The organism is Sedimenticola hydrogenitrophicus (assembly GCF_029017505.1).
In the GTDB taxonomy this organism is placed as follows: Bacteria; Pseudomonadota; Gammaproteobacteria; order Chromatiales; family Chromatiaceae; genus Sedimenticola; species Sedimenticola hydrogenitrophicus_A.
This window is the reverse complement of the sequence record NZ_JAQGEI010000005.1, coordinates 1-57671: the sequence shown is the minus strand read 5'-3', so window position 1 is coordinate 57671 and position 57671 is coordinate 1. Positions and strand designations below refer to the sequence as shown.

Below are 57671 nucleotides of genomic sequence, written 5' to 3'. Positions count from 1 at the left end.
AACTGATCTCGATTACCGTGGGCGACACCAGCGCCGTAGAGGTCTATGTGCGCAATCAGAAGCGCACCGCCGAACGCGCCGGCATCGCGTTCGAAGAGCGCAACTTTTCCGCCGACGTATCCGACACTGAATTGCACGCCGCACTGGCGGCCATGAACGCGGACCCAAGCGTCACCGGCATCATCATTCAGCGCCCGGTGCCCAGCCACCTGGCAATCAAAAAACTGCAATCTGCAGTTCACCCGCTGAAGGACGTGGAGGGTATGCACCCGGCCTCCATTGGCAACATCGTCTACAACCAGCTCGACCTGGCACCCTGTACCGCTGCCGCCTCGGTAGAGCTGCTGAAACGCACCGGCCTCAGACTGCAGGGACTGGAGGTGACGGTGGTGGGCCATTCCGAGATCGTCGGTAAACCGATCGCTTTCCTGCTGATGTCGGAGGGCTGCACGGTAACCGTGTGTCACCACATGACCCGCAACCTGGCGGTGCACTCCCGACAGGCGGATGCGGTATTTGTGGCCGTCGGAAAACCGGGACTGATCACCGGCGACATGATCAAACCCGGGGCGGCGGTGATCGACATCGGCATCAATCAGATTCAGACAGAGAGTGGCGAAGCCCGCATCGTGGGTGATGTGGATTACCACTCCTGCCGCCCAATCGCCGGCTGGATCACACCCGTTCCGGGTGGCGTGGGCCCGGTAACGGTGGCCACTCTGATGCGCAATACCCTGGTCGCCGCCCGTCGACAGCGCCAGCACTACGAGGCGGAGTTCGGCAAGCCGATGGCGGTGTGATCCGGCCCTGATTGCGGCCTGCCTCCGATGCTTGACGCAGGCAAACAGATGCAGGTCGCTCACGGGTCAGCCTGGGGTCGCCGGCGGGCGCACCATTAGCCCCATCAACGACCATCAGTACCGCCTAACGCGTTGTTTATAAACCCACAAATGTACCGGTTTTCGGACTACAAAGGAGTCGACAGCATGAGCCAATCTGATGCATCCGCACCCACCCGGCGCAGCCGTCGTGGAGGCCGAGCCGCGCGCCTCGTCGCCGCTGAAGCCAGCGTCCCGATCGTACCCTACATCACGCGCAACATCCCCTATTACGAGGTGCTGGATGAAGAGGGGCTGAGCCTGATCGAGTCCAATGCCGACACCCTGCTCGAGGAGATCGGTATCGAGTTTCGCGATGACCCGGAGGCGTTGCTGATCTGGAAGGACGCCGGCGCGGAGGTCAGCGGCGAACGGGTGCGCTTCCCGCGCGGGTTTTGCCGTCAGATTATCCAGGCCTCGGCTCCCCGGGAGTACACCCAGCATGCGCGTAATCCCGAGCGCAGTGTGCGTATCGGCGGCAAGCACACCGCCTTCGCCCCCGGCTACGGTTCGCCCTTTGTTTACGACCTGGAGCAGGGTCGCCGCTACGCCACGCTGCAGGACTTCGAAAATCTGATCAAGCTGACCTATCTGTCATCCAGCCTGCATATCTCCGGCGGCACCATCTGTGAGCCGGTGGATCTGCCGGTGAACAAACGCCACTTCGACATGATCTACAGCCATATCAAGTACTCCGACAAGTGCTTCATGGGCTCGGTAACGGCGCCCGAGCGGGCCGAGGATACCGTGGAGATGGTGAAGATCCTGTTCGGCGACGACTACATCAACCCCGAGACCGGTCGCCCAAAGACCGTCACCACCAGCCTGATCAACGCCAACTCGCCAATGACCTTTGACGACACCATGCTGGGTGCGGCCAAGGTCTATGCGCGCAACAACCAAGCCTGCATCGTAACCCCGTTTATCCTCGCCGGTGCCATGTCGCCGGTGACGGTCGCCGGCACCGCCGCCCAATCACTCGCTGAAGCACTGGCGGGCATGGCCTTCGTACAGCTGGTCAATCCCGGCGCTCCGGTGGTGATGGGCAGCTTTGCCAGCTCCATCTCCATGCAGTCGGGGGCGCCCACCTTCGGCACCCCGGAACCGGCCCTGGTGCTCTATATCATGGCCGCCCTGGCACGACGCCTTGGCGTACCCTTCCGTTCCGGAGGCAGCCTCAGCGCCTCCAAGGTCCCGGATGCCCAGGCGGCCAGCGAGTCGGTCAACACCCTGCTGCCGACCGCGCTCGCCGGGGTCAACTTTGTGCTGCACACCGCCGGCTGGCTGGAGGGCGGACTGGTCATGGGTTACGAGAAGTTCGTCATGGATGCGGACCAGGCGAGTATGATGGAGGTGCTACTGAAGGGTGTTGATCTGAGTGAAAACGGTCAGGCGCTGGACGCCATCAGGGAGGTGGGGCCGGGCAACCACTTCCTGGGCTGCAGCCATACCCAGGCCAACTTCAAGACAGCGTTCTACCGCTCACCGCTGGCCGATAACAACAGCTTCGAGCAGTGGGAATCCGAGGGCAGCAAGGACCAGCCACAACGCGCCAATCAGCGCTGGAAGCAGATGCTGGCGGACTACCAGGCGCCGGCTATCGACCCGGCGGTGGACGAAGCCCTATGTGACTACGTGGCGCGACGTAAAGCGTCGTTTCCTGATTCCAACGTATAGCCACCCCCACACCTTTCGTCGACTCGGGCGACAAGGGTCCACGACACACGCCGTGAAGGTGTCACCACCTTCACGGCGTTGTCATTTGTGGTCGAAAGAGAACGGTACCAATCGTCGGTTCAACACACTACGCACTGACTGCACCGCTGACCTCCCTCGGGCATCTGACCATCACCAAACTTCAACGGCCTGCTGATCGACACCCTAGGCCGCGGACCGGCAATCAACCGGGTCGGGCACAACCGGTTGTGCTGAAGCTGTGCGCAAAAAATTCCTCACGGGCAGCCTGCCAGGCATCACCTGTTCGGCTGCATAGGCGATCCGCGCAAAACATATAAAAAACAGCGAATTCCATGCATTTTTTAGTATACGTTTTCGTCAATTTCCTGTAATAATTCGATACCATATTGTTTACAGGGTGATGCCGAATGACCGGTCCAATCAAACCAGACAATCCCCTGCGCTTAGGTTTTCTGGTCGTTCCGAACTACTCCATGATCGCGTTTACATCGGCCATTGAACCCCTGCGCATGGCCAATCAACTGGCCCAGCAAAAACTCTACGAGTGGCTCACGGTCACCTTGGATGGCGCACCGGTCCAGGCCAGTAACGGGATAATAATTCAGCCCGACTACGCCGCGGCTGATCTGCCGAAACTGGATATGCTGTTTGTGTGCGCCGGCATTGATGTGGCGGACAACTACTCCAAACCCCTGGCCAGCCTGCTGAACAAGCTGTCGCGGCAACATGTGGCGCTGGGGGCGCTTTGCACCGGCACCTATCTGCTGGCCAAGTCAGGCCTGATGGAGAACTACCGCGCCACCATTCACTGGGAGAATCTGGCCAGTACGCGCGACGAGTTTCCCCGTTTGCACCTGACCGACGAACTCTATGAGATCGACCGGAATCGCTACACCTGCGCCGGCGGTACCGCACCGATGGACATGATGCTGCAACTGATCAATGAGACCTGCGGCAGCACCCTCTCCTCGAATATCTCGGAGCAGTTCATGCTCAGCCGGGTACGTGACAAACACGACCGGCAGCGCACACCACTGCATCTGAAGCTGGGTACCAGCCAACCCAAACTGACCGAGGCGGTCTCGCTGATGGAGGCGAATATCGAAGAGCCGATCACCCTGGACGAACTCTCCATGCTGGTCGGCGTTTCGCGCCGTCAACTGGAACGACTGTTCCAGAAGTATCTCAATTGCGTTCCCACCCGTTACTACATGGATCTGCGACTGAGCCAGGCCCGCCTGATGTTGCTGCAGACCAACAAGCCGATCGTGGATGTGGCGATGGCCTGCGGCTTCGTCTCCGCCCCCCACTTCAGCAAGTGCTATCGGGATTACTTCGGCATACCGCCGCGCGAAGAGCGCCGCCGGCGCAAAGTAAAAAACCCGCTCCCATAAGGCAGCGGGGGTTTTCTCGCCGACGGGTGTGCGCCCATCGCTCAGTGGTAATTGATCATCCCTTGCCGCCGCCGACGCTCCCGCCCGCGCTGTTCACGCCGTTCGCTGCGACCGCTGGTTTGGACCTTCTTCTCGGGCAGCGTCACCACCTGTCTTAGCTGGGCAAACTCATCCCGGCTGTGGGGCAGCCCCATGGCCGCAACAAAATGCTCCTGGAAACGCGCCTCCAGCGCGGTCTCCACCTTCTCCACCGCGCGCAGCACCTGTTCAATGCGGGTACGTGAATCCCGGGTGAGCAGGGCGATACGCGCACCGGTGCCGGCGGCATTGCCCACCGAACCCACCTGGGTCAACTCGCAATCCGGGATCAGGCCCAGGGTCATGGCGTACTTCACATCGATATGTGAGCCGAAAGCCCCGGCCAGGGCGATGCGTTCCACCCGATCGATCCCCATGCGGTCCATCAGCAGCCTGATCCCGGCGTACAACGCCGCTTTCGCCAGCTGGATGGCACGAACGTCATTCTGAGTCAGGCGCAGACGCTTGCTGCCGCGGTGCAGGTCATAGGCAAAGGTACGACCGTCCTGCACGACCCGTTCACTCTTCTGCGCCATCGCCGGGTCAATCACCCCGTCGGCGTCGATCACCCCGGCCAGGAACAGCTCCGCGATCAGTTCAATAATCCCCGAGCCACAGATACCGCTAATACCGATATTGGCCGTCGCCGCCTCAAATCCGGGCTCATCCGACCACAGCTCACAGCCGATAATCTTGAAACGGGGCTCCAGTGTTTCCCGGTCGATGCGTACCCGCTCCACTGCGCCGGCGGCCGCACGTTGTCCACAACTGATCTGTGCCCCCTCAAACGCCGGTCCGGTGGGGCTGGAGGCCGCCAGCAGGCGGTGGCGATTTCCCAGGACGATCTCCGCGTTGGTACCCACATCCACCAGCAGGGTCATCTCCTCCGCCAGGTCCGGGCGCTCGGCCAGGATCACCCCGGCGGTGTCCGCACCGATGTGTCCGGCAAGACAGGGCAATACAAACAGGCGCGCCTCGGGGTGCAGATTCAGCTCCAACTGATCCGCGCGCAACTCCAGCGCCTTATCCACCGCAAGATTAAACGGCGCGGAGCCCAGCGGAGTAGGGTCGATGCCCAGTAACAGATGGTGCATGATGGGATTGCACACCACGCTCAGCTCCAGGATATCCACCACCTGGATGCCGACCTGCGATGCCGCCTCCCGCGCCAACTCATTGAACGCCTGACGCACCTGCCGGGTCATCTCCCGCGCGCCGCCCTCATTCATCATCACGTAGGAGACCCGGCTCATCAGGTCTTCACCGAATCGAATCTGGGGATTCATCATCGAAGCGGTAGCCACCACCTGACCGTTGTTTAGATCACACAGGTGGGCGGCAATGGTGGTCGAGCCCAGATCCACGGCCAAGCCGTAGGCGTCGCTCTTCTGGCCCGGCCAGACGGCGATCATTCGCGGCTGCCCCTGCATGGGGTAGTGGATGGCCACCGTCACCTGGACCATCGCCGATGCACCACCGGCCCCCTTGTCATGGACCACGTTCAACACCGACTGCAGCGCCCCCAGCAGGCCGAAGTCAAATGTCAGATCGGTAAAATGGTAATCCACCGCCAGTGCCTGCTGCAGGCGGGTGATATCGGACGCCGGCTCCCGGAGGTCCGGCAGAGCCACCCAGGTGGTATAAAGCTTTACCGCCGGGTCGTGATCGATATGGCAATTGGTCGCCTGCTTGACTACGTGTTGCTGGTGGGTCTGGCTCCCGGAGGGTATATCGATCACCAAATCACCGCGAATCTGCGCGCAACAGCCCAGCCTCAGGCCCGCTTCCAGGGTCTCCGCATAATCGAAGATCTCCGTCTCCGAGGGCGGCGAGAGATGCTCTTCGCGGGACTCGATGCCGTGTTTGGAAAAGGCGCCGACAATATGCAGCACCTGACAGGTTCCGCACACCCCATGACCGCCGCAGATCGTCTCCAGATCCACCCCCAGTTGCTGCGCCGCCTGCAGCACCGTGGTGCCTACGGGGAATTCACCCCGCAGGCCGGAAGGGGTAAAGACTACAATCGCTTTATCAGGCACGACGGCGGCGACTCGGCCGGCGCCCACGACCGGTGGCTTCACCTTCCGCGGGCGGTTCACGAAAACGCTTGATCCAGTTCATGCAGTCCGGATCACGTCCCATCATCACATCCGCACCCAAGGTGGCGTTGATCACCTCCATATGCATCGGGTTGGTGATCGCCGAGGTCATGCCGGCATGGATCGCCATACTGAGAAAGGCGCCGTTGATACCGTCTCGATTGGGCAGACCAAAGCTGATATTGGAGGCACCGCAGGTGGTGTTCACCTTCAGTTCGGTACGCAGGCGATGAATCAGTTGCAGCACCTGCTTACCGGCGGTGTTCACCGCGCCCACCGGCATCACCAGCGGGTCCACCACCACGTCACAGGCGGGGATGCCGTAATCGGCGGCCCGTTGTACGATCTTCTTCGCCACCTCGAAACGCACATTCGGGTCCTGGGAGATACCCGTCTCGTCATTGGAGATCGCCACCACGGCGGCACCGTACTTCTTGACCAGCGGCAGCACCTGCTCCATCTGCTCATCTTCACCGGTCACCGAGTTGACCAGCGCCTTACCCCGGTACACCTCCAGCCCGGCCTGCAGCGCAGCGATGATGGATGAATCGATGCACAGCGGGGTATCGGTGATCGACTGCACCAGCTGAATCACCTCAGCCAGAATCCTTGGCTCATCGGCCAGCGGGATGCCGGCATTCACATCCAGCATATGGGCACCGGCCTCGATCTGCGCACGCGCATCGGCTTCCACCCGGCTGTAGTCCCCCTCCCGCATCTCCGCCGCCAGGATCTTGCGCCCGGTCGGATTGATACGCTCTCCGATGATGACAAATGGGCGCTCGAACCCCAGCACCACCTCTTTGGTGGCCGAGCTGACGATGGTATCGGTCATTGTTATGCACTCTCCTTCTGTAATTCATGGCCACGCCCCGGGAACCAGGGCTCACGTCCCTGCAGCACCCCGGAACGATCAATTATCTCGGCCACCGTCTCCTCTTGACGGTAGGCCATTACATGGACGCCGCTGACCCCTTCGATCTCCCGCAGCTCCTGAATCAGTTCGATGCACAGTTGCTTGCCTTCCTGTTTCTGCTTCGCGGCACCGGCCAGCCGTTTGATCACCGCATCCGGGATATCAATGCCCGGCACGTGAGTGCGAATCCACTCCGCCGCCCTGGCCGAAGCCAGCGGCCCCACACCCGCCAGGATGTAGCAGTGCTCCAGTACCCCCAGGTCACGCAGTTGCGCCATAAAGGTCTTGAAACGCGGGATGTCGTAGCAGTACTGGGTCTGGATAAACTGCGCCCCCGCGGCTACCTTTTTGGCCACCCGCAGGGCGCGAAAATCGTATGGCGGGGCAAACGGATTCTCCGCCGCGCCGAGTAATACCCGCGGTGGCGCGGTGATCGTGCGCCCGCTGAGGAATTGGCACTCGTCGCGCATCCCACGCACGGTCTCCAACAGCGACATGCTGTCCAGATCGAACACCGGCTTGGCATCCGGATGGTCGCCCGACTGCACCCCGTCACCACTCAGGCACAGGACATTGGAAACCCCCATCGCGGCGGCACCGAGTACGTCACCCTGGATCGCGATACGGTTTTTATCGCGACAGGAGATCTGCATCACCGGCGAGTATCCGACTCGGGTAAGCAGGGCGCACATGCCGACACTGGACATGTGACAGTTGGCGCCGGATCCATCGGTGGCGTTCATGCCATCCACGTAACCGTCAAACACCCGTGCCCGAGCGTACACCTCTTCCGGATCGGCCGAATCCGGCGGCGCCAGCTCGGCGGTTACGGTAAAGCGCCCGGCCCGCAGTACCCGCTCCAGACGCCCCGGCGACGAGTGGCCCGGCAGGATCGGTAGCGGGTGCCACGGATCAAGTGGTTCATCTTCAAATATCACTGCGTATTCTCCGCGGCCTGTTTCGCCTGGACCGGTTGTGGATTGAGTTTCGCGGCTTCACGACTTTTCACGACACCGCGCACTACGCGCAGCCAGGATGAACTTCCCTGATAGCTGAAATTGACCGGCTTCTGCACAGTGAGGATGGCGTCCCCATTGCGCATCTGGCGACTGCCGTTCCAGGCCTCCACCCACACGCAACGGCGCTGCGGATAGATCTCGCAGTTGCCGTCGCCGCGTACTCCGCCGCAGGGGCCGTTACGCAGGTTCTTGGGGCAGTTCATGGTGCAGGACATGCCGGTGGTGCTGAGCTTGCACTGACCGCACATCTGGCAGTCGAACAGCACTCCCTTGCACAGCGCCTCAAGCCTGGCGACCGGTTTCTCCACGCGCTCGTAACCCAGGTTCTTCCACAACGGATGCAGCCGGGTGATGATCGGCTCAAAGACGTTGTAGATAATCTCGAACAGTCGCGCGTGGCGCGTGGTCCAGAGTCGAACGGAATACACGGATACCTCCAGCCTGTGTTGGGTATGCCCAGTGGATATTCGTGCCGAGGCGGGGTGATCAGCTCGACCCGACTCTCAGCTGCCGGTTAAATCGTTGTAACGAACGACCCAGTTCACCGCTGCCCGTATAGTGATACGCATAGCTCAATCCGAGTCGTTGTGCGGCAGCCTGTGCCCGCTGTTGCAGCTCCTGATCCTCACTCTGTGCCAGATACAGCAACTTCCGGTAGTGCCCGAACACCAACGGCTCTAATTCCGGTTTCCGATCCAGCCCCAGACCGCGTATCACCAGCCGATCGAAGTGCCGCACCAGGAAATCGGTCAGGTAGAAGGTGCCGAGTTCCGCCTCTTCAAACTGCTTGAACTGCTCACTGCCGCTATAGAACTGGTAGCAGTGGGCACCGGGGATACGCTCCACGCCCTCCCGCTCGAGCAGGGCGTCCAGTCTGCCGCCGGTACCGCAATCACCGTAGGCCACAAACACCAGCTGTCCCTTGCGCCTGGCGGCAGTTATCAACACCTGCACCGCATCCGGGATCCGTTCCGGGCGATTGTGCAGTTCGGCACTGATCGTGACCACCTCCAGATGGGTCCAGCCGTTGGCCTTGATCAGGGCCTGGATCTCCCGCAGCAGCGCCGAGCAGGTGATGATCACCGCACCCGGGGCAGCATCCGTCGCCTGCCGCTCCAGGTGATCGGTAACGCTATGCCTGGATGATAGGACGCTTGGCGGCATGGCATCTGACCCGGCGCAGTCAGGCAACCGCCACTTGGGCGATGGCCCCACCCCGACGCTGGGCCACCAACTCCTTGGCCATATCCACGGCAACCGCCGCGTCGCGACAGTAACCGTCGGCACCGACCGCCTCGCCAAACTCCTCGTTCAGGGGCGCGCCACCGACCAGCACGATGTAGTCGTCGCGGATACCCTTCTCCTTCATGGTATCGATCACCACCTTCATGTAGGGCATGGTGGTGGTGAGCAGCGCCGACATGCCGAGGATGTCCGGCTTGTGGGTCTCCAGGGCCTCCAGGTACGTCTCAACCGGGATATTGATACCGAGATCGATCACCTCGAATCCGGCGCCTTCCATCATCATCGCCACCAGGTTCTTGCCGATATCGTGGATGTCGCCCTTTACGGTGCCGATCACCATCTTGCCTACCGACTCAGCGCCGGTGTCTGCCAGGATCGGACGCAGGATCTCCATACCGCTCTTCATCGCATTGGCGGCGGAGAGTACCTCGGGAACAAACAGGATACCGTCACGGAAATCTACGCCCACGATGCCCATCCCGGCCACCAGTGCATCAGACAGCACCTTCTCCGCGGACCAGCCGCGATCCAGAAGGATCTGGGTCCCTTCGCCGATCTCCGCGTGCATACCGTTGTACAGATCGTCATACATCTGCTCCACAAGTTCATCGTCGGGCAGCGTTGAGAGGTCCAGTTCTTCCTCGTCGTACAGCTCTTCGTTATTGGACATGTGCAGATCTCCGTCATTAATAGAACCCGCCGCAAACTGCCACGGCTTACGGGTCCAAGATTATTGGCAGGCCGCCCCCCCTGCAGCCACCGGTTGCGACACGTGATTACCGAAAAGCGACACAAAAAAAAGCCGCCGTCGCGATGGGTAAAAAGTCCGTCGCCGGGGGGACAAAAAGGGGCGCCCGGTAGCCCTAATCTAGGGCCTCAGAACGGCACTTCGCCGGCACTTAGGACAGGCATCCCAAACCGGCGGCAGCATACCCAAATGAGGCAACAGATGGCACATATCATTGACGGAAAAACAGCGGCTCGGACACTACGAACGCAGATCACCCAACAGGTCGCCGCACTGCACTCGCAGGGCATCACCCCGGGGCTTGCGATGGTGCTGGTGGGAGAGGACCCGGCCAGCGCGAGCTACGTGCGCAGCAAGACGCGACAGACCGGAGAGTGCGGCATGCGGGCGTTCGAGCACGGGCTGCCGCAGTCGACCACCCAGCAGCAATTGCTACAGCTGATCGAACGATTGAACGACGATGCGCGGGTGCACGGCATCCTGGTCCAGCTGCCGCTGCCCTCCCACATAGACGCGGATGCAATACTCGACAGTATCCACCCGGACAAGGACGTGGATGGCTTCCACCCGGTCAACGTAGCGCGACTGGCCGGCGGCACCCCCGGCATCGTCCCCTGCACGCCCCTCGGCTGTCTGATGTTACTGCGAGGCGTACTTGGCGACCTGACCGGCAAGCAGGCCCTGGTGATCGGGCGCTCACAACTGGTCGGTCGCCCCATGAGTCATCTGTTATTGAGCGAAAACTGCACCGTCACCACCGCTCACTCCCGCAGCCGGGATCTGGCCGGCTTGTGCCGACAGGCCGATATCCTGGTAGTGGCCGCCGGACAGCCGGAGCTGGTTCGGGGTAGCTGGATCAAACCCGGCGCGACGGTGATCGACGTGGGTATCAACCGGCTGCCCGGAGAAAATGGCAAACCGCGACTGGTGGGAGATGTGGCCTTTCGCGAGGCGCAGGAAGTAGCGGGCGCCATCACCCCGGTGCCCGGTGGTGTGGGACCGATGACGATCGCCTGCCTGCTGCTCAATACCCTGCTCGCCGCGCTGCGGCAGCACCAGCTACCGATCCCCGAATGGGCACCTCAACAGAGCTAATCACCAACCCGCGCCTGCCGGGGCAGGCGCGGCCGATTCCGAGTCAAACTCAGCGCTGTACGCTCAGCCCGTACTCCGCAGCGGCATCCTGTAGCCATAGCCAGACGTAGTCGGCAAAACTGCGCCGCACGATCAATTCCCAGCGGGTGTCATCGATGCGCCGGATGACCGCCTGGGTCTTGGCAAAGGTGGTGGTGACCACCTTGCCCGGTGGGAAGGTGCCCGCATGCAGGTCGTAACCGGTGCTCTTTTTCAGCACATTCACGGCCTGTTCGCCGGACAGTTCGATCAGGGTCTGACCGCCGGAGACATTGACCACCGCATAGTGCCCCTCGATCGCCTCGCGCAACTGTTGTTCCATCTCGAACGCCTCGTTCCCCGGCAGGATCAACAGCCACTCATCGGGCGAGATCCAACGCAGCGACCGGTTCTCCGAGGCCACACTCTGCAGCGTCTCCGGCAGCGCCATGCCCACCACCCGTTCGACGCCATTCAGAAATGAGGCATTCTCCCTGGAGCCGCGCAGCACCAGGTGCCCCAGCAGTTTGTGCTCCCTCAATTGCACCCCAGCGGACTGCGCTTCGGAATCTGTCAGGCTGTCCAGACCGACATGGTGCAGTGGGCTCTCCGCCCGCGGGCCCGCCCCGGGCAGCTGGTCCATCATGACCACGTCCAGTTTTTTCTTGACTTCCGCTTGCGGTGTTTTTACATCAGACATTCTGGCGCTCCCCTTTCGGATCCAGGAAGATCGGGCTGCAGATCTCGGCTTCGATAACCGTACCGTCGGCCTGTGGATAGTAGACCGTATCGCCCATCCGATCATGCCCCCCACGGACAAAACCCATCGCGATACTGCGCTCCAGGTTGGCGCTGTAGTAGCTGGAGGTGACGTGCCCCAGCATGCGCATGGGCAACGGCTGATTGGGATCGTCCACCGCCTGCGAACCCTCGGGTATCACCACCTGGGGATCCCGACTCTTCAGACCGACCAGCTGCTTGCGCTGCGGTTTCACACAATCTTCGCGCGCCATGCCGCGCTTGCCGATATAACTGAACGGTTTCTGATTGGCCACACACCAGCCCATCCCGAGATCGAGTGGAGTTACCGAGCCGTCTGTGTCCTGACCGGCGATGATGAACCCCTTCTCTGCACGCAGGATATGCATCGTCTCCGTGCCATAAGGTGTCAGGTTGTATTTTTTTCCATGCTCAAACAGCTTCTCCCACACATACAAGCCGTAGTTCGCCTGCACATTGATCTCGAAGGAGAGTTCACCGGTGAAGGAGATACGGAATATCCGTGCCGGAACCCCGGCCACTGTACCGCTACGCCACTCCATGAAATTAAACGCGTCGCGCCCCAGATCGATATCGTCGGTCAGCTCGGCCAGCAGTTCGCGACTGCGCGGGCCGGCAATCGACATGGTGGCCCAGTGGTCGGTCACGGTGTTGAAATAGACCTCCAGCTCCGGCCACTCGGTCTGGTGATACAGCTCCAGCCACTCCAGCACATGGGCGGCACCGCCGGTGGTGGTGGTCATCAGGAAGTGATCCTCCGCCAGGCAGGAGGTGACGCCGTCATCAAACACCATGCCGTCTTCACCGCACATCAGGCCGTAGCGACACTTGCCGACCCCCAACTTGGCCCAGGCGTTGCTGTATACCCGGCCCAGGAACTCGCGCGCATCCCTGCCCTGGATATCGATCTTGCCCAGGGTTGAGGCATCCATGATGCCCACACTCTCACGGGTGGCCCGGCACTCCCGATCCAACGCCTGGCGCATGCTCTCGCCGGGTTGGGGGAAATACCAGGCGCGCTTCCACTGCCCCACATCCTCGAATTTGGCGCCGTGCTGTTGGTGCCAGCCGTGCATGGCGGTCAAGCGTTTTGGATCAAACAGCTCATTACAGTGGCGTCCGGCGATGGCGCCGAACGTGACCGGGGTGTAGTTGGGCCGAAAGATGGTGGTACCGGTCTCCGGGATGCTCTTGTTCATCGACTTGGCGGCGATCGCCATGCCGTTGATATTGCCCAGTTTGCCCTGATCGGTGCCAAACCCCATCGCGGTGTAGCGCTTCACGTGCTCAATCGACTCGAAGCCCTCCCGCGTCGCCAGTTCCACCGCCGCCGCGGTGACATCGGTCTGATAGTCGACGAACTGCTTCGGGGCGCGACTGGTCGGTTTGGTGTGCGGCACATGAAACAGGGGCATCGCCGGCCACTCCTCCACGTTCCTCGCCGAGGGTATGGGCAGTTGTTCCAGGTCCACCTCGAAGCCCGCATTGATCGCCGCCTGCGCCCCCTGGCGCGCGCCCTCTTCAAGACAGGCCGCCAGCGCATAGCTGCCGTTTACCGCACCGGCCACCAGCTGTTGCTGAACACCCTTTCCCGGGACAAAGGCGGCAATATCGTCGCGCCACTCGGGACGGCTGCCGGTATGGCAGGAGAGGTGCACCGTCGGGCTCCAGCCGCCCGCGCTGGCCACGGTGTCGCACGCCAGGCTGTACGGTTTGCCGGTCACCCGCCCACCGCCCTCATCAATATCCGCGATCACCACGCCCGATACCCGGTTACCGCCCGTCACCTCGATCACCGCGGCACCGGTGATCAGGTTCAAGCCCCGATCCCGGACCATGCTCACGGCCTCGCCGTCCGGATTGGTGCGGGTGTCCACAATCGCCGCAATCGCGTGTCCCGCATCCTGCCAATCAAACGCCGCACGGTAGCCGTAGTCATTGGTGGTCATCAGCACCAATCGCTGACCCGGCACCACGGCATAGCGCTTGATATAGGTGGACACCGCGGAGGCCAGCATACAGCCCGGCAGGTCATTGTTGCCGTACACCAGCGGTCGCTCGATGGCACCGCTGGCGAGTACCACCCAGCGGGCGCGTACCCGGTGTATGCGTTGACGAACCTGCCCCTGGGGGGCGCGGTCCGACAGATGATCGCTGAGCCGTTGGTGAATGGTAAGGAAGTTGTGATCATGGTAACCGTTGACCGTGGAGCGGGGCAGCAGCAACACGTTGTCCATTTCCCCTAGCGCCCGCACCCTGTCGGCCACCCACTCAACGGCCGCCACACCGTCGATCTGTTCGTCGCTGTGCAGCAGCATGCCGCCGAACTCGGCCTGTTCATCGGCCAGGATCACCCGTGCCCCACTGCGTGCGGCGACCAGCGCCGCGCTGAGGCCGCTGGGTCCGCCACCCACCACCATCACATCCGCATGCTGGTTGACGTGATCGTAACGGTCCGGATCATTCTCCAGGGGTGAACGTCCAAGCCCGGCCGCCTTGCGGATGTACTTCTCGTAGGTATCCCACATCGCTTGCGGGTACATAAAGGTCTTGTAGTAAAACCCGGGCGGCATCATGCGCCCACCGACCTTGCCGAGGTAGCCCATCAGGTCGAATTCGGTGCTCGGCCAGCCATTGGTGGAGTGGGCCACCAGCCCCTCGTACAGCTCTTGCTGGGTGGCCCGTACGTTGGGTACCTGGGTCGCCTCACTGGCACCCAGCTGCATGATGGCGTTCGGCTCATCGGCACCGGCGGCTACGATGCCACGCGGACGACTGTACTTGAAACTGCGCCCCACCAGGTCGACGCCATTGGCAAGCAGGGCCGAGGCCAGGGTGTCCCCGGCAAACCCGGTGTAACGTTTGCCGTTGTACTCAAACGGCAGGGGGCGGGTGCGATCGATGCGGCCGCCAGACTGGAGACGGTTCTTTTGTGTCATAGTCAGCGCCTCACTGATCCGGGTTGGTGGAGACTGCGGGCTGATCCCCGATCTTGTAGGTCTCCCTGATTTCGTAGGTCTGGGTGTCGCGGGTGATGTTGAAAAACTTGCGACAGCCGGCGGCGTGTACCCACAGCTCATGGTGAAGACCACGCGGGTTGTCACGGAAGTAGAGGAACTCACCCCACTCCCGGTCGCTGCAGTCGTCCGGGGCCGGCGGGCGGGCGATGTGCGCCTGGCCCTTGGCGTGGAACTCCTCCTCCTCGCGATGCTCTTCGCAATAGGGGCAGTAGATATGGAACATGTCGGTACTCCTTCGCTCAGTGGGCCACGCCGGCGGCGCCGTGCTCGTCAATCAACGCACCGTCGTAGAAGCGGTACATGGAGAAGGGTTTGGCCAGTTCATGGGCCTCACCCTTGGCCAGGGTGGCCGCAAACACATGCCCCGAGCCCGGTGTCGCCTTGAAGCCACCGGTACCCCAACCGCAGTTGAAGAACAGGTTCTCTACCGGCGTATCGGAGATAATGGGACAGGCATCCGGACAGGTATCCACAATGCCGCCCCACTGGCGATTCATACGCACCCGGCTGAAGATCGGGAACAGCTCCACGATCGCCTGCACGGTGTGCTCGATGGTCGGGTAGGAGCCGCGCTGGCCGTAGCCGTTATAACCGTCGATACCGGCACCGATCACCAGATCGCCCTTGTCGGCCTGGGAGATGTAGCCGTGAACATGATTGGACATCACCACCGTATCCAGCACCGGCTTGATCGGCTCCGAGACCAGGGCCTGCAGCGGATGGGACTCCAGCGGCAACCGAAAGCCGGCCATCTGCGCCAGCACACTGGAGTTGCCGGCGACCACACAACCGATTCGGCCCGCCTTGATGGTGCCGTGCTGTTTGGTGACCACCGCCGTGGCGGCCCCGTCCTCGACCTGGATATCCACCACTTCACACTGTTGAATCAGATCCACACCGAGCCGGTCGGCGGCCCGGGCAAAGCCCCAGGCCACCGCATCGTGGCGCGCCACACCGCCGCGCGGCTGCCAGGAGGCGCCCATCACCGGGTAGCGTCGATTGGCCGAGCAGTCCATGATCGGCACGATCTCCTGCACCTGTTTGGCATCCAGCACCTCGCCGTCGATACCGTTCAGCCGGTTGGCATTGACCCGCCGCTGGATATCTCGCATGTCTTGTAGCGTGTGGCCCAGGTTGAGCACCCCGCGCTGGGAGAACATGACGTTGTAGTTCAGGTCCTGTGACAACCCCTCCCACAACTTCAGCGCATGCTCATACAGATGGGCCGCCTCGTCCCACAGGTAGTTGGAGCGCACGATAGTGGTGTTGCGTGCCGTGTTTCCGCCGCCCAGGTAGCCCTTCTCGATCACCGCCACATTGGTGATGCCGTGCTCCTTGGCCAGGTAGTAGGCGGTGGCCAGGCCATGCCCGCCACCACCGATGATAATCACGTCGTAATGGGTCCTGGGCGTGGGGTTGCGCCACACCCGCTGCCAGTTTTCGTGATGGCTGAGCGCATGTTTCAGCAGCCCGAAACCGGAATATTTCTGCATAGTCTCGTCCTCAGTCTCACCCGGTCAGTGACCGCCGCAGTCATCAACACTCGATGACATTGACAGCCAGTCCGCCCCGGGAGGTCTCTTTATATTTGTCCAGCATGTCCCTGCCGGTCACATTCATGGTGGCGATCACCCGATCCAGCGACACGAAGTGCTCTCCATTTCCGCGCACCGCCAGGGTAGCAGCATTGATTGCCTTCAGCGACGCCATGGCGTTGCGTTCGATGCAGGGCACCTGCACCAGTCCGCCCACCGGATCACAGGTCAGCCCCAGGTTATGCTCCATGCCGATCTCGGCCGCATTCTCCACCTGCCGCGGCGTGCCGCCGGCGGCCTCCGCCAATCCCGCCGCCGCCATGGCGCAAGCCGAGCCCACCTCGCCCTGGCAGCCGACCTCGGCACCGGAGATGGAGGCATTCTCCTTGAACAGGATGCCTATCGCCGAGGCGGTAAGCAGGAAGTTGATCACCCCCTCCTGATCGGAATTGGGGCAAAAGTTGACATAGTAATGCAACACCGCGGGTATGATGCCGGCGGCACCGTTGGTGGGTGCGGTCACCATGCGCCCGCCGGCCGCATTCTCCTCATTCACCGCCAGGGCGTACAGATTGACCCAGTCCAGGGCCCCCATCGACGGCGTGATCATGTCCATGCGATTGCGGTTTTTCAGATCATGGTACAGGGTCGGGGCACGCCGCTTTACGTTCAGGCCACCCGGCAGTATGCCTTCGTTGCGGATGCCGTTCTGGACGCACTCCTGCATTACCTGCCAGATATCCAGAATGCCGGCACGCACCTCCGCCTCACTGCGCCAGACCTGCTCGTTGGCCATCATCACCTGGGCGATGGAGAGGTCCCTCTCTTCACAAATATTCAACAGCTCACGCGCGGTGTGGAAGGGGTACGGCAACGGGGTGTCGTCCTCAACGATCCGATCGGCCCCGGCGGCCGCCTCATCCACCACAAAGCCACCTCCCACCGAATAGTAGGTTCGCTGACTCACCAACTCGCCGCTCGGGTCCCAGGCGCTGAAACACAGCCCGTTGGCGTGGTAAGGCAAAAGCTCGTGCCCCAGAAAACAGATATCCCGCGACTCGTCGAACTCGATCTCCTGGCGCTCCAGTAACCACAGCCTGGACTGCTCACAGATCGCCTGCGCCCTCAGCGGCACCCTTGCCGGATCCACCACTTCGGGCTGATACCCCTCCAGGCCGAGCAACACCGCCGGCCCGGAACCGTGACCGCGGCCGGTGGCACCCAGGGAGCCGTAAAGCTGGCACTGCACCCGTGCCACCTGCGGCAACAGACCGTCACTTTGCAGGGAAGCGGCAAAGCGCTGCGCCGCTTTCATCGGCCCCACGGTATGGGAACTGGAAGGACCGATTCCGACCTTCAACATATCGAACAGACTGATCGCCATCAGCGCAATCCTCGCTCAACGGTACACCGGATAACGGGCGCAGAGCGCCTCCACCTTCTCCTTCACCTGGGCGATGGCCGGCTCCGCATCACCATGCTGCAGGGTATCCAGGATGTCCGCTATCCAGTGGCTCAGCTCCCGGCACTCCACCTCGCCGAAGCCCCGGGTGGTCACCACCGGGGAACCGATGCGCAGACCGGAAGTGACAAACGGCGACTGGGGATCATTCGGCACCGAGTTCTTGTTCACGGTGATCGAGGCCCGTCCCAAAGCGGCGTCCGCCTCCTTCCCGGTCAACCCCTGCTTGATCAGACTGAGCAGAAACAGGTGGTTGCGGGTGCCACCGGAGACCACCTCGTAACCGCGCTCGACCAACACCTCCGCCATGGCCTGGGCGTTCTTTAGCACCTGCACCTGATAGGCCTTGAACTCCGGCTCCAGCGCTTCTTTAAAGGCCACCGCCTTGGCGGCAATCACATGCATCAGGGGGCCGCCCTGGCCACCGGGAAACACCGCGGCATTGAGTCGCTTCTCCAACTCCGGATTGGTCCGGGCCAGAATCAGTCCGCCGCGAGGGCCGCGCAGGGTCTTGTGGGTAGTGGTGGTCACCACGTCGGCATACGGCAACGGGTTGGGATAGAGCCCGGCCGCCACTAAACCGGCCACATGCGCCATATCCACAAACAGGTAAGCCCCCACCTGATCGGCGATCGCCCGGAAGCGCGCCCAATCCACCACCTGAGAGTAGGCGGAGAAGCCGGCTACAATCATCTTCGGACGGTGCTCTTCGGCCAGGGCCTGCACCTGCGCATAATCGATCTCACCGCTCTCCTGATCCAGTCCATATTGTACGGCGTTGTAGATCTTGCCGGAGAAGCTGACATGGGCGCCGTGCGTCAGATGTCCACCGTGCGCCAGACTCATGCCCAGCACCGTTTCACCCGGCTGCAGCAGCGCCATGTAAACCGCCGCGTTGGCCTGCGAACCGGAGTGCGGCTGTACATTGGCGTAATCGGCACCGAACAGCTCTTTGGCGCGATCAATGGCCAACTGCTCCACCACATCCACATGCTCACAGCCGCCATAGTAGCGTTTCTGCGGATAGCCCTCGGCGTACTTGTTGGTCAGCAACGACCCCTGCGCTTCCATCACCCGGGTGCTGGTATAGTTCTCCGAGGCGATCAGTTCGATATGCCGCTCCTGTCTCTGGGCCTCGCCCTGAATCGCGTTCCACAACACCTGGTCGAACTGCGCAATCTGGTCACTCTTGTTCAACATCGGATCCCATCCTCCATTCCCAGACGGTCTTCGCCGTACTGGCGGCATCATCACGCCCACACCGCGGGGGCGCCTTCAGAGCGCTCATAGTATTAACTTGCAGAAATCGCCAGTTGCCTGCCAGCGGCTTGATAGTATGGATTTGCGACACCCCCCGACGCACGCGGCAATACCCTGCCCGACGGCCGATCCCGGCGCCTGCGCCCGCGAACCCGGCACAACCGATCCGATACGATATCACTACCACAAGGGCCGCAGAAGCTCCCTCAACCGGCGTCGCGCGTATTCAGCGACGACTCCGCCCCCGCCTCCTGCATCAGGCGCAGCATGCAGGCCGCCTTGTCCAGGGTCTCCTGATACTCGGCCTCGAGTTGCGAATCCGCCACCACGCCACCGCCGGCCCAGAAGCGAGCCACCCCGTCCTGCTGCAGCAAGGTACGAATGGCGATGCTGGTATCCAGGCTGCCGTCATAGCCAAGATAGCCGATGCTACCGCAATAGACGCCACGCCGATGCGGCTCCAACTCCCGGATCACCTGCATTGCCCGACGCTTGGGGGCGCCAGTGATGGAACCACCGGGAAAGGCGCCACCAAGCAACGCCAACGGATCGCCATCGGCGGGCATATCGGCGTGGATGGTGGTCACCAGGTGGTGCACATTGGCAAAGCTTTGCACCTCGAACAGACGCGGCACGCGCACGCTGCCGGGCACGCAATGGCGGCCCAGATCGTTACGCAACAGGTCCACTATCATCAGATTTTCCGCCCGGTCCTTTTCACTCTCAGCCAGCTCCCGCGCCAGCCGGCGATCGGTCGCCTGGTGTTCGCTGCGCGGCCGGGTACCTTTGATCGGGGCGGTCTCGACCACACCGCGGGCTACCTGAATGAAACGCTCGGGTGAGACGCTCAAGACCTCGCCCCAGGGCAGCTTGAGATAGGCCGCGTATGGCGCCGGACTGATGTTGCGCAGGCGGCGATAGGCCAGCCAGGGGTCTCCTGACACCGGTACACTGAACTCACGGGTCAGATTTACCTGGTAGCAGTCGCCTTCGCGCTGGTAGTGTTTAATACGCCGAAAGGCCGCGGCATAGGCCTCCAATCCCAAATTGGTCTCCACCGCTCCGTGCGCCCGGTAGGGTACCCGTTTGCGCGCTGCTGGAAGCCGGGTGAATCGCGCCACGAGCCGCGACCACTGACGCGCCAACGCCGGTGTCAGATGGCTGCTGGCAAGCCAGCAGCGGCGCGTCTGATGATCACTCACCAGCGCCCAGTCGTAGATGCCGATCGCCATATCCGGAAAACGTCCGGCCGCGCTGTCACCGGCATGCGGATTGGCCGGATCACAACACAACTCGTAGCCGAACAGGCCCACCGCTCCCCCCCGGAACGGCAGGGGCGAATAGTCGCCATACGGCTTACCCAACAACTCCCGCAACAGCTCCAGTGCCGGACGTCGCGAACGTTTTGCAAGGCCCTCGCCACAGATCAGCGTCTCCTCTCCCCGGGTGACCAGGGTCACACGAGGGTCGGCCACCAGGATGTCGTAACGCCCCTGCTGGCTGCGAGGTCGACCACTGTCCAGAAACATCGCCCACGGTAGATCCGCCAGCGCCTCGAACAGGCGGCTACTGTCGGGATGATAAGGTATCTCGGAAAGCCGATGCCCCGAAACAATGCGCTGCACGTTCATCTTAGCTGCACCCGTAATTTGCAACCCAGTCCTCGGAAGGTCCCGCGTCCGACATACCCACCGGATGATTCCCATTGATAAGCCGTGGTGCGTCACCAACCAGCTCCTGAAAATCACTGCGTTGATTTACAAAGATGTGCGCCGCCACCCGCAACCCGGTATCTCGCTGCAGGGTGCCGGCCATGATACGGATCAGGCCGTCCCCGGGGCGCGGCAACCAGAACAGACTGGAACCACACTCACGACAAAAACCGCGTTTCGCCAGCTTGTTGCCGTACCAGGCGAGGCCGTCGCCACGCAGTATGTTCAACCGCGACTCGGACGCCGCAGTGGCGGAGACAAAGTTGCCGCTGCTCTTGCGACACTGATCGCAGTAGCAGCTCACTACATCCCGCAACGGCCCGTCAACCTCATACTCCACACAACCACACAGACAGCTACCCTTCAGGGTCTTCGTAGTCACTTGCGGTTCATCTTGACTCGTCATCAGCCTGTTCCTGTGCAGATCAGTCATTCCGATTTTCAGCTTACCGAAACCTGGCAATCGCTCATGTCTTTTCACGACCCGCTGTTACCTTTAGGCGACGGTCTTGCAGACCACCTTGGTGCCGCGCCGTCCGGCTCCTTGCCAAACCTCGCCGACTGGAAAAAAAGCGGCCGGCATGAAGCCGGCCAGGGAGGACCGTAGACGATGACAGCCGTCTACTGCTGGAAGCGGAGCCGCCTCAATGCACTCGGACTTTCCGGTCAGAAAAGACCTTCGATATGTCCGGCTTTGTTAACAAATATCTTCTCCGCCGTCGGCACCCGGGGCAGGCCCGGCATGGTCATGATATTGCCGCAGATCACCACCACGAAACCGGCACCGGCGGAGAGTCTCACTTCACGTATCGGCACCACATGCCCGGTCGGGGCACCGCGCAGATCCGGATCGGTGCTGAATGACATTGGCGTCTTGGCAATACACACCGGCAGCTCACCAAAGTCCTCCTGCAGTTTGGCAAACTGATCACGCACCTTCTGATCGGCAATGATGTCATCGGCACCGTACAACTCGGTGGCCACGGTCTTGACCTTGTCCCACAGCGGCGTCGCGTTATCGTAAAGATACCTGAACTCGGTTGGCTGGCGGTCGATCATCGCAACCACTTCATGTGCCAACTCCTCGGTACCTTCGCCGCCCATCGCCCAGTGATCACACATGATCGCCTGCACACCAATCTCGGCACACTTCTCCTGCAGCAGTTCGATCTCTGCGTCGGTATCGGCGCTAAAGCGATTGATGGCGACCACCACCGGCACACCGAACTTCTTCACATTGCTGACATGACGCGCAATATTTTCAAAGCCCTGATCCAGCGCCTTCAGGTGCTCATATTTCAACTCATCCAGCGAACAGCCACCGTGCATCTTTAGCGCACGAATGGTACCCACCACCACGGCGGCGTCCGGGGTCAGGCCCGCCTTGCGCATCTTGATATTGAAGAACTTCTCGGCGCCCAGATCGGCACCGAACCCGGCCTCCGTCACTACGTAGTCGGAGAGCTTAAGGGCGGTGGAGGTGGCCAATACCGAATTGCAGCCGTGCGCAATGTTGGCAAATGGCCCGCCGTGCACAAACGCCGGCGTCCCTTCCAGTGTCTGCACCATGTTCGGTTGAATAGCGTCCTTCAAAAGCGCGGTCATCGCACCCTGCGCATTCAAATCACGCGCAAAGACCGGTTTCTGCTCCCGGTTGTAACCGACAATGATATTGCCCAGACGCTCCTGCAGATCATCCAGGTCACGCGCCAGACAGAAGATCGCCATCACCTCGGAGGCCACGGTAATATCGAAACCGTCAATTCGCGGAAAACCGTTAATCACGCCACCCAGGCTGTTGGTGATCTCACGCAACGCCCGGTCGTTCATGTCCACTACCCGGCGCCAGGTGATCCGGCGTGCATCGATACCCAGTTCATTACCCCAATAGATATGATTATCGAGCATCGCGGAAAGCAGATTATGCGCTGCACTGATGGCATGGAAATCACCCGTAAAGTGCAGATTGATGTCCTCCATCGGCACCACTTGCGCATAGCCACCTCCGGCGGCACCACCCTTGATGCCAAAGCAGGGACCGAGCGACGGCTCGCGCAGGCAGATAGAGGCCTTCTTGCCGATACGGCTCAAGGCATCACCCAGACCTACGGTGGTGGTGGTCTTACCCTCACCCGCCCTGGTGGGGCTGATACCGGCGACCAATATCAACTTACCGTTGGGACGACTCTTCAGGCTTTCGATATAGTCCAACGAAACCTTCGCCTTGTGGTGGCCGTGGGGTAACAGATCCTGCTCTTCGATATCGAGTTTTGCTGCGATCTCTTTGATCGGTCGCATCGAAAATTCGCGCGCGATTTCGATATCTTCCTTGGGATTGATGTGCTGGGATGCAGGCATGTTCGAAAGTCCTCAACAAAAAATACAACCGTTGGCTGGTGAGGGAATGGTGAAACAAAGCGGTGAACAAAAACGTCTGCGGGGCGACTTTGGTCTGTCTATTTACGACATATGGCAGGCCCCGAACCGACCCGGACCAAACACGCCGTCAGCACAGTTTTAAACAGGAAAACAAAGCAAGCAGGGAAAGCATAAAAAAAGCCCGGCCTGTCAGTGACAGGCCGGGCGCAGGATAAGCCAGCAATCAAACAGCCGCTTCGACATGCACCGCGCAGTATTTAAATTCTGGAATTTTTCCGGCCGGATCGAGCACGTCATTGGTCAGCAGGTTGGCCGCTGCTTCGCGATAACAGAAAGCGATAAACACCTGTCCCGGACGCAGCCCGTCATCGGCGCGCACCGCCGCCAACAACTCACCCCTTCTGGAGCTGACCCGAACCTGATCACCCTCCCGGATATCGATTTGCGCCAACTCATTCGGATGCATATTCACCACCGGAATCGGCTCGATGGCATCCAGTACCTGGGAACGCCGGGTCATGGAGCCGGTGTGCCAGTGCTCCAGTTGACGGCCGGTGATCAGTACCTTGGGATACTCATCATCCGGCACTTCATCGGCGCTAATCAGCTGGGTCGGCACCAATCGCCCCTTACCGCTGGCGGTTGGGAAATCATTGGTGAAGATCACCGGTTCACCCGGATCACCCTCCTGGTGACAAGGGAAGGTGACGGAGTCTTCCTGCTGCAAGCGCTGCCAGGTTATACCGGTAATACTCGGCATCGCCTTGCGCATCTCGTCAAACACCTGCTGTGGACCACGGTAGTGCCAATCCAGTCCCAGGCGACGTGCGATCTCCTGGATGATCCACAGATCCTGCCGCGCCTCGCCCGGCAGCTCCAGTGCCTGACGACCCAGCTGCACGCGGCGATCGGTATTGGTGAAAGTGCCGCTCTTTTCCGGGAATGCCGAGGCCGGCAATACCACATCAGCAAACCAGGCGGTCTCGGTCATGAACAGGTCCTGCACCACCAGATGCTCAAGCGCGGCCAGTGCCTTGCGGGTGTGATTCAGATTGGGATCCGACATCGCCGGATTCTCACCCATGATGTATATGCCGCGGATCCCGCCCGCCAGAACGGCGTGCATGATCTCCACCACTGTGAGTCCCGGCCGGTCATCCAGGGTGGTCTGCCAAAGCGCCTCGAAGCGCGCCCGCGCCTGCGCATTGTCGACGCGTTGGTAGTCGGGAAACACCATCGGGATCAGGCCCACATCCGATGCCCCCTGGACATTGTTCTGCCCACGCAGCGGATGCAGGCCGGTTCCCGGCCGACCGATCTGACCGGTAATCAGGGACAACGCAATCAGGCAGCGGGCGTTGTCGGTACCGTGCACATGCTGTGAGATGCCCATCCCCCACAGGATCATGGCACTGCGGGCAGTAGCATATTTGCGCGCCACCTCGCGAATGGTCTGCGCATCGATGCCGCAGATCGGCGCCATGCGTTCGGGAGTGAACTCACGCACCTGCGCCTGCAGCTGTTCGAAGCCCTCGGTACGCCGCTGTACAAACTCCCGATCCACCAAATCCTCTTCGATAATGGTGTGGATCATCGCATTCAACAGGGCGACATCAGTATCCGGATTAAACTGTAGTACGTACTCGGCATGACGCGCCACCGGAGTGACCCGCGGGTCCATCATCACCAGGGTCTTGCCCGCCCGGGCCGCGTTCTTGATAAAACTGGCGGCCACCGGGTGATTGGCCGCCGGATTGGAGCCGATGACAATAATCACCTCGGCCTCGACCACGTCGGCAAACGGGTTGGAGACCGCACCGGAACCGATAGCCTCCAGCAAGGCAGCGACGCTCGAAGCGTGGCACAGCCGGGTGCAGTGGTCGACGTTGTTGCTGCCGAAACCGGTGCGCACCAGCTTCTGAAACAGATAGGCCTCCTCGTTACTGCCCTTGGCCGAACCGAAACCCGCCAGGGCACGCCCACCCTGCTGCTGCAGGATCCGGCGCAGGCCGTCGGCGGCGGCATTCAGCGCCTCCTCCCAGCTTGCCTCACGAAATACCGACCGGTAATCGGCGGGATCGCCTATGCCGTCCACCGACTTGGGCACGCCCGGCCGTCGGATCAGGGGCCGCAGCAGGCGATGCGGGTGGCTCACATAATCGAAGCCGAAACGCCCCTTCACGCACAGGCGACCGTGGTTGGTGTCGCCATCACGCCCCTGCACCTGCAGGATCCGGTTGTCCTTCACCTGGTAGCTCATCAGGCAGCCCACCCCACAATAGGGGCACACGGAATCGACCGTCTTGTCCGGGGCGATCAGCCCCACCCCGCCGGAGGGCATCAGCGCACCGGTGGGACAGGCCTGTACGCACTCGCCACAGGCGACGCAGCTGCTCACGCCCATCGGGTCATCCAGGTCGAATACAATCTTTGATTCGGCCCCACGGAAGGCGTAGCCGATCACATCGTTGACCTGCAGCTCACGACAGGCGCGCAGACAGCGGGTGCACTGGATGCAGGCATCCATATTGACCTCGATGGCCGGATGGGAGGCATCCCGCACCGGCTGTCGCCGGGAGGCGAATCGGGGCGTACCGACCCGTAGATGATCGGCCCACTGGTCCAGCTCCGAATTCAGGGTATATTCGCGCTCCGCCACATCCGACTGCAGCAGTTCCAAGACCATCTTCTGGGCGGTTTGTGCTCGTGGATTGCTCGAATGTACCACCATGCCTTCGGTCGGGGTGCGTGAGCAGGAGGCGGCCAGTACCCGTTCGCCCTCGATCTCCACCATGCAGGCACGACAGTTGCCCTCGGCCCGCAGCCCGGGCTTGTAGCACAATCGGGGGATGCGCTCGCCATGCCGCTCTGCCACCTGCAGGATCGATTCACCCGCATACGCCTCCAGTGTCTGTCCGTTCAGGGTAAAGCGCACCGCGTTGCCGTTGTTGTCGTCGTGGGCACTCATGTCAGACGATCTCCTCCGGGAAATAGCGCAACACACTGCGCAGGGGGTTGGGTGCGGCCTGGCCCAGACCACAGATCGAGGCATCCTCCATCACCTGGGCCAGCTCCCCCAACAGCGCATGATTCCACTGCTGTTCCGCCATCAGGTCAGCGGCCTTGCGGGTGCCGACCCGGCACGGGGTGCACTGACCGCAGGACTCATGGGCGAAAAAGCGCATCGCGTTCAGCGCCGCGTCGCGCACGCTGTCCTGGTCCGACAGCACGATGACAGCAGCCGAACCGATGAAGCAGCCGTGTGCCTGCAGCGTATCGAAATCAAGCGGCAGATCAGCCAGTGAGGCGGGCAGGATGCCGCCCGAGGCACCGCCTGGAAAATAGGCTTTCAGCGTGTGTCCCGGCAGCATGCCGTCGCAGTAGTCGTCCACCAGTTGACGCAGGGTGATGCCGGCCGGCGCCAGATGCACCCCGGGGCGCTTCACCCGTCCGCTTACCGAGAACGAGCGCAAACCCTGACGACCGTTGACGCCGTGGCCGGCAAACCAGTCGACGCCCCGCTCCAGGATGTCACGCACCCAGTAGAGGGTTTCGAAGTTGTGCTCCAGCGTGGGCCGACCGAACAGCCCCACCTCTGCCAGGTAGGGGGGACGCTGCCGCGGCATGCCCCGCTTGCCCTCCAGTGATTCGATCATCGCCGACTCTTCACCGCAGATGTAGGCCCCGGCGCCGCGCCGCAGATGAATCGGGGGCAGGGCTATGGGTTGCTCCATTTTCAGGCGCTGCAGTTCCCGCTCCAACAGCTGGCGACAACCGGCGTACTCGTCACGCAGATAGATGTAGATCTCGTCACAACCCACCGCCCAGGCGGCAATCAGCATCCCTTCCAGGAAGCGGTGCGGATCGCGCTCCAGGTAGTACCGGTCCTTGAAGGTGCCCGGCTCACCCTCATCGATATTCACCGCCAGCATGCGTTTGCCGGGGAAGCCGCTAACGATGCGCCACTTGCGTCCGGCGGGAAAGCCGGCGCCACCCAGCCCGCGCAATCCGGATCCCTCCATCACCCGCATCACCGACTCGCGATCCCGTTCACCCGCCACACAGGCCTTAATCAGGGCGTATCCCCGCTCCCGTACATAGCGACTGTAGCCGATAGCCCGGGATGGCGGAGTGTCCGATATATCGCCCTCCGCAACCGCCCGCAGAACCCGCTTGGAGGTCGCCCGGGCTACCGGCCGGGTGCCCACCACCGCCACCGGGGCCTCCTGGCAACGCCCTACACAGGGAACCTTTTGGATACGCACCTGCGCCGGATCCAGCCCTTCGCTGAGGGCGTCGATGAGCCCGCGCGCGCCGGCCAGCTCGCAACTCACCGAATCACACACGCGCACGGTCAGGGGAGGCGGCGGTGTCTCGCCCTCCTTCAGCACATCGAAATGGTGATAGAAGGTGGCCACCTCGTACACCTCCACCGGTGAGAGCCGCATCAGGTCCGCCAGGGCCACCAGATGATCCGCCGACAACGCCCCATAGCGGTCCTGAATCAGGTGCAGATACTCGATCAGCCGATCCCTTGCCGGACGCTCTCCCCGCAGCAGGTCGGCCACCTGCGCCCTCGCCTCCGGTTTAACGCTGCGCCCCCGGCGGCCACCGCGACGTCTGCCCTGTTGCTGCTTACTCATATCTAAAGACCCGTTGTACGCCCATGTTTGAATGGCTAACCGGCGGCACCCACCACCTGCGTCAATCCTACCCGACGAGGATGGGCCCTTTGCGGCCGCGCTGCCACATCGTCCAGTGCCAGCGGCACACGCCGTAACGGCTGCCGCCGCTTATCGAAACGCTGCCACAGCGTTCGATAACGCTCTCCCCGCTGGGGGTGGCGCGCCTCGCCGGCTATTTCTGCCAGCGGGCAGAGTACAAAGGCATACTGCTCGATATCGGGCCGGGGGACGAACCGGTCATTCACCGGCCCAACGTAGTCGCCGTACAACAACAGATCAAGATCGAGGGGGTAGCGCCCCCCCGACGTCCCGCCGCGCACACGTCCGCAGGCCTGTTCGATTTGATGCAGGCGCTGCCTTAGCGCGGCCAGCGGTATTGTAGTATTCAGACCGATAACCAGATTATAGAAATGACCCTGTGCACTGCCCACAGCCCGGCTCTCATATACCGAGGAGAGGGTCAGTGCACCGAAACAGGCGCCCAGCTCTCGCACCGCGGCCTGGATGTTGTATGCGCGCTGATGGTTACTGCCAACACCAATGTAGACCCGGGGCATGTTGTCTTCCGCTTATGAGTAGTGATACCACAGGAGGACCTGTGACCTGACCGGCGCTTCGAGCAGGGATCAACGCCCGGCGCCCGAACGGCCTTGATGGTAACGGGCTATGCGGCCCCGGGGACAGCTTGAATGCGACCTGTTGCTTGGCGGCGGCGACTTGGGGCCCAACCGCTCGGGAACATCACCGGAGTGGACGCATAGTATGCGTATAGCGGTTTGGGTCCGCTTCACAACAGGCGCAACCGCTGCGGGTGGCCGCATCGGGCGGACAGGTGACCGGACAGCAGGCGTTTCGGTAGCTCGCCCGCCGCCTTTTGTTCCCCACGCGACATATCGCCCTGTACATCGCGGTTAGTGATTGAATTCACCCCCCACTCTGGTGACAATCTTCGATAACCGTTTCCTCGGACGGCCATTGGGGGCGCTTGGGCCGCCGCCTGACTCGTGCGAGCGAATTCGCTGCTAACCTATAACAACATTTATCAACGGCTCTCAGACTGGAATAGATATCGTGCATGCTGAACAGCTTGAAATCGCCGGATTTCTTGAAAAAAACCCTCCCTTTGATGAGCTCTCCCAGGAGGCGCTTCATGAATTGGCGCAGCAGGTGGAAGTGGCCTATTACCGGGCCGGCAGCGATATACTCAATTTTGCCGAGCCGTTGCAGGACCTTTATGTCATCAGGCGCGGTGCTGTTGAGACCTATCGACGTACCGGGGAACTCTACAACCGGCTTTCGGATGGTGATGTGTTTGGGCAGATGGGTCTGTTGATGAATCAGCGGGTTCGTTTTCCGGTCAAGGCGATCGAGGACACCCTGGTCTACTGCATCCCGTTTGAGCAGTTTCGAGACTACTGTGACAGGTATGAGACCTTCGCCGACTATTTTGAATCCGAGAGCGAGAGCAGCTCCCTGCTGCGCAAGGCGGTCTCCGCACAGCACGATAACAACGATCTAACCACGGTGAAGGTAAAGGGTCTGATGCCCAGGGAGTTGGTCACGATTACCAACCGGGCCTCGATCCGTGAAGCGGCCGAGCTGATGACGGCTAATCATGTCTCCTCCGTACTGGTGGTAAACCAGTCTCAGCGGGAGGCGGATGATCCGGGACTGGTCGGCATCATTACCGACCGGGACCTGCGGGAGCGGGTCCTGGCATGTGGTATCGACCCGGCTTCCAGTGTGGACCAGATCATGTCAAGCCGGATCATCACCCTGGATGACAACGCCTACGTGTTTGAGGCCATGCTGTTGATGCTCAGACACAATATTCACCATCTGCCAATCGTGCAGCGACAGAAGCCGGTGGGTGTCCTGGCCCTGTCTGATCTGATACGGCATGAATCACAGAGCAGCATCCTGCTGGTGCGCAGTATTTTCAAGATGTCCAGCATAGAAGAGCTCAAGGCCCATGCAAGACAGCTACCGGCGGTGTTCGTGCGTATGGTGAAAGAGGATGCGAACTCACATATGATCGGCAGTGCCATGGCAGTGATTGGTCGCAGTTTCAAGCAGCGTCTGCTGGAGCTGGCCGAACAGCAGTTTGGTCCGCCACCGGTGGACTACTGTTTTCTGGCTCTGGGTTCCATGGCACGGGATGAGCAGCTGATCTACACCGATCAGGATAATGCCATGGTGCTGGATGACAGCTATCGTGAAGAGGAGCATGGTGGTTATTTCGAACAGGTGGCGAAATTCGTGAGCGATGGTCTGGCCGATTGTGGCTATGCCTATTGCGACGGGGAGGTGATGGCCACCAACCCAAAATGGCGCATGACCCTAAGCGGCTGGAAACAACACTTTTCGGATTGGATCGATGAGGCCAGTCCTCAGGCACTCCTCAACAGCAATATCTTTTTCGATTTGGACGGAGTCTGGGGGCGAACCGATTGGGCCATTGATTTGCGTCGATTCATCACACACAAGTCAAAGAATAACCGCAAGTTTCTCGCCAGCATGGCCCGCAACGCGCTTAATCGTAAGCCTCCGCTCGGATTTTTCAAGGAGTTTGTATTGGAGAAAGATGGCCAGCATAAAGATTCCATGAACCTGAAGCGACGCGGTACCGCGCCGTTGTCTGATGTGATTCGCGTACATGCGCTGGCGGTCGGTTCGATGGCGGTCAACTCGTTTGAACGACTGGATGATGTGATTGAAGCGGGCTTGTTGCCGGAGGGAAAGGGGACCGATTTGAGTGACGCGCTGGAGTATATCTCCATCGTACGCATACGGCACCAGGCAAAGCAGATCGAGTCCAGGGAAACGGTCGACAACAATGTGCACCCGATACACTTGACCAGTTTTGACCGCCGAAACCTCAAAGAAGCGTTTCAGGTAGTCAGTAGTGCACAGAGTTTTCTCAAGTACCGCTACAACTCCAACATCCCGATGAAGTAGCCTGATCCATGTCCGACACCCCAAATACCCCACCACCCGCGAAGGCACCACGACAGGATTGGCCGGAGTATTTTGATCAGCTGGCGCTTCAATGTCAGAACCATTGGCTGCACCGCTACTATGCCGGAGGCGTGGTCAGTGGTGACACGGCGATGATCAATACACCGCTGGTGGCGATGGATTTTGAGACCACCGGTATGAATGCCGCAGTGGACGATATTGTCAGTATCGGTCTTGTGCCCTTCTCACTGCGCCGGATCTTTTGTCGTGAATCGGCGCATTGGCTGGTAAAGCCCAGGCAGGCGTTGACCGAAGGATCGGTGCTGATCCACGGGATCACCCATTCGGACATCAATGCCGCGCCCGACCTTGAAGTGATACTGGAGGCACTGCTGACGGCCATTACGGGTCGAATTCTGGTAGTGCACTACCGACATATCGAACGGCAGTTTCTTGCCCAGGCCCTGCTGGAGCGCCTGGGTGAGGCCATCACATTTCCGGTCATCGATACCATGGCGATTGAGCATACCGTGCTCAGGCGCCGGCAGGGACTTGTGGACCGTATGTTGAAACGCTCACCCAGGGGGCTACGACTGGGTGACTGCCGCGAACGGTATGGTTTGCCCCACTACCACGCGCATCATGCGTTGACCGATGCGCTGGCAACTGCGGAACTGTTGCAGGCGCAGATCGCCTACCATTTTAGTGAAGACACACCACTGGGCGAACTCTGGCTGTAAATGAAAAAATCCGGCACATGGCCGGATTTTTTCATGCAGGAAGGCAGGCTTGGATTAACGTGAATCGACCGCCGCCGCCTGGCTACTTCTGCTGCGGGGTTCCGTACTGAAGCCCATGAGCAGACTGACACACATCAACAGCAGTACGATGGTGAACGGCAGACCGGTGGATATGGCGCCGGCCTGCAGGGCCTGAATCGCCTCCGTTCCGCCGATCCACAACAGGGCCGCGGCGATGGCTCCCTCGGTAGTGGCCCAGAAGATACGTTGTGGTACCGGGGCGTCGATCTTGCCGCCGGCGGTGATGCTGTCGATGACCAGAGAGCCGGAGTCGGAGGAGGTGATGAAGAACACCAGCACCAGTACGATCGCTACCACCGACAGCAGGGTGCTCATCGGCAACTGTTCAAACATCTGGAACATGGCCAGGGGAACCTCGGTCAGGCCCTTTTCACCCAGGGCACCGACCTTGTTCACCACCTGATCAATGGCGATGCCGCCATAGATGGACATCCAGAGCGTGGTCACCGCGGTCGGCACCAACAGTACAGCGACGATAAATTCGCGAACGGTACGGCCCGAGGAGACGCGGGCGATGAACATACCTACAAACGGTGACCAGGAGATCCACCAGGCCCAGTAGAACACGGTCCAACCCTGGAACCAGGCTTCGTCTTCGCGCCCGTGAGGATTGCTCAAGGGGATGATGTTCTCCAGATAGGCGCCGATTGTGGTGGGCAGGTTACCCAGGGCGATGGCGAAGCCGAGCAGAGCCACGACAATCAGCAGGGCGAAGGCGATCACCATGTTGATGTTACTGAGCAGCTTGACGCCGCCTTCCAGGCCGCGCACCACCGAGATCACCGCCAATGCCGTGACAACGATGATGACCAGGATCTGCAGCCCGATACCGCTCTCAATGCCGAACACGTGATTGATACCAGCCGCCGCCTGTTGCGCACCCAGGCCAAGTGAAGTGGCGAGTCCGAACAGGGTGGCGAGTACCGCCAGGATGTCGATGATATGTCCGGCCCAGCCCCAAGTCCTATCACCCAGTATTGGGTAAAAAATTGACCGGATAGAGAGGGGGAGGCCCTTGTTATAGGTAAAGAACGCCAGGGAGAGTGCGACCACAGCGTAGATCGCCCAGGGATGCAGTCCCCAGTGGTACATGGTGGCGCCCATCGCCATACGTGCGGCCTCCGGCGTATTGGCCTCTACGCCAAGTGGCGTTTCGTACCATCCCGTCAGGTAGGCAACCGGCTCTGCCACACTCCAGAACATGAGACCGATGCCCATGCCGGCGGCAAACAGCATCGCCAGCCAGGAGAGGGTGGAGTGTTCCGGCTTGGCGTCCTGGCCGCCGAGCCGGATCTTGCCGTAAGGTGAGACCACCAGCAGCAGACAGAAGATAACAAAGATATTGGCGGACCACATAAAGAGAACATCGAAGGAACCGATAATGTCCCATTTCAGGCCGTCCAGCAGTTTTTTGGCGGCCGCCGGATCGGCAACCAGCGTGGCGATCAGAAACAGCAGAATAAGCCCGGCACTGATACCGAAAACCGGGTTATGTATGTCGAAGCCCCACTTCTGGATATTATCCTGTCCCACCGAATAATCGGTGTTCTCGATACTGTATTTGTCGTGCTCTGAGTTCATAAAACTCCCCCTCTGGCGCTGCGCGCCGATACCGGATGTGGAAGCCCAAGGTTATACAGAAGCCTGGACAGGTCTCTGTATTGGATGTCCATTGTATGCTACGGTTCGATGCTACAGGGCCTCTCGTAAGGTTATAAGACATTGAATAATCAATGAAATGTTTCGCAAATCTAATTATAGCGCTGACAAGTGTAAAACAATAAAGGGCACTGAAAAGGCCTGAAACCGACCAGTTTTACATGAAATGAGACAAGCCTCTTGTTTTCGGACGTGCCAACAAGTTGGCAACCTCAAGGAAGAGTATGTATTAACAATGACTATTTTATTAAGTCGGTAAGGATCAGGAAAAGAGATTCAGCGATTGATCATGCACAAGAGAATTTATCAATTGAAGTCCGCTACGCTCTAAGGACACGGCAAGCAGTACAGGAGGTTATTCAAAATGAAACCGGGGCACGGTTAGCCATGTGCACGGTGAACTTGATTATGAACAATCTTCATGTTCACCACCGCGCAAGCCAGACTCTTTAACCGAAACAGCAAATCTGATCTTGATACCGGAATGTGCCTACCAACAACTCGTACAGTATCAGGTCTGTTCATGCGTAGGGGAACCCATCTCGGAGAAGGCCATATACATTGGCAGATGATGCACGCTGGGATAGAATGGTGCCCAAGAGCATATCCGTCCCGTCGGAAGTCTTTACGCAAGCGAATCGCTTGAGATTCGGTAATGTCGGTAGACAGTGACTGGCATCGGATTATGTTCAAGCCACCCGTTTTACTGCTTAGTGGAGGTAGGATGTGAGTAATGCACCCAAGACCAGGCCCAAGGTTCCCGAGGGCAAGTCGCGATTTCTGATCACCCGTCAGAAAGAGGCAAATGAAAAGGGTTTCGTGGGCTACGACACAATCTGGGAATCGTTCCAGAAAGAGCAGGAATACACAACCCCAAAGCGCCCCTGACCCCAGGATCCGCGGGTCCCGCCGCTACGGGCGCGCGACCACCCCATCCAGCAGCTACTCACGTCCCTCCTATACGCTACCGACTGCCGTAACGGTCATCAGATCGGGATCTGGGTGCCCTCGGGCAGATCAGGCCCTGATTCAATCTTGCCACCGAACTGGATCTCTTCGTCAGTGGCGTCGCGAACCAGCAGTATCTCAAGCCTGAATACCACTTCTCGACCGCAAAGCGGGTTGTTGCCATCGATGGTGATGTAGTCGCCGACGATGCGCGTCACCAGGAAACTTTTGGTCTGCCCCTTGTCGTTCTCCATCAGGATGGCCGTACCGACTTCGCAGTATTCATCCGGTACGTTATTGATGTTTTCGGTAATGACCAGGGATTCGTCCCTGGGTCCATAGAGCTGGCTGCAGTCGATCGGCACTTCGATGGTGTCGCCCGCTGCCTTACCCTCCAGCTCCCGCATGACAGCTGGGGCCAGCACCTCATTGATCCCCTGCACGTAGCCCAGAGGATACTCTATTTCGGTTAGAACACTGTCAGTGTTGACGTCGATAACCTTGTATTTAAGTTCGACGTATTTCCCGTCTACGATGATCTCTTTGCTAGTCTCAACCATGCTCGTCTCGTTAGGGGACAGATGTCCTAAAAGATAGAAGCTCCGAAGATTTTGACTTCGCCGTCCTCGTAGCCGAGTACCATGCGACCCAGCCACTCGCCCTCTTTCTTGGTACTCCTGACACGGTACAGGCATGTGACATGCTCCCCGCGGCGAATGAAACCCAGGAAGTCGTAATTCGGATCCAGACTCCGCGTCAGCTCGCTCTTGGCGAACTGCTTGCCCACCTCCACCTCGTTGAGCCCGAACAGCAGGTTATAGGAGAACTTTTTGATGAATTTTCCGTACTGCCCCTTGTTGGAATAGGTGATCAGGTCTTCCCACATGGGATGGGCGAACTCCTGAAGCTCCTCATCCGTATGGTCCAGGATGTTTTTGACGTCTTGTGACTTTTCGGGTGCTTCGGTCATCATACTCATCTGCCTACCGGGTCAATATCGCGTGTTCGTCATAAAAGCAAAAAAGTGGCCAGAAGCCCTAGGGATCGTCAGGTTTTGCAGAGATCCCTCGTCTGACACGCCTGTAGACTACTCGCTCTCATCATCGACCAGGTGATAACAGGGCGCCTTCTCCATGGTGTACTCACCTGTTTTTGGATCGCGCCGGGAAACGGTCAATACATGCCAGTTCTCGTCATCCAGCTTCATCGCGTCACCACGGTAGTAGTAGCCGGGCCAACGGGTTTCCTTGCGGAACAGGGTGTGGTGCATGACTGCCTCGGAAGTGAGATGGCGATGCTTCAGCTCCCACGCACGCAGCAGTTCGTGTATATCCTCTGCAGCCAGCTTTTCAAGGTCTTCTTCCATGATCTTTAGTTTCTTGAGGCCAATGTGCAGCAACTTGTCATTGGTCATGTAGTTAACCGATGCGCCACCGGCGTATTCATCCATCAGCTTCTGCAGACGATCGAGTCCCTGACGCGGGTTGATATAGTTGGGGTTGACCGAACCCGCGGTTATCTCATTGCGGTATACACGGTAGTGCTCCATCGGCTTGTAGATATCTGTTCCGCGATCCTCGATCTGTTTCTGGGATACCACGATACCTTCAGCCTTGCCGTCATCGATATACTTGCAGGCAGCCTTGGCGGCCAGACGGCCCTCGGTGAAAGAGCCCGAGGAGAATGCGTGCGGGGTGCCCCCGACGGCATCACCGGCACCGAACAGACCTTCCACCGTGGTCATTCGATTGTAGCCCCAGAAGTATTCATCGGGAGACACATCCTCGGGACCCGAGCACCAGGCGCCGCAACCGGTCGCATGTGAACCCATTACGTAGGGCTCGGAAGTAGTGAGTTCAGGGTTCTCGTTTTTCGGGTCCACATCGGTAGCCGCCCAAAGTACCGCCTGACCGACTGTCATACCCAGGAAGTTGTGCCAGCCGATCTCTTCAAGATGCGGGTCCTGGAAGGCTTCCATGGTCACCATGTGAATCGGACCGCGACCGGCATTGACCTCACTGATCAGCGCATGGTTGCGCAGGCAGGTCGGTATCGGGCGATGGGTTGCATGGGAAACTTCCGGATCGAGATACTCCTTACCGACCATCTCCTGAAGCTGCGGCCACCACTTGGATTCATACTCTTCCCCCAGACAGTTCTGGGTGTAGGTCTTTAGGTGCAGAAAGTATGCACCTACCGGGCCGTAACCGTCTTTGAATCGAGCCAGTACGATGCGGTTCTCCATCTGCGTCATCTTGGCGCCGGCGCCAATCAGCAACCCGTAGGCTGAGCCCGATGACCACGGCGCATACCAGACGCGACCAGCACCTTCACCCACCGAACGTGGCTTGAATATGTTGGAGGCGCCGCCGGCGGCAACCACCACAGTCTTCGACTTGAATACGTGGTAGTTACCGGTACGCACGTTGAAGCCGACCGCGCCGGCCACGCGGTTCTCCTTGGATTCATCCATCAGCAGATGGGTTACGCAAATACGGTTGAATACCTTGTCAGCCGACTTCTTCGCGGCCTCTGCGACGATCGGCTTGTAGGACTCGCCATGGATCATGATCTGCCAACGGCCTTCACGCTGGTAAGCGCCGGTATTGGGATCGCGCATCAGCGGCAGGCCCCACTCTTCGAACTGGTGTACGGCGGAGTCGACGTGGCGCGCCATATCAAACGCCAGATCTTCACGCACCATGCCCATCAGATCGATACGCGCATAACGCACGTGATCTTCCGGGTTGTTCTCACCAAAACGGGTACCCATGTAGCAGTTGATGGCGTACAGGCCCTGTGCCACAGCACCGGAACGGTCGATATTCGCCTTCTCGGCGATCACGATCTTCTTGTCCTGCCCCCAGTACCTGGCTTCCCATGCAGCACCGGTACCGCCGAGACCCGCACCGCAGACCAGGATATCAATGTTGTCTTCGACGATTGTTTCGTAAGCCATCAGTAGTACACCCCTGCTTTCAATTTCAGACCATTGGACTTGAGGGTGTGTATATCACCATCATCGAGTCGCAGATACTTGGGTTCATTGAACAGCAGCTCGCTGTCGCGCTGCTCCTTGGTAGGAGCCGACACGTCACGCAGCTGAGGGATGCAGGTGCCCCAGGGCTTGGTGGTGATAGGTGCCAGCAGTTCCATCTCTTTCTGGCCGTTACGGAACTTGATGCGCCAGGCGATGACGCCTTTCTCTTCGTCGCGCTTCACGCGTACCGAGTGGCCCAGGGGGGCGAAATCCGCATAGCCCCGAACGTCGATCGCCTGATGCGGGCAGGCCTTGACGCAGGAGTAGCACTCCCAGCACATGTTGGGTTCGATGTTGTAGGCACGACGGGTGACCTTGTCGATATGCATGATGTCCGAAGGGCAGATATCGACACAATGACCACAACCGTCACAACGAGTCATATATACAAAAGTTGGCATTGAAGGCTCCTTACTTTTGAAGATTTATTAGTAGTGACGAGGCGGTTCGCGGCTGATACCGAGCCCCATATTGGGCGGGTTTGTCCCCATGTATTCGGGGATATCGGGATACCTTTTCTGCACGGCAGGATCCGTCAGATCGTAATCATCGGGAAGGTTTTCGCGAGAACCATCCGCCATGATGACCTTTTTCTGATAAGCCGCGGCAGGTTTGAAGAACATGTGCGCGAACTTGGACCAGTAGACACTGCCGAAGAGCACCGTGGTGCTGGCGATGAACAGCACGAGGAACAGCCTGTTCAGTGCGCCGGCCCCCAGGGTGACTGACCAGAGCAAGGCGAAGGTCGACGTAGCGAGCAGGCCAATGATGAAGATGTCGCCGCGTCCGTTGAAGTTGTACCACTTGACACCTTCAGAGAAGAGGTCTACGCGGATGGCGAACCAGAACCAGTAACCGCCAACGGCGAGAGCCGTCGCCCCCAGATGCCAGAGAATCGGCCAGACACCTGCATTGGCTTGCGTTGCGTAGCCGAAAATCAACACCGCTGTACTGATGACAAAGACGATGAAGCCCCACATCGTGAGCAGGTGAGAGGCGCGGCGACGGGGATTCTTGAACTCCGAAGAGGTCAGTACTTCGTTAGCCACAGTCCGCACCGCAAGCGATGCCTTTTCGCCACCGCCCAGGATGCGCTTGGCATTTTTCTCTGACTTTTTCGCATTTTCGAAAAAGTACTGGGCGCTCTTCTTGTGCATCATGTCAAGGATGGTGCCAACGACCACCAGGATGACCATCAGGATGATGTACCCCTGCATGATGGAAGGCGAAATGAGTGCCGAAAGCTCGGCAAACGGGTTGCTCGCGATCATGAGAATCTATCTCCTTGACTTGTGTTTCTACACACGGCAGTGTGAATTGATTTGAACGCCATTACCACAAGTTATGGTTTTTGGGGCCATAAATTCGACTAAGGTGTGAGCGCGACTGACCTGCAGAGGGCGGCGCTGGCCACCAGCAAGACCGCGGAGCCCATCTCGCCGGTCTATGCCGGCCGATCTGCGGGTGGCAGGACGTAATCCGCCGTAACGGAATCCTCCATGTCGGCTCGACGCCCTCCCTTTTAAACGCCCCGAGGGCCACCATCAATGATGGATACCTCAACGTGGTAAAGTTGGTACTCCACTGAAAACAACGGCTAAGGGAGGCGTAATCCACGTGGGCTTGATGTCTACGCCACACAATGTCACCGCTCAGCACGCCTTTCGCAAGATACAAGACTCCTATGCTGACTATAGGATAGAGGAAGCATAAACATCCTTTTCCGCGCTGGTCAACAGGTATTTCACAAGCAGCAACAAGGCATCCACCCCGCTATCACCGCGGCATCTCACCCGCCCTCCCCCGGCTGAAGACGAAATATGTACGTTTTGGCGCCACCTCCTGGCGACATTCACGGCTGCGGCCAACCACAGCCCTACCGTTTCTATAAAGGCGTCGGGAGACGCCGCGGTATGTGGGAGGCAAGCTGGCAAGATACCCTATCTGCCACAGGAAGGACGTCAATCGAATCGGCCGACGCCTGTTTGGGCCAGCTTGAGCGCTTTGGCGCGCTTTCATCTGCACGGTGCTGGCACAGCTGTATTTGCTGGTGGTTAAGCAGGTTTCACGATGCGCAGGGCGAGCTTGCGCGCTTCATCCAGAAACAGTACAGAAGAGGCGATCAGCGTCGCCAGCCCCCAATCGGCCGCTCGCAAGTCGACGGTATTGAAAATCGCCTGTGCCGGCGCCCAGTGCACCGCCATGATCTGCAACAGCATCACGCCCAGGAGCGCCAGCCAGAGTTTACCGTTTTTCAGGAAGTTGCGGTTGAACGTGCTGCGAAATTCGGCACGGGCGTTGAACACGTTGAAGACCTGGAACAGCACGAAGGTGGTGAAGGCCAGGGTGAGGGCGTAGGCCTCGCTCGTGGTCTGCAGAGCGAACCAGAACACACCCAGCGTGCCGACCATCATGGTGGCGCCGTACAGGATCAGCCGGGCGAGGCGGGACCAGGTAAGAATTTGGGAATCGGGACGCCGGGGCGGATCTTGCATCAAGCCGGGGCGCGGCGGTTCGATACCGAGGGTCATCGCCGGCGGGCCGTCCATGATGATGTTGATCCACAGCAGCTGGATCGGTGTGAAGGGGGTGGGCAGCGCGAGAAGGGTGGCGGTGAGCACCGTGAAGATCGCGCCAACGTTGGTGGAGAGCTGGAAACGAACGAACTTGACGATGTTGTCGTAGATGGTGCGGCCCTCCTTCACAGCGCACGATGGTGGCGAAGTTGTCATCGGTCAGCACCAGGGTCGCCGCTTGTTGGGTTACTTCGGTGCCGGTGATGCCCATCGCCACACCTATATCTGCGGCTTTCAGTGCCGGGGCATCGTTCACGCCGTCTCCAGTCATCGCTACGATATGCCCCTTGGCCTTGAGCGCCTGCACAATCTTCACCTTGTGCTGCGGCGCAACGCGGGCGAACACGACAATATCGTCGATGCGTCGCGTCAGCTCTTCGTCGCTCATGGCATCGAGGTCTTCGCCGGCAACGGCGTCGCCCTTTAAGCCAAGTTCACGGGCGATCGCCACGGCCGTGACTTTGTGATCGCCGGTGATCATCTTCACCTGCACCCCGGCCTGATAGCAAAGCTCAATCGCCTTCCTGGCTTCCGAGCGTGGCGGGTCCATCAGGCCAACCAGTCCTACCAGCGTCCAGTCCTCGGTCCAGTGCCACGGGTCTTGCTCGGCATCGAAGTCGCTGCCGGGAATCGAGCGCGTGGCCACCGCGATAACCCGCATGGCCTGCTCGGCGAGGCGGACGTTTTCCGCGTGCAGTACGGCGCGCATATCGTCGTCGAGCGGCGCGGGACCCTTCTCGCTCAGCCAGTGCGAGCAGCGCCCCAGGAGCACATCAGGCGCGCCATTGATCATCATTTGAACAGCATCGCCATCACCCTGATGAAAAGTGGCCATGAATTTGTGGGCCGAATCGAAGGGAATCTCCGCCAGTCGCGGCGAGGCGCGCCGATCGACCTCGGGATCGATGCCGGCCTTTTGCGCCAGCACCAGCAGCGCACCTTCGGTGGGGTCGCCCACCAGCTTGCCCTCGCGCACCATCGCTTCGCTGCACAGGGCCATGGGGCGGGCCAGCGCCTGGAAGTCGGCAGCGCCGGCACTGTCAATCTCTCCCTGCGTTGCGTAGCCTTCGCCGCTGACGCTGAACTGGCCGCCGATGAACCAGCCGGCGCGGGCAGTCATCTGGTTGATGGTGAGCGTGCCGGTCTTGTCCGAGCAGATTACGGTGGTCGAACCCAGGGTTTCCACTGCCGAAAGCTTTTTCAGGATGGCGCGGCTCTGTGCCATGCGCCGCATGCCGATGGCGAGCGTCACGGTAACAACGGCAGGCAGCCCCTCAGGAATGGCGGCCACCGCCAACGCGACCGCAGTCATTGCTGCCTCGACCCAGGGCACGCCGCGCAGAAAATCCAGCGCCAGTATCAGCACCACGACCACGCCGGCTATGGCGGCCAGGCGTTTGCCCAGCAAGTCGAGCTGGCGCTGCAGCGGGCTGGGACCTTCGTGGGTCTGGGCGATCATGCCGGCCAGCTTGCCCATTTCTGTCTGCATGCCGGTCTCGGTGACCAGCATTTCCGCCCGGCCGCGGGTGATCACCGTATTCATATAGAGCATGTTGAAGCGGTCGCCCAGGGGCAGGTCATGGCGTTCAAGGGGTGCAACCCCCTTGCTGACCGGCTGGGACTCACCCGTCAGCGTGGCCTCGTCCACTTCGCTGGCGTGGATATCCAGCACGCGGCCGTCCGCCGGCACGCGGTCGGCCGCCTCCAATACCACCACGTCGCCGGGCACCAGCTTGTGCGCTTCGATTTCATGCAACTGGCCTTCGCGGCGCATCTTGGCCTTGGGCGCCAACATGCCTTTCAGGGCTTCGAGCGTGCGCTCGGCGCGGTGCTCCTGGTAGAAGCCCAGCAGGGCATTCAACAGCACCACCGAGAGGATGACAATGGCGTCCGTGAGATCGCCCACGGCATAGGCCAGCACCGCCGCGAACAGCAGCACGATGATCAAAAAGCTTTTAAACTGGTCCAGAAACTTCAGCCACAACGACCGTGGCGATTGTTCCGCCAGCTTGTTCTCGCCGATTCGCTCCAACCGCGCGCGGGCCTCGTCATGCGACAGACCGTCGGCTGGATGGGTACCTAGGTACTCCAGCGCTTTGTCGCCGCTCAGCGTGTGCCATGGAGAAGTGTTGCGGTTCATTGATGTCCTTATGACGCTGCTACGGTGACAAAGGCGGCTTGTTAAAAACAGTAGCATGCCGAAATGGTTCCGCCAGGCTGATCGGCAAGGGTCGCACCCTGTCGAGAGCAGGCGGATCCCGCCTCGCTCGCCATAGCCTTACAATCGGTGCGTTTGATTCGATTGAACAAGGGGTGATATTGTCATGATCAGGCAACCGACAGTTGGCATGGATATGAACGCCAATAGGACCAAAACATTCTTTATCCTGGATCAGTTTTCCTGTCAGCAGGGTCGAGGGATGAAGTGCTAATTGCTGAACAGCACAAAACTTAATACAAAACGACATTTTAAAATTCACCCGGGACCATAAGGTCATGCAAGCCGCAGAGTATGACCTACCCACTCCAGGAGCTGGAGCCTACGACCTGGTAACTGTAAGAAGGGGCATTGGACTGTCGAGGCAACTGGCGATGGTGCGTAGCAGTTCCTGGGCGGGGACGGTGGTGTTGCCATCATGCAGGATGCAGACCGCGCAGGCTTTGAGCAGGCGAGGTTTGGCCAGGGGTTTGAGTTGTTCGAGGGTGTCGAGCGCGTTGTTAAGCGTATTGAGATCGAGTGCATCCCGTGGCAGCAAGGCGATATCTGTCAAACCGGCTTCGGCCGCGCCGGCAGCGAAGGCCTGTGCCGCCTGTTGTGCCTCGTGGTATTCGGTATGCGCCACCAGTGAGAGGATCACCTGCAGCTGGGCTTTCACCTGTATCAACTTGCCGTGTCTCGCTCTGGCGGGCTTGCGCAGGCCGAAGTGTTGATCTAGTTGCCGGATCACCAGCCGCTGCAGGATCCACTCCTTGAGATCGACACGGTTGTCCGCGGCAATCAAGGCCTGCACTACACTCCGGAAACGCTGGTACTGCTCTTCGGATAGCCCTTCCAGCGCCGGCAGGGTCAGCTCGATCAACGGCAGGCGAACCGCTTCGGGCAGATCCCGGCGCAGTTCCGCCAGGGCCTGACACACCTGGACCACTTGCGGATCAGCCTGTTGTTCCAGAAGACGTCGTTGTTCCCGTTCGACTTGGGGTCGGGGATCGAGTAACAACACGTAGATCACCGCGCGGGCGCCGAAGGGTTCGGCGGCAGCTTCGCGCAGTTCGGGTGGAATGGCGGCGATGATCGCCTGAGCCGCCTCGACCTGCTGTTCGTCAAAACTACCAACCTGATCCACCATCTTGCCGGCGCTGAGGACGCCGGCGGCAATCACCGCACCGACGATATCCAGTGAGGGTTTCGGTGCTGTTTCTGGGATAGGCTCGGGGTCTGACTGCTTGACCGGTACGACAAACTCGCCATCCCAGGCGGGATCGAGGCGCTTGATCCGATCCGGCAATGGCGGATGGGTGGAAAACAGCGACTGCATGAAGCCTTTGACCCCCTGCGCCAGGTAGGCGTGGCTGTACTCGGGGGCGGACGGGGTTTCCAGCAGCGAGCCGTGCGTGGCGCCGCCGATTTTTTTCAGCGCCCCGGCGATCCCTTGATTGTTGCGGGTAAACTGCACCGCCGAAGCATCGGCCAGGTATTCGCGCTGGCGACTGACCATGGCCTTGATCCATTGGCCGAAGAAGTGGCCCACGTAACCGATCACCAGCAGACCGATACCCAGGCCGATGATCGCCACCATCATCCCGCCGGATTGCCGGTTGCGGGAGAGGCGCGCGAAGTACGACGAGCGCAACAGGAAATAGCCGATCAACGCCAGTAACAAAATACCGTGCAGCACGCCGATCAGGCGAATGTTCATGCGCATGTCACCGTTAAGGATGTGACTGAACTCGTGGGCGATGACCCCTTGCAACTCGTCGCGGGTCAGGGCTTCCATGGCGCCACGGGTGATGCCGATTACCGCGTTGTTGGGACTGGAGCCGGCGGCGAACGCGTTGATGCCCTCTTCCTCCAGCAGGTAGACCCGGGGTACTGACATGCCGGCGGCGATGGCTATCTCCTCCACCACGTTCAGCACACGGCGTTCGTCGGGATCCCGGCTGTCTGGACTGAGCGCGCGTCCACCGAGCATCTCGGCCACCTTGTGCCCGCCGCCGGAGAGCGACAGGGTTTTGTAGGCACTGCCGAGAAACACCAGCGTGATAATCACCGCAGCCACGCCGAGAAACACATCCCACTGAAACTGCCCGGCCAGCAGTGCGGGCGAGAAGGTCACCACCCCGCTCTGGTTATAGGCGAGGACACCCAGGACCAGTAGATTGACCAGTAGGATCAGCCCCGCCACCGCCAGCATAAACAGCACGATCAGCCAGCCGGTCTGGCGTCGGGCCCGATCCTGCGCTTCAAAAAAGTCCATAGCCTATCTAAACGTCCCGAATGCACGACCATATTGCTCAAAAGATTGCTTCGCTTCGCTCGCAATAACTGAAAATAGTGATGTCATTGCGAGCAACATCATGACAAAGCAATCTCTGTGAACTGGCATTCGAAACTCCTGTTTAGCGCAACCGCCGGATCAAAACGAGACACTGGGCGCAGCCTGTATCTCGGCGCTGTCTTCGAACTCCAGCAGGTGAGCATCCTCAGCGTGGCCGAACATGCCGGCGAAAACATGCTGCGGGAAGGACTGCTTGTAGGTGTTGTAGGCCATCACCGCATCGTTGAAGGCCTGACGCGCGAAGGCGACCTTGTTCTCGGTGCTGGTCAGCTCCTCGGTGAGCTGCATCATGTTCTGGTTGGCCTTGAGATCGGGATTGGCCTCGACTACCAGGTTAAAGCGCCCCAGCGCCCCGGCAAGGTTGCCTTCGGCCCGGCTCAGGTTATCGATCGCCTGGCCGTTGCCGGGATCGTCATGGGCCTGATCCAGCCCCTGCTGCGCCGCGTTGCGTGCCTGTACCACCGCATCGAGGGTTTCGCGTTCGTGCTTCAGATAGCCTTTGGCGGTTTCCACCAGGTTGGGGATCAGATCGTAACGACGCTTGAGTTGCACCTCGATCTGGGCGAAGGCGTTTTTAAAGCGATTTTTCAGCGCCACCAGGCGGTTGAAGATCGCGATGATGTACACCACGATGATCCCCAGCACCACCAGGATCACAATTGTCGAAATATCCATTATTACTCTCCAGCGCGGTTTTTCAACGCATCATAGCTGCATATAGATACAGGTGCTAGTTTAGATCCTCAGATTCCTGATGTCTTATATACGCCCGGATCACTTTTTCCTCTCGACCAACCGTCGATGCGGAATATCCTCTCGCCTGGAAATGCTGGCCTATGTAACTCCGTTTCCGGCCTGTATGGGTCCGGGCGATGTGAATCGTACTTTTCCCTTGATGAAACCCACCACCTGAGATACTGCATACCTTGGAGGGATCGAAATCATCATATTCACATGATCCGGTATGGCTCATCATTCATGCCAAGCTTGTCCGGTGTTTAGTGTGGCAGCGTACATACAGAAGAAAGAATTGCTGAGACACTACTCCCTCGCAGTAGCAGATGGTCTGATGCTGATCCGCCGGATCAGGATAAAGACAACCTTCAAATCTGATTTGCATAAGGACAACGAGATGAATACTAAATTTCGAAAAGCAATACTGGCTGGTGCAATCGCCGCAGTGATTTCAGCACCCACATTCGCTGCCGAGGGAGTCCAGTATGGAGGGTCTTCTGAAGCACCAGGCAAGACTGGATCGGATATGCCAATGCACAACCAATCCACAACCGGGGATTCGATGGAGAAGCAGCAGAATATGGGTGACAAGTCCACGAACACGGCTGGCAAAACCGGATCGGATATGCCAATGCACAGCCAATCCACAACCGGGGGTTCGATGGATAAGCAGCAGAATATGGGTGACAAGTCCAAGGACACGGCAGCCAAAAACCCGGTAAAAGACAACCCGATTTATTCGCGATCCGCAGAAAGTCTTGACGGTGTGGAGATCGTGGACGCGGCAGGCAAAGAGATCGGCACGATCAAGAGCGTAGTGTTGGCAAAGGATCGCCGCAGCGCCCATGCAGTTGTCTCCACAGGCGGCATAATGGGGGTCGGGGCGCGCGATATCCTGGTCTCTCTCGATGAGCTCACTACAGTGGATGACAAGTTGCAGATGACTATCAACCAGGAGCAGCTCGAAGCCCGCCAGGAGTATCAATCGGAACAGTATGTAGAGCTGGAAGGCGACAAACCAATCGACGGAGCAATGTCCGAGTTCTCGGCATTCGAAACGGAGGATAAATCCCAGGATCCGACCTTGGCTCCCGTGGCGCCGGAATCGGTGAAGTAACACCCTGTACCTGGCACGTAATTAAAAGGACAAAGGGAGGGGTCAGGTCTTGTATTGGTATACCCATGGTTTAGGGTAAGCGAGTACAGGAGCTGAACCCTTTTTTACATGATGAGCCATTCCATAAATCTCGATCGAAGCCATACACCACAGGGCCCCTCCGACCGGTTTGCACATGGCTTGACGAGACTGCTCCGCTTTTTCGCGGATACCTTATTCGCCAAGCACTATGCACACCGCGCGGTTGTCTTGGAAACAGTAGCCGCGGTTCCCGGCATGGTAGGGGCTACGCTGCAGCACCTTAAGGCATTGCGGCACATATCCGACGACCATGGATGGATTCGTACGCTAATGGATGAAGCGGAGAACGAGCGAATGCACCTGTTGACCTTTATCGAGATCGCAAAACCGACCCGCTTCGAGCGCTGGCTGATTATCCTGGCGCAGGGAGTTTTCTATAATCTCTTCTTTCTACTGTACCTGATCTCACCGCGCACGGCGCATCGGGTGGTGGGTTATTTTGAAGAGGAAGCGGTGGTCAGCTATACGGAATTCCTCGCGGAAGTGGAGGCAGGGAACCATGAAAACGTGCCGGCCCCGAGGCGGGCGATCGATTATTGGCACCTGCCGCCGGATGCCAGGCTATCGGACGTAATCGTTGCCGTGCGCGCCGATGAGGCCGGACACCGCGATGTCAACCACGGCTTCGCCGACCATCTTAGCGAACAGTAAATGGTATAAACCGTCTTTTCACTGAAAAACCCTCCCTGACCACCCCGATTCCCCCGGTCATATTATGGCAAGGCTTCGTCAATCACCCCCCGGAACCTTCAACCTTCAAATTTTCTTGCACTGCTAGTTGCACCAGCCATCGATACGACCAGCTTGCGCCTAGTCTTATATGCACTAGCGAGCTGTGGGGGTTCAACTGTATAAACTAGCTCGTGAAGCGGAATTCAAGTGCTTATCGAGATGGGCGCAGTTACCCGCCGCAGGCTATGCAACACCGCAGGAAGCGCGGTGGTGACTCTTCCTCCGCGCGCCGCTTGCTACACGACGGTCGCTTGGCCTCGCGCGACCAGGAGATGGCGGATGTTGACGGACAGCTCAAACGGCCTGTCGAGTTCGAAGCCGGCAGAATTATCGGGTCTTTGTTCGCTAACGTACAGAAGCGGGGTTCATGCAATGGTACAAAGGATTGTCATTAGCATCAAAAGGAAACGAACCGTGAACCAAATTATCTGGATTGTGGGTGCGGTCGTGATTGTCCTGGTAATACTGGGTTTTCTGGGACTGCGCTGAATCAGGCGAGCGCCTCACGCTTGCCTCACGCTTGTTGGGTGCGTGATTGCTTACAGAACACGCCGCTGGCGAGAGTTCGCTGCACGGAACCTAACTGTACGGCGAGGGACGTCGCGGTTTGTCGATGGCAAGTGCCCCAGGCTCCTCTTTTCGCTCAGTGAGGAAACGCACCAACACGACTGTCTCCATCCCTCAGGCTGGTGGCAAAACAACCGCCTTGTTACTTCCGCTCCACGGAAGTCATCTGACACGCTGATCGCGGGGAAGCCTGATCGCGAGGTCGCCCCAATTGTTCCGGTTGTTACTCTACTTGGCACACACCGGAAATAAATGTGGATTAATATCTGGGGGTCGTCAGTGGATTTGAAAAGCGGCTATCCGTATTGGGCGATCAAGAATGGCCTGATGTATGCCTTCCCGCAGCTTGGTGCCAACCTGAGTTGCGACGTGGTGGTGGGCGCCGGCAGCACCGGCGCGCTGATCAGTCACCATCCGCAGTACGGGCCGCGCGTGTTGTTCGCGCTGGCCTACGGTGGAAACGGCATCACGTACAGCATGCCCGGCGCTGGATTGCTGCGCGCGCAGATCGAACGCCGCCCGCATCCATTGACAGCGCTGTTCTCCTTTGCCCGGCAGGGATGTCGATGATTGGGGGCCGGAGATCCATGCTCTGGGTCATCGGAGTCACCGTGCTGGCCACCGGCCTGACGCTGGTGTTGTTGCAGAACTTCAAGTCAGCCGAGAAGGTGATGGAGCGCAAGGTCGAGCATCGCTACGCTGTCTCCGATCCGGAGTTTCGGCGCGAGATGTCCGTCTTGCTGGGCCCCGCCATAGTGCGCGGCAATCAAGTTACTGCGCTGCAAAACGGCAACGAGATATTCCCCGCGATGCTGCAGGCCATTCGCTCGGCGCAGACGTCGATCACGTTCGAAACCTTCATTTACTGGTCAGGTGAAATTGGTGAAGAGTTCTCGCAAGCGCTTTCTGAACGTGCCCGCGCGGGCGTGCCGGTTAGCGTCATCATCGACTGGGTGGGCAGCACCAGGATGGAGCAGTCATTACTGGACTCCATGCAGGCCGCCGGGGTGAAGTTGCATCGATATCGGCCGCTTCGCTGGTACAACTTGGGCCGCATGAACAACCGCACCCATCGCAAGCTGCTGGTGGTCGATGGTCGCATCGGGTTCACCGGAGGGGTAGGCATCGCGGATCAGTGGACTGGCGACGGTAGCGATCCCGAGCACTGGCGAGACACCCACTACCGGGTCGAAGGGCCCGTGGTGGCCGAGTTCCAAGCGGCCTTCAACGACAATTGGATCAAGACCACTGGCCAGGTGCTGAACGGCCCGAGCTACTTCCCGCGCCTGCAGAAGGAGGGCGATATGGACGCACACGTGTTTGTTGCCTCGCCATCCGGCGGGAGCGAGAGCATGCATCTGATGTATCTGCTTGCCATCGCGGCGGCCGAGACGACTATCGACCTGGCGGCGTCCTACTTTGTGCCGGACAGGCTGTTGATCAAGGCGTTGATCGCTGCCCGCGGACGCGACGTTCGCGTTCGCATCCTGTTGCCTGGCCCACACACCGACTCGCTGACATCCAAGGCGGATTGGGGCGAGTTGCTGCACGCAGGTGCCGAGATCCACCTCTATCAACCGACCATGTTGCATACCAAGCTGCTGGTCATCGATGCCGAGTTTGTTTCGGTGGGTTCAACAAACTTCGACATGCGCTCGATTCGGCTCAATGACGAAGCGAGTCTGAATGTCTACAGCAGCGATTTCGCCACTCGGATGACGGCGGTATTCGAGGCCGATCTGCTGGCGGCTGAGTCGTATTCCCTTGCCCGTTGGGAGAGTCGTCCGCTGCGCGAAAAGCTCTCCGAAAAGATTCTGCTACCGATCAAATCGCAGCTTTGATCAAAGAGTTTCGCAGTTGCTGCCCACCCGGCACACGGCACGAGTCCCTACCCCCTTACCCCATGGATCCAACATGAACATCGACAACAGAATCACCGCACTGGTAATGACCGATTCCCAAAACGATTTGCTCAGCGAAGACGGACCGCAGCAATCCAACACAGGAATCGTCGCCTGGAGGAAGACGGCATTCACATTGGCATTGCTGTCCCTGCTTGTCCTTCTGTCAGCCTGCGGACAGTATGCACGGTTGTCAGCGCAAGCCGGAACCGGCGCCGATCCGGAACTGCCGCAGCCCAACCGCTCCCTTATTCCCACCGTCCAGATCGCGCCTGCCGTCGGGTGGCCAGACGGCGCCACTCCGACCCCGGCCGAGGACATGAAGGTGACGGCCTTTGCCGAGGACCTCGAGCACCCGCGATGGCTGTACGTCCTGCCAAATGGCGACGTACTGGTCGCCGAGACCAACGCACCACCGGGGAAAAGCGGAATCGGCGGCGTTAAGGGCATGCTGATGAAACTGGTCATGAAGCGCGCCGGGGCCGGGGTGCCGAGCGCCAACCGCATCACCCTGCTGCGTGACACTGATGGTGACGGCAAGGCCGAATTCCGCAGTGTGTTTCTCCAGGACCTGGATTCGCCGTTCGGTATGGTGCTGGTCGGGGACACGTTATACGTGGCCAACGCCAACACATTGTTGAAAGTGCCCTATCAGCGCGGTGAGACAACCATCACCGTGGCCCCTGCCAAGGTTGCCGAGCTACCCGGCAAGGGCGACGAGATGAACCATCACTGGACCAGAAGCCTGGTCGCCAGCGTCGATGGCGCCCACCTGTACGTGGGCGTTGGAGCCAACAGTAACGTTGCCGAGAACGGCATGCATGCCGAATACATGCGCGCGGCGATACTCGAGGTCGATGCTGCGACCGGCACCACGCGGGTATTCGCTTCGGGCCTGCGCAATCCGGTCGGCATGGACTGGGAGCCGCACACGGGTGCGCTGTGGGCGGTTGTCAACGAACGCGACGAACTCGGCAGCGACCTGGTGCCTGATTACCTGACCTCGGTCCGCCGGGACGCCTTCTACGGCTGGCCCTACAGCTACTACGGCCAGCACGTCGATAAGCGCGTGAGCCCGCAACGGCCAGAGCTTGTGGCTCGCGCGGTTTCGCCAGATTTTGCCCTCGGCGCGCATGTGGCGCCGTTGGGTCTGGCCTTCAACAAGAGCGGCGTGGCCGGCCAAGGTGAGGGCGCGTTCGTCGGCCAGCATGGTTCCTGGAATCGACGGCCACTGAATGGCTATCGCGTCGTCTTTGTACCGTTCACCGACGGTCGCCCGGCGGGTCCGATACAGGTCGTGCTGTCCGGCTTCGTGGACGCGGACGGAAACGCCCGCGGGCGGCCTGTGGGGGTGTCACTGGATGGGCGTGGGGGTCTGCTGGTAGCCGATGACGTTGGCAACTCTGTATGGCGCGTAACAGCAGTGCGCGACCTGCCTGCCGGTGCGCCGACCACGACCTCCACCGCCGAGCCTCGGTAAGCCTCCTGCTCCGTGCGGTCGACACTGCCATCAACATCAAGGAATCAGCCTTGATTCAGGGTAGCGACGATGTACGGGGTGCTTTTTTGCGGGAGACTTGTCGGAAAAAATGACTCCGCATAAGTTGGATGGTAGACCCTGATCATGGCTTTTTACTACGTCGTCCTGTCCGGGTGAACCTTACAGATGGCCTGGAGAGCGGAGCCACTGTGATACCGACACCCATGGGATCGCCGTTTACCGGACATTCCATGCAGTTATGCTACTCTATAGGGGCGCACCAAACGGAAGAAGGGATTATGGGAAAGCTGGCCAAGGCTCTGGCGGGCACAATGCTGTTGCATCTGACCGTCGCAGAGGCCGACGAAACGGTTAAGTCGAGGTTCACGCTCAACGGCTTCGGCACGCTGGGCGTGGTCTATTCCGACGAGGAGCAGGCGGACTTCGTCTCGAACACGTTCGCCCCCGACGGGGCGGGCTACACCCGCACCTGGAGTCCCGAGGTCGACAGCCGGCTCGGCCTGCAGCTTACTGCCAGCCTCACCCCCCGGCTCACCGGTATCCTGCAGCTTATCGCCGAGCAGCGTTACGACGAAAACTACACCCCGTCCGTGGAGTGGGCCAACCTCAAGTACGACATCACCCCGGACTTGAGCGTACGTGTTGGGCGTATGGTGCAGTCGTCACTCATGGTTTCCGAGTACCGCAAGGTGGGGTATGCCACCCCGTGGGTCCGTCCTCCCGATGAGGTTTATAGCCTCGTCCCCGTCACCAACTTCGACGGCATCGACCTCAGCTTTCGCTCGCACTTCGATGGTTTCACCAATACCCTGCAGGGCGCATATGGCCGCAAGGACGCCTCGCTGCCGGATGGCGGCACGGCCGAGGTCCGGGATGTCGTGACCTTGACCGATACCCTGGAGTGGGGCAACGCCACCCTGTTTGCCAGCTACGGTCGCACCCGTCTGTCGATTGACGCTAAAAATATCAACGCCCTGTTCGAGGGCTACAGGCAGTTCGGCCCCGAGGGCGAGGCCATCGCCGACCGCTACGATGTCGACGACAAGCGCTACGAGGTCGTGGCGGTCGGCACGCGTTACGACCCGGGGGACTGGTTCGTGATGGGTGAGTTGGCCCACTCGAACAGCCAGACTTTTATTGGCGATTCCCGCGGCTGGTACGTCACCGGCGGCTACCGGTTCGGTGCCATCACCCCCTTTGTAACGCTGGCGCGAGTCAGGGTAGACAGCAGCACCTCGGATCCGGGGCTGTCGCTGGGAGGGCTGCCGCCGTCGCTCGCCGCCCGGGCCGGCGGCCTCAACGCCGCGCTGAACGGGCTCCTGGGATCTGTTGCCCAGCAGAAGAGCGTGACGCTGGGTGCGCGCTGGGATTTTGCGCGGAATGCGGCGCTGAAGGTGCAGTACGACCGGCTCGATCTGGACAACGGTTCGCCCGGCGTGTTGAGCAACACCCAGCCCGGCTTTGAGCCGGGGGGGCGGGTCGACCTGTTCAGCGTCACACTCGACTTCGTGTTCTGAGGTGATCGAGTGCCAAGAGGAATGACAGCGATCGGATGGGGGCTTCTGCTGGGGCTCATGCTCGGCACCGCCAGCGCCGAGGTAGTGGTCGTGGTCTCGTCCGAGAATCCGGTCCAGAGCCTCTCACACGCGGAGCTCGCGGATATCTACCTGGGCAGGATGCACAACTTTCCGAACGGCGAGAGCGTGGTGCCTGTCGACCAGCGGGAAAATTCACCCACGCACCACGAGTTTTACAGCCGCTACCTGGGGCGTACGCCGGCGCTGATCAAGGCGCACTGGTCAAAACTGATCTTCAGCGGCCGGGGTCGGCCGCCGCGCACCGTTACCGACGACAAGGCCGTGGCGGAGTTCGTGGCCGGCAACCACCACGCTATCGGTTACCTCACCCCTGAGCTGGTGGACAAACGACTACGGGTGGTGCCAATTGAATGAGCTGGCCGGGCAGGGAGAAGAAAAGCTGACGCCAGACGAGGGCCACGCCGGCCACAGCCGGCTGCATCGGCTATTGGAGCCCCCCATTCTGTTCAGCGGCATCGTCCTGCTGCTGCTTGCAGTGATCTGGGCCGTCTCCTTCAATCTCGTCGCCAGGGATCACCTTGCGGCCGAGCGCACCGCCGCGGCACTCGCGATGGACCTGGCCGACACCTACGAGGCGCAGGTGGTGCGCGCCCTGCGCGAGATCGACAACACGCTGAAGCTGGTACGTTACAGCCTGGACACCCGGGAGGCGCAGGCGATCCTGGATGAGCTGCGCACGAAAGGGTTGCTGCCCCCCGAACTCCTCTTCACGGTCAACATCACCGATGCCAATGGCAACGTCATCGCCGGCACACACTCCGCCACCGGGGAGAACGTCACGGCGCTGGACTTCTTTCAACGCTCACGCGAGGAGGACGGCATGGTGATCGGCGCACCCCGGCACGAACAGAGCGCGAACGAGTGGCGGCTGACCTTCAGTCGACGCATCGCGGATGCCGGGCAGCGCTTCGCCGGAGTGGTGGCGGTTTCGGTACACGCAGGCTATTTCGTCAGCGTTTATGAGGAGGCGGTGCTGGGCGAACACGGAGTACTCGGTCTTGTCGGTACCGACGGTGTGTTCCGGGTGCGGCGCACCGGCGAGGCGATCACCGCCGGCACTTCGGTCGACTACAACGCGCTGGTAACCAGGGGATCCGCTGACGATGCGCCTACCGCGGTGACGCCCAACCCCTGGGACAACACCCGGCGCTACACCGTCGCCCGGGAGCTGTACGAGTTTCCGCTGGCGATCGTCGTCGCCCTCTCCGAAGCGGAACAGCTCGTCCCTGCCGAGCGGATCGCGCGCACCTACATGTGGCGCACCGCCCTGGGCAGCCTGCTACTGGCCACTGTGGTGGGGCTGCTCGGCAGGCTGAGCTGGCAACTGCAGAAGGCGCGCACGCGCGCCATGAAGGAGCGGGTTGCCTATGCGCGACGCGTTGAATATCTCGCCTACCACGACAACCTTACTGAGCTGCCCAACCGCGCCCTGTTCAGCCGGCTCCTCATCCATGGGATGCAGTACGCACGGCGCTATGACAAACAGCTTGCGCTGCTGTTTCTCGACCTCGACCATTTCAAGGCGATCAACGACTCGCTCGGCCACGAGGCCGGCGATGAGCTGTTGCAGGAGCTGGGCAGGCGCCTGCGGGAGTCGGTGCGGGAAAGCGACGTCGTCGCACGGCTGGGAGGCGATGAGTTCGTGATCCTGCTGCCGGAGATAAGTGAGGACTCCCAGGTGCAGCCGGTCGCCGACAAGATCCTGGCGGCGGTCGGCAGCCCCTTCACGCTTGCCGGGCAGGAGTTTCGCATCTCCGTGAGTATCGGCATCGCCCTCTATCCGCACGATGGCGAAGACGAGCAGACACTGATGAAGAACGCCGATACCGCGATGTATTACGCGAAGGAGAGAGGAAGAAACAATTTCCAGTTTTACTTCGAGAAGCTCAACAGCGACTCGCTGGAGCGCCTCGCTCTGGAGTCGGGCATGCGCAAGGCGCTGCAGAGCGACGAGTTTCGTCTCTTCTACCAGTCGAAACACGACGTGCGCAGCGGCCGCGTCACCGGCATCGAGGCGCTGCTGCGCTGGCAGCATCCTGATCTCGGGCTGATTGCCCCCATGCTATTCATACCGCTGGCCGAAGAAAACGGGCTCATCGTCCCGATCGGGCGCTGGGTGTTCGACACCGCGCTGCGGCAGAATGTCGCATGGCAAAAGGAGGGGCTCCCCAGGCTGAGCATGGCGGTGAACCTGACCGCACGCCAGTTTCTCGACGATAACCTCGTGCTGGATATCCAGAACGCGCTGCGGGAGACCGGTATGGCTCCCGAACTGCTCGAGTTGGAGATCACCGAGATGATGATCATGCACGACATGGAGGTGACGATCCGCATCCTGCAGGAGCTGAAACAGATGGGCGTGCGCATCGCGATCGACAACTTCGGCACCGGTTACTCCTCCCTGGCGAAACTGAAGGGGTTTCCGCTCGACACCCTCAAGATCGATGGCTCGTTCATCCACGATGTCGTTTCGGGCAGCGAAGGGAAGAGCCTGACCCAGGCCATCATCGAGCTGGGCAAGAGCCTGGGTATCACGGTGGTCGCCGAAGGGGTCGAGTCGAAGGAGCAGGTCGATTATCTGCGCCTTCACGCGTGTGACCAGTACCAGGGCTTCTACATCAACAAGCCGATGCCGGCGCAGGAGTTCGCCGACGTGGTACGCGAACAGTTACAGGAGTCTGCACAACCCGCACCTCACCCCTGACTTTACTACTCGTTGCCTATCTCATCCGACATAAAACCAAGGGGGCAGGTTCGAGGTTATAGCGAAACCGGATCAACTCATCCGCGGCAGTGGATGCCGGATGACAGGCCGCAACGCCTTCCCTTCAATCGGTCCTGCAACCGCTTGCGAAAACCGGGCAAATCAATCTCCTGCTCAGGGGCGTAGCCTGCAATCACCAGTATCGAGATCAGCTCCGGTTGAATATCTCTTCGCAGCCGCCATTGCAGCACACTCAGGCTGATATGTCGGCCGCGGCGGCACAACGCCACATAGCGAAAGCCCGGCAAGCTCCACTGGATACCATGACCATCTTTAATTTCTGACATGGTATTTTTGCACAGCACCAATCCGGGCAAAGACAATACCCGGAAAAATACCATACAAAAATACTGCTTGCCGCTGCCTGTGACTGCCTGTCAGTGTCAGATCAAAAAGCAGAATGAACCCTGCAGAAACGAAAAAACCAGCAATGACGTCGGGTTTCATGGTTTTGTTGCCTGTTGTTGCCATTCAGTGCCAGCCACTCCCACTCGATTGTAAATAAGCCATTTTTACAATTTATAATCAATAGCTTATCTTCTGTGATTGGTGGTAATACCATGAAAAATACCATGTTCAAAAATTGTTGCTGATTATCATCAAAAATCCCGATTACAGAAGAAATTCATTGCTTCATTAGACCTTGCACAGCCGGTTTAACGGTCGTTAACTCATAGCGCGTGGTTCTGCCACCACCCGGTAGCGGCTTGATGATCCCCTTGGCAACCAGATCCGAAAGATCACGACTCGCTGTTCGATTGGGGCACTTCGTGATAGCTTCATATTTCTTGGTTGTTATTCCGCCTTCAAAGCCCTTTCGACCTTCAGCGAACACTCGCAATACCATCCTGGCCTGCCGGTCATTCAGCTGGTCACCATAGGTTTCGTAGAAACGTGTCTTGGTCAGTACAAAATCCACTTCTTCCCTGGCTATTTCCTGTGCCTTGATGACCTTATTGGCAAAGTAATCAATCCAGTCATTAACATCCAGGCTTCCACGGCTCGCTTTCTCCAGTTGCAGATAATAAGATTTTTTGTCTCCCTCTATCGCCGTGGCAAGACAAGCCGTGGTCGGATAGCCGAGAGACTGCGAAAGCGCATGGTCAGCAATCGCCCTACCGACTCGCCCATTCCCATCATCGAAAGGATGAACCACTTCGAACCAGAGGTGTGCAATACCTGCTCGGGCAATCCCTGGTATCTTCTTATCACCTTTCGAAGGGCTAATCTTGTTGTACCAACCGATGAATCTTGTCATTTCGTCAGGCACTTGAGTTGCTGGCGGGGCTTCATAGTGAACCTTTTCCCGACCGTAAGGCCCGCTCACTATTTGCATTGGCGAAGGATCGTTGCGGTATGCACCTCGCAGAATAGGCGTGTAGCGCTGTTCCGGGACAGCCATGGATTGCCACTTGCCCAGCAGTTCATGCGTCAGCGATGTTTGCCAGTTCTTACGAACGTCCACCAGCAGCATCGCGGCCCCCGCCGCTTTCTGGTCCGAGTTATCCGGTAGCGTATCCGATGTAATTAAAGAGAGTAGAGATGACCTGACCGATTCTCTATCCAGATCCTCGCCCTCAATGGCGCTGGTTGTGATGGCTTCTGAAAGCATCAAATCGATCGTGGCATCCTCTTGGGACGCCATTGGCAATGCCTCAAAGCGGCCGGCTAGACGCTCTGAGTTTATGCGAAATTCAAGTTCCCGATCATCGAGCGCGTGATTGTCAAAGCGAAAACTTGGCCAGTCGGGCTGTTGCCATATCCATTTCATGCGGCACATCCATGTGCCGCACCCTGACGGGCGGCCTTTGGCCGTGCAAACTGTTGATCCTGCCACTTTGTCATGGCGCGATTCTAGCACTTTTTCACGCCATATTATAGCTTATTATTGGCGTGATTATGGGCCATAATCACGCCACACCCGTTCGAGAAGAGAAATCTGAACGCCATTAATACCGTGAAAGCACCAATTCGCCTCTCATGGTATCGCTGTGTTCTAATTTCAACACGCGGAAAATACTATGAAAAATACCATTGATGATGCAGATTATATTATCGATATGACTTGATTTTATTATTATAATTCAACGTATTAC

45 protein-coding genes and 2 pseudogenes (1 of these 47 running past the window's edge) are annotated in these 57671 nt (G+C 59.7%); 14 read left to right on the top strand and 33 right to left on the bottom strand.

Annotated elements, in window-relative coordinates:
* The 3 genes from O9K64_RS04370 to O9K64_RS04360 form a co-directional block, all read left to right on the top strand.
* A protein-coding gene (locus tag O9K64_RS04370) for a bifunctional 5,10-methylenetetrahydrofolate dehydrogenase/5,10-methenyltetrahydrofolate cyclohydrolase (protein ID WP_275096866.1) crosses the window boundary here: on the top strand, positions 1 to 800 show its 3' portion. The gene continues 118 nt to the left of window position 1, outside the view; 800 of the gene's 918 nt are visible here — the last part of the coding sequence; the start codon falls outside the window, past its left edge; its stop codon occupies positions 798 to 800.
* 186 nt (positions 801 to 986) lie between these two features.
* Positions 987 to 2555, top strand: coding sequence for a trimethylamine methyltransferase family protein (locus tag O9K64_RS04365; RefSeq protein WP_275096865.1), 1569 nt, complete (start codon positions 987 to 989; stop codon positions 2553 to 2555).
* Positions 2556 to 2983: 428 nt separating this feature from the next.
* Positions 2984 to 3970 carry a GlxA family transcriptional regulator gene (locus tag O9K64_RS04360; protein ID WP_275096864.1) on the top strand — a complete coding sequence of 329 codons (987 nt, stop codon included), beginning with the start codon at positions 2984 to 2986 and terminating at the stop codon, positions 3968 to 3970.
* A 41-nt stretch (positions 3971 to 4011) separates the two neighbouring features.
* Here O9K64_RS04360 and O9K64_RS04355 read toward each other — a convergent pair whose 3' ends face one another.
* From O9K64_RS04355 to O9K64_RS04330, 6 genes are read right to left on the bottom strand one after another with little or no spacing between them, the layout of a single operon-like run.
* Complete coding sequence (locus O9K64_RS04355) at positions 4012 to 6087, bottom strand: ASKHA domain-containing protein (protein ID WP_275096863.1); 2076 nt, start codon at positions 6085 to 6087, stop codon at positions 4012 to 4014.
* Positions 6080 to 6982, bottom strand: coding sequence for a dihydropteroate synthase (locus O9K64_RS04350; RefSeq protein ID WP_275096862.1), 903 nt, complete (start codon positions 6980 to 6982; stop codon positions 6080 to 6082). The genes O9K64_RS04355 and O9K64_RS04350 overlap by 8 nt, the downstream gene beginning before the upstream one ends.
* A gap of 2 nt (positions 6983 to 6984) precedes the next feature.
* Positions 6985 to 8001, bottom strand: coding sequence for a methylenetetrahydrofolate reductase (locus O9K64_RS04345; protein WP_275096861.1), 1017 nt, complete (start codon positions 7999 to 8001; stop codon positions 6985 to 6987).
* The gene (locus O9K64_RS04340) at positions 7998 to 8510 is read right to left on the bottom strand and encodes a methylenetetrahydrofolate reductase C-terminal domain-containing protein (RefSeq protein ID WP_275096860.1); all 513 of its coding nucleotides are present in this window, start codon (positions 8508 to 8510) and stop codon (positions 7998 to 8000) included. The genes O9K64_RS04345 and O9K64_RS04340 overlap by 4 nt, the downstream gene beginning before the upstream one ends.
* A 58-nt stretch (positions 8511 to 8568) precedes the next feature.
* Entirely contained in the window at positions 8569 to 9246 is a 678-nt protein-coding gene (locus tag O9K64_RS04335) for a DUF1638 domain-containing protein (RefSeq protein ID WP_275096859.1), read from the bottom strand.
* A gap of 19 nt (positions 9247 to 9265) precedes the next feature.
* Positions 9266 to 9997: a corrinoid protein gene (locus O9K64_RS04330; protein WP_275096858.1), complete on the bottom strand. Its 732-nt coding sequence runs from the start codon at positions 9995 to 9997 to the stop codon at positions 9266 to 9268.
* A gap of 279 nt (positions 9998 to 10276) precedes the next feature.
* Here O9K64_RS04330 and folD point away from each other — a divergent pair, with 279 nt between their 5' ends.
* Positions 10277 to 11170 (top strand): bifunctional methylenetetrahydrofolate dehydrogenase/methenyltetrahydrofolate cyclohydrolase FolD, encoded by an 894-nt coding sequence (gene folD, locus O9K64_RS04325; protein ID WP_275096857.1) that lies wholly within the window; start codon positions 10277 to 10279, stop codon positions 11168 to 11170.
* A gap of 49 nt (positions 11171 to 11219) precedes the next feature.
* On the opposite strand, the gene O9K64_RS04320 is transcribed toward folD, so the two are convergent.
* The 13 genes from O9K64_RS04320 to O9K64_RS04260 form a co-directional block, all read right to left on the bottom strand.
* Positions 11220 to 11888, bottom strand: coding sequence for a sarcosine oxidase subunit gamma (locus tag O9K64_RS04320; protein WP_335342230.1), 669 nt, complete (start codon positions 11886 to 11888; stop codon positions 11220 to 11222).
* The gene (locus O9K64_RS04315; RefSeq protein WP_275096856.1) at positions 11881 to 14907 is read right to left on the bottom strand and encodes a sarcosine oxidase subunit alpha; all 3027 of its coding nucleotides are present in this window, start codon (positions 14905 to 14907) and stop codon (positions 11881 to 11883) included. The genes O9K64_RS04320 and O9K64_RS04315 overlap by 8 nt, the downstream gene beginning before the upstream one ends.
* 10 nt (positions 14908 to 14917) lie before the next feature.
* A complete protein-coding gene (locus tag O9K64_RS04310; protein WP_275096855.1) occupies positions 14918 to 15211 on the bottom strand; it encodes a sarcosine oxidase subunit delta in 294 nt (97 codons plus the stop codon).
* A 16-nt stretch (positions 15212 to 15227) separates the two neighbouring features.
* Positions 15228 to 16481 carry a sarcosine oxidase subunit beta family protein gene (locus tag O9K64_RS04305; RefSeq protein ID WP_275096854.1) on the bottom strand — a complete coding sequence of 418 codons (1254 nt, stop codon included), beginning with the start codon at positions 16479 to 16481 and terminating at the stop codon, positions 15228 to 15230.
* Positions 16482 to 16524: 43 nt separating this feature from the next.
* On the bottom strand, positions 16525 to 17907 hold the full coding sequence (locus O9K64_RS04300) for an L-serine ammonia-lyase (protein ID WP_275096853.1): 1383 nt from the start codon (positions 17905 to 17907) through the stop codon (positions 16525 to 16527).
* A gap of 15 nt (positions 17908 to 17922) precedes the next feature.
* Positions 17923 to 19185 (bottom strand): serine hydroxymethyltransferase, encoded by a 1263-nt coding sequence (glyA, locus tag O9K64_RS04295; RefSeq protein ID WP_275096852.1) that lies wholly within the window; start codon positions 19183 to 19185, stop codon positions 17923 to 17925.
* Positions 19186 to 19451: 266 nt separating this feature from the next.
* Positions 19452 to 20876, bottom strand: a complete 1425-nt coding sequence (pabB, locus tag O9K64_RS04290; protein ID WP_275096851.1) for an aminodeoxychorismate synthase component I — start codon at positions 20874 to 20876, stop codon at positions 19452 to 19454.
* A gap of 1 nt (position 20877) precedes the next feature.
* Positions 20878 to 21363, bottom strand: a complete 486-nt coding sequence (locus O9K64_RS04285; protein WP_275096850.1) for a GFA family protein — start codon at positions 21361 to 21363, stop codon at positions 20878 to 20880.
* A 260-nt stretch (positions 21364 to 21623) separates the two neighbouring features.
* On the bottom strand, positions 21624 to 23315 hold the full coding sequence (locus tag O9K64_RS04280) for a formate--tetrahydrofolate ligase (RefSeq protein WP_275096849.1): 1692 nt from the start codon (positions 23313 to 23315) through the stop codon (positions 21624 to 21626).
* 244 nt (positions 23316 to 23559) lie between these two features.
* Positions 23560 to 26304 (bottom strand): formate dehydrogenase subunit alpha, encoded by a 2745-nt coding sequence (fdhF, locus tag O9K64_RS04275; RefSeq protein ID WP_275096848.1) that lies wholly within the window; start codon positions 26302 to 26304, stop codon positions 23560 to 23562.
* A 1-nt stretch (position 26305) separates the two neighbouring features.
* Positions 26306 to 27979, bottom strand: coding sequence for an NAD(P)H-dependent oxidoreductase subunit E (locus tag O9K64_RS04270; RefSeq protein WP_275096847.1), 1674 nt, complete (start codon positions 27977 to 27979; stop codon positions 26306 to 26308).
* A gap of 35 nt (positions 27980 to 28014) precedes the next feature.
* The gene (gene folK / locus O9K64_RS04265; RefSeq protein ID WP_275096846.1) at positions 28015 to 28578 is read right to left on the bottom strand and encodes a 2-amino-4-hydroxy-6-hydroxymethyldihydropteridine diphosphokinase; all 564 of its coding nucleotides are present in this window, start codon (positions 28576 to 28578) and stop codon (positions 28015 to 28017) included.
* 230 nt (positions 28579 to 28808) lie between these two features.
* A complete protein-coding gene (locus tag O9K64_RS04260) occupies positions 28809 to 28949 on the bottom strand; it encodes a hypothetical protein (protein WP_275096845.1) in 141 nt (46 codons plus the stop codon).
* Between the two features lie 143 nt (positions 28950 to 29092).
* Here O9K64_RS04260 and O9K64_RS04255 point away from each other — a divergent pair, with 143 nt between their 5' ends.
* Together O9K64_RS04255 and O9K64_RS04250 are read left to right on the top strand one after the other, a co-directional pair.
* Complete coding sequence (locus O9K64_RS04255) at positions 29093 to 30979, top strand: DUF294 nucleotidyltransferase-like domain-containing protein (protein ID WP_275096844.1); 1887 nt, start codon at positions 29093 to 29095, stop codon at positions 30977 to 30979.
* Between the two features lie 8 nt (positions 30980 to 30987).
* Positions 30988 to 31719, top strand: a complete 732-nt coding sequence (locus tag O9K64_RS04250; RefSeq protein ID WP_275096843.1) for a 3'-5' exonuclease — start codon at positions 30988 to 30990, stop codon at positions 31717 to 31719.
* Positions 31720 to 31773: 54 nt separating this feature from the next.
* Here O9K64_RS04250 and O9K64_RS04245 read toward each other — a convergent pair whose 3' ends face one another.
* From O9K64_RS04245 to tnpA, 11 genes and pseudogenes are all read right to left on the bottom strand, one after another.
* Positions 31774 to 33381: a BCCT family transporter gene (locus O9K64_RS04245; protein WP_275096842.1), complete on the bottom strand. Its 1608-nt coding sequence runs from the start codon at positions 33379 to 33381 to the stop codon at positions 31774 to 31776.
* 1064 nt (positions 33382 to 34445) lie between these two features.
* Positions 34446 to 34967 (bottom strand): FKBP-type peptidyl-prolyl cis-trans isomerase, encoded by a 522-nt coding sequence (locus tag O9K64_RS04240; RefSeq protein ID WP_275096841.1) that lies wholly within the window; start codon positions 34965 to 34967, stop codon positions 34446 to 34448.
* Between the two features lie 26 nt (positions 34968 to 34993).
* Entirely contained in the window at positions 34994 to 35377 is a 384-nt protein-coding gene (locus O9K64_RS04235) for a hypothetical protein (protein WP_275096949.1), read from the bottom strand.
* A 117-nt stretch (positions 35378 to 35494) separates the two neighbouring features.
* Positions 35495 to 37366 carry an adenylyl-sulfate reductase subunit alpha gene (gene aprA, locus O9K64_RS04230; protein ID WP_275096840.1) on the bottom strand — a complete coding sequence of 624 codons (1872 nt, stop codon included), beginning with the start codon at positions 37364 to 37366 and terminating at the stop codon, positions 35495 to 35497.
* Positions 37366 to 37848, bottom strand: a complete 483-nt coding sequence (gene aprB / locus O9K64_RS04225; RefSeq protein WP_275096839.1) for an adenylyl-sulfate reductase subunit beta — start codon at positions 37846 to 37848, stop codon at positions 37366 to 37368. The genes aprA and aprB overlap by 1 nt, the downstream gene beginning before the upstream one ends.
* A gap of 27 nt (positions 37849 to 37875) precedes the next feature.
* Positions 37876 to 38664 carry an adenylyl-sulfate reductase gene (locus O9K64_RS04220; RefSeq protein ID WP_335342235.1) on the bottom strand — a complete coding sequence of 263 codons (789 nt, stop codon included), beginning with the start codon at positions 38662 to 38664 and terminating at the stop codon, positions 37876 to 37878.
* An 837-nt stretch (positions 38665 to 39501) separates the two neighbouring features.
* Positions 39502 to 39996 carry a cation-translocating P-type ATPase C-terminal domain-containing protein gene (locus tag O9K64_RS23620; protein ID WP_335342229.1) on the bottom strand — a complete coding sequence of 165 codons (495 nt, stop codon included), beginning with the start codon at positions 39994 to 39996 and terminating at the stop codon, positions 39502 to 39504.
* A gap of 214 nt (positions 39997 to 40210) precedes the next feature.
* A pseudogene (locus O9K64_RS04215) lies at positions 40211 to 42163 on the bottom strand (cation-translocating P-type ATPase); the annotation flags it as partial.
* Positions 42164 to 42563: 400 nt separating this feature from the next.
* Entirely contained in the window at positions 42564 to 44498 is a 1935-nt protein-coding gene (locus O9K64_RS04210) for a M48 family metallopeptidase (RefSeq protein WP_275096837.1), read from the bottom strand.
* 159 nt (positions 44499 to 44657) lie between these two features.
* Entirely contained in the window at positions 44658 to 45254 is a 597-nt protein-coding gene (locus tag O9K64_RS04205; protein WP_275096836.1) for a LemA family protein, read from the bottom strand.
* A 55-nt stretch (positions 45255 to 45309) separates the two neighbouring features.
* A pseudogene (gene tnpA, locus O9K64_RS04200) lies at positions 45310 to 45545 on the bottom strand (IS200/IS605 family transposase); the annotation flags it as partial.
* Positions 45546 to 45582: 37 nt separating this feature from the next.
* Between tnpA and O9K64_RS23615 the strand changes: the two are divergent.
* From O9K64_RS23615 to O9K64_RS04160, 8 genes are all read left to right on the top strand, one after another.
* A complete protein-coding gene (locus O9K64_RS23615; protein WP_275096835.1) occupies positions 45583 to 46431 on the top strand; it encodes a PRC-barrel domain-containing protein in 849 nt (282 codons plus the stop codon).
* A gap of 108 nt (positions 46432 to 46539) precedes the next feature.
* On the top strand, positions 46540 to 47163 hold the full coding sequence (locus O9K64_RS04190) for an alternative oxidase (protein WP_275096834.1): 624 nt from the start codon (positions 46540 to 46542) through the stop codon (positions 47161 to 47163).
* Positions 47164 to 48063: 900 nt separating this feature from the next.
* On the top strand, positions 48064 to 48381 hold the full coding sequence (locus tag O9K64_RS23610; RefSeq protein WP_335342228.1) for a hypothetical protein: 318 nt from the start codon (positions 48064 to 48066) through the stop codon (positions 48379 to 48381).
* 17 nt (positions 48382 to 48398) lie between these two features.
* On the top strand, positions 48399 to 49652 hold the full coding sequence (locus O9K64_RS04180; protein WP_275096833.1) for a phospholipase D-like domain-containing protein: 1254 nt from the start codon (positions 48399 to 48401) through the stop codon (positions 49650 to 49652).
* 73 nt (positions 49653 to 49725) lie between these two features.
* On the top strand, positions 49726 to 51192 hold the full coding sequence (locus O9K64_RS04175) for a PQQ-dependent sugar dehydrogenase (RefSeq protein WP_275096832.1): 1467 nt from the start codon (positions 49726 to 49728) through the stop codon (positions 51190 to 51192).
* Positions 51193 to 51491: 299 nt separating this feature from the next.
* Positions 51492 to 52730 (top strand): porin, encoded by a 1239-nt coding sequence (locus O9K64_RS04170; RefSeq protein ID WP_275096831.1) that lies wholly within the window; start codon positions 51492 to 51494, stop codon positions 52728 to 52730.
* Between the two features lie 21 nt (positions 52731 to 52751).
* Positions 52752 to 53165, top strand: a complete 414-nt coding sequence (locus O9K64_RS04165; RefSeq protein WP_275096830.1) for a phosphate ABC transporter substrate-binding protein — start codon at positions 52752 to 52754, stop codon at positions 53163 to 53165.
* The gene (locus O9K64_RS04160; protein WP_275096829.1) at positions 53158 to 55515 is read left to right on the top strand and encodes a putative bifunctional diguanylate cyclase/phosphodiesterase; all 2358 of its coding nucleotides are present in this window, start codon (positions 53158 to 53160) and stop codon (positions 55513 to 55515) included. The genes O9K64_RS04165 and O9K64_RS04160 overlap by 8 nt, the downstream gene beginning before the upstream one ends.
* 77 nt (positions 55516 to 55592) lie before the next feature.
* Here O9K64_RS04160 and O9K64_RS04155 read toward each other — a convergent pair whose 3' ends face one another.
* From O9K64_RS04155 to O9K64_RS04145, 3 genes are all read right to left on the bottom strand, one after another.
* Positions 55593 to 55862, bottom strand: a complete 270-nt coding sequence (locus tag O9K64_RS04155) for a hypothetical protein (protein ID WP_275096828.1) — start codon at positions 55860 to 55862, stop codon at positions 55593 to 55595.
* The gene (locus O9K64_RS04150; RefSeq protein WP_275096827.1) at positions 55849 to 56046 is read right to left on the bottom strand and encodes a hypothetical protein; all 198 of its coding nucleotides are present in this window, start codon (positions 56044 to 56046) and stop codon (positions 55849 to 55851) included. Before O9K64_RS04150 ends, O9K64_RS04155 begins: the two co-directional genes overlap by 14 nt.
* A 154-nt stretch (positions 56047 to 56200) precedes the next feature.
* A complete protein-coding gene (locus tag O9K64_RS04145; protein WP_275096826.1) occupies positions 56201 to 57346 on the bottom strand; it encodes a Fic family protein in 1146 nt (381 codons plus the stop codon).
* Positions 57347 to 57671 lie beyond the last annotated feature (325 nt).

Bases quoted from the DNA above. Each gene is read 5' to 3' on its own strand.
- O9K64_RS04300 (WP_275096853.1), bottom strand. From the start codon at position 17,907: ATGGCGATCAGTCTGTTCGATATGTTGAAGGTCGGAATCGGTCCTTCC.
- O9K64_RS04155 (WP_275096828.1), bottom strand. From the start codon at position 55,862: ATGTCAGAAATTAAAGATGGTCATGGTATCCAGTGGAGCTTGCCGGGC.
- O9K64_RS04145 (WP_275096826.1), bottom strand. From the start codon at position 57,346: ATGAAATGGATATGGCAACAGCCCGACTGGCCAAGTTTTCGCTTTGAC.
- O9K64_RS04250 (WP_275096843.1), top strand. From the start codon at position 30,988: ATGTCCGACACCCCAAATACCCCACCACCCGCGAAGGCACCACGACAG.
- O9K64_RS04190 (WP_275096834.1), top strand. From the start codon at position 46,540: ATGATGAGCCATTCCATAAATCTCGATCGAAGCCATACACCACAGGGC.
- pabB (WP_275096851.1), bottom strand. From the start codon at position 20,876: ATGAACGTGCAGCGCATTGTTTCGGGGCATCGGCTTTCCGAGATACCT.
- O9K64_RS04170 (WP_275096831.1), top strand. From the start codon at position 51,492: ATGGGAAAGCTGGCCAAGGCTCTGGCGGGCACAATGCTGTTGCATCTG.
- O9K64_RS04220 (WP_335342235.1), bottom strand. From the start codon at position 38,664: ATGCAGGGGTACATCATCCTGATGGTCATCCTGGTGGTCGTTGGCACC.
- aprA (WP_275096840.1), bottom strand. From the start codon at position 37,366: ATGGCTTACGAAACAATCGTCGAAGACAACATTGATATCCTGGTCTGC.
- O9K64_RS04320 (WP_335342230.1), bottom strand. From the start codon at position 11,888: ATGTCTGATGTAAAAACACCGCAAGCGGAAGTCAAGAAAAAACTGGAC.
- O9K64_RS04150 (WP_275096827.1), bottom strand. From the start codon at position 56,046: ATGGCAACAACAGGCAACAAAACCATGAAACCCGACGTCATTGCTGGT.
- O9K64_RS04245 (WP_275096842.1), bottom strand. From the start codon at position 33,381: ATGAACTCAGAGCACGACAAATACAGTATCGAGAACACCGATTATTCG.
- glyA (WP_275096852.1), bottom strand. From the start codon at position 19,185: ATGTTGAACAAGAGTGACCAGATTGCGCAGTTCGACCAGGTGTTGTGG.
- O9K64_RS04210 (WP_275096837.1), bottom strand. From the start codon at position 44,498: ATGGACTTTTTTGAAGCGCAGGATCGGGCCCGACGCCAGACCGGCTGG.
- O9K64_RS04310 (WP_275096855.1), bottom strand. From the start codon at position 15,211: ATGTTCCATATCTACTGCCCCTATTGCGAAGAGCATCGCGAGGAGGAG.
- O9K64_RS04330 (WP_275096858.1), bottom strand. From the start codon at position 9,997: ATGTCCAATAACGAAGAGCTGTACGACGAGGAAGAACTGGACCTCTCA.
- O9K64_RS04180 (WP_275096833.1), top strand. From the start codon at position 48,399: ATGCTCTGGGTCATCGGAGTCACCGTGCTGGCCACCGGCCTGACGCTG.
- O9K64_RS04165 (WP_275096830.1), top strand. From the start codon at position 52,752: ATGACAGCGATCGGATGGGGGCTTCTGCTGGGGCTCATGCTCGGCACC.
- O9K64_RS04335 (WP_275096859.1), bottom strand. From the start codon at position 9,246: ATGCCGCCAAGCGTCCTATCATCCAGGCATAGCGTTACCGATCACCTG.
- O9K64_RS23610 (WP_335342228.1), top strand. From the start codon at position 48,064: ATGTGGATTAATATCTGGGGGTCGTCAGTGGATTTGAAAAGCGGCTAT.
- folK (WP_275096846.1), bottom strand. From the start codon at position 28,578: ATGCCCCGGGTCTACATTGGTGTTGGCAGTAACCATCAGCGCGCATAC.
- folD (WP_275096857.1), top strand. From the start codon at position 10,277: ATGGCACATATCATTGACGGAAAAACAGCGGCTCGGACACTACGAACG.
- O9K64_RS04270 (WP_275096847.1), bottom strand. From the start codon at position 27,979: ATGAGTAAGCAGCAACAGGGCAGACGTCGCGGTGGCCGCCGGGGGCGC.
- O9K64_RS23620 (WP_335342229.1), bottom strand. From the start codon at position 39,996: ATGGACGGCCCGCCGGCGATGACCCTCGGTATCGAACCGCCGCGCCCC.
- O9K64_RS04315 (WP_275096856.1), bottom strand. From the start codon at position 14,907: ATGACACAAAAGAACCGTCTCCAGTCTGGCGGCCGCATCGATCGCACC.
- O9K64_RS04205 (WP_275096836.1), bottom strand. From the start codon at position 45,254: ATGGATATTTCGACAATTGTGATCCTGGTGGTGCTGGGGATCATCGTG.
- O9K64_RS04305 (WP_275096854.1), bottom strand. From the start codon at position 16,481: ATGCAGAAATATTCCGGTTTCGGGCTGCTGAAACATGCGCTCAGCCAT.
- O9K64_RS04285 (WP_275096850.1), bottom strand. From the start codon at position 21,363: ATGACGAGTCAAGATGAACCGCAAGTGACTACGAAGACCCTGAAGGGT.
- fdhF (WP_275096848.1), bottom strand. From the start codon at position 26,304: ATGAGTGCCCACGACGACAACAACGGCAACGCGGTGCGCTTTACCCTG.
- O9K64_RS04280 (WP_275096849.1), bottom strand. From the start codon at position 23,315: ATGCCTGCATCCCAGCACATCAATCCCAAGGAAGATATCGAAATCGCG.
- O9K64_RS04240 (WP_275096841.1), bottom strand. From the start codon at position 34,967: ATGGTTGAGACTAGCAAAGAGATCATCGTAGACGGGAAATACGTCGAA.
- O9K64_RS04365 (WP_275096865.1), top strand. From the start codon at position 987: ATGAGCCAATCTGATGCATCCGCACCCACCCGGCGCAGCCGTCGTGGA.
- O9K64_RS04175 (WP_275096832.1), top strand. From the start codon at position 49,726: ATGAACATCGACAACAGAATCACCGCACTGGTAATGACCGATTCCCAA.
- O9K64_RS04235 (WP_275096949.1), bottom strand. From the start codon at position 35,377: ATGACCGAAGCACCCGAAAAGTCACAAGACGTCAAAAACATCCTGGAC.
- O9K64_RS04350 (WP_275096862.1), bottom strand. From the start codon at position 6,982: ATGACCGATACCATCGTCAGCTCGGCCACCAAAGAGGTGGTGCTGGGG.
- O9K64_RS04360 (WP_275096864.1), top strand. From the start codon at position 2,984: ATGACCGGTCCAATCAAACCAGACAATCCCCTGCGCTTAGGTTTTCTG.
- aprB (WP_275096839.1), bottom strand. From the start codon at position 37,848: ATGCCAACTTTTGTATATATGACTCGTTGTGACGGTTGTGGTCATTGT.